Below are 57,671 nucleotides of genomic sequence, written 5' to 3'. Positions count from 1 at the left end.
GCCGCAGGTGCCGACGCGTTCGATCAGATCGTCGAACGACGACAGCGCCGCCAGTTCCGGCACACCGTATTTGACGCTCATCAGGCTGTAGAGCTTGGAGGTGTTCGGGATGGTGGATTCGCCGATCGCGAATCGGGGATGTGTCTTGGCGTCGACCATGCAGGTGCGCAGTCCGGCCGCGCGCAGGCACAGCGCCAGCGTGCTGCCGGACAGTCCGGAACCGAGGATGAGGACATCGAATTCGCCGTTCATCGCCGCACGCTCCCGGTGGATCCCCGCTGTAGCGGCGTCTGCTGGTGGTACTGCATCAGCCAGCGGGAGTTCCGCCGCACGTAGACGGTCGAGATCGCCGCGTAGATGCCGTCCAGCCCGACCCGCTTCTGGTACATCTCGTAGAACACCAGAAACGCGTCGGGTCCCAGCGCGCGCTCATGGAATTCGAGAATCTGATAGGTCTCTATCCGTGGAGCCGCGGCCACCGCGTCCAGCACGGTGCGCCGCGTCAGCGTGGCGTGCGGTGAGGGCACCGCGAACACCGCGTCCGCGGCCGTGACCCGCGCATAGAATTCGGCGCCCGCATCGGAACTCAATGCCCGCCATTGCCGGAACTCGATCTCGGTCGGACTCGGGTCGTCCGGCTCCCCCGCGACCGATCCGCCGTGGTCTTGCACCGCTGTGGTCATCATGAGCATCCAGTTCTGTGCCGCAATAGATGCGCGAAATCCTAATCTCCTTGTGGCACAAGAACATCCCCCTGAACGGGGGAATCGAACGAGACCGCGACCGGGGTACCCTCGCATCCGATGGGAGTGGGGCGGACCGCATGACGAGGTGGATGGCCGATGTGTACCTGCGTATTTCTTCTCGATGACAAGGCCGCACGTTTCCTCGCCATCGAGTCGCATGATCAATCCGTTTATCGGCCACACGGTTTCGAAGCGGCCCGAGCACTCGGCCTGCACGCGCGCTATTCGTACGGTCCACATTGGCACGACAATCCCGAACTCCGCCAGCGCGTCCCGACGGGCCACATCCCCGACCGTGACGCCCTGTCCGACGTGGTCGGCGGCCTCGACGCCGACGGCGGCACCTGGCTCGCGTTCAATCGCCGCAGCGGGGTCTACTGCCGACTGCTCACCACCGAGGCAGCCACGGCCGTCGCGACCCTGCCGATCCTGTGCGCCAGCGCCGCATCCGCCCGGCACGCCGTACATCTCGTCGAGGAACTGGCGGCCGCCGACACCGAGGCCGCCGCGATCACGTACCGGTTGCTGATCGCCGACGCCCACGATGCCCGGGTGGTCGCCGTCGACGGCCCCGCCGAGGCGACGACCACGGCACTCGCCCCGGGGGTCCCACACCTGCTGACCACCGCCGACCCGCCGGACGGCAGCGCGCTCGGCAAGCGGCTCGTCGACCGCCTCACGCGATTGCCCGCCCCCACCGGGAGACCCGATTCCTGGGGAGCATGGCTTTCGGTCTATACCGGCGCGGACGACCCGGGTCCCGACTACGGCAGCCAGGCCTGGGCCGCGTACTCGCACTCCGCCGTACAGCCGCCCTTCGTCACGACGGGTGACGATTTACACAGGAACGCATCACTTTTCGCTCCGGCGAATCCGTATGACGTGGCCTGGACCGCCAGCGTGTCCCTGTACGCCGCAGCGCTCGACGGCGCGGAACTGTTCGCCTACAACGAACGCCAGCTGTTCCCCGACCAACCCGTGCCGACCGAGGTGACGCGAATGGGATTCCCGGCCACGCCGGACGACTTCTTCGTCTCGCTCGCGCGCCCGGCACCGAGGTGAGGACAGCGTGACAATCGGTATTCCCGGGGTGCGTGTCGGACATTGGACCGATGCGATCGGTGAGACGGGATGCAGTGTCGTCCTGTTTCCCGAGGGCACGACAGCGTCGTGCGAGGTGCGCGGCGGCGCGCCCGCCAGCCGCGAACTGGATGTGCTGGCACCGGACAAGATGGTGCCCTGCGCGGACGCCGCCGTGCTGACCGGCGGGTCCGCCTTCGGTCTCGCCGCCGCCGACGGCGTCATGCGCTTTCTCGAGGAGAGCGGTCGCGGGGTGCCCACTCCCGCCGGGCCGGTTCCCATCGTGCCGACCCTGGCGCTGTTCGATCTGGCCGTGGGGAATCCCGCGGCCCGGCCCACCGCGGCGAACGGCTACGAGGCGGCGCGCGCCGCCGCCGGACTCCAGGTCGTCTCCGGCCGGGTCGGGGCGGGCGCGGGCGCGTACACCGCGCACTGGCGCGGCCCCGGCGGACGCCGCCCCGGCGGCCTCACCTATGCCGAACGCCGCTGGGACGACCTGGTCGTGGGCGCGCTGTGCGTGGTGAACGCCTACGGCGATATCGACCACGGTGCCGCGGACATCGAATTGGACGCGGTAACCCAGCTCCACGACATCGATCTGGGCGCGCGCATGCACACGACCATCGGCGTGGTGGTCACCAACGCCCGGCTGGACAAGCTGGGCTGTCAGGTGGTCGCGCAGGGCGCGCACGACGGGCTGTCCCGCGCGCTCACGCCGCCGCACGGACGCTTCGACGGCGATGGGTTCATTTGTGCCGCGACGGGTGCGGTCCCGGCGGATGTCGATGTCGTGCGGCTCATGGCGTTGGCCGCCGTCACCCGGGCGATCCGTTCGGTCGGGCCGCCGCACACCCGGCACACCACCACCCGGAGGAGCCTGTGACCATCGCCCTCGACGCCGACAGCTGGATGCCGTACCCGCCCGTCGGCGACGCACCCATGACGCTGTACTGCCTGCCGCACGCCGGTTCCGGAGCCTCGACCTATCTGCCCTGGCGGGAGCGGCTGCGCCCCGACCTCGAGGTGGTACCGCTGCAACCGCCCGGCCGCGAGACCCGCGCCCACGAACGCCCGCATGTCCATGTCGACCCGCTGGTGGACGAGCTGCTCACCGCCATGGGCGAGCGCTGGCGGCCGCCGTTCGCACTGTTCGGCCACAGCATGGGCGCGCTCGTCGCCTTCGAACTGGCGCATCGCCTGCTGGAGCCGGGTCGGCCCCGGCCGGAGCGCCTGATCCTGTCCGCGCGCCGCGCGCCGCACCGATCCGCCTGGGATCCCTTCGCGCACGACGCCTCCGACGCGGAGCTGCTGACGTTCCTGCGCGGACTCGGCGGTACGCCGTCGGCGGTGCTCGACGATCCGGCGCTGCGCCCGGCGCTGTTCCGGCTCATGCGTGCCGATCTGGGCGTGGACGAGAGCTATCGGCACCGTCCGCGACCGCCGCTGCCCATCCCGATCACCGTGTTCGGCGGCAGCGCCGATCCGCAGGTCCCCGTGGACGAACTCGACCGCTGGTCCGACTGCGGCGAGGCGGGCGTCGACATCCGGGTCGTGCCCGGCGATCACTTCTTCGTGCTCGCCGAGCGCGAGACCGTACTCGGGCATATCCGCGAGTGTCTGACGAGCCGACGGAGGTAGCCGTGCGTGTCATTCATGGTGTCGACGAGATGACGGCGGCCTGCCGGGCACTGTCGGCCGCCGGTCGGCCCGTCGCGCTCGTGCCGACCATGGGCGCGCTGCACGACGGCCACTTGGCCCTGGTCGCGGCCGCGACCGCGCGCGGATACGAGGTCGTCGTCTCCATTTTCGTGAATCCGTTGCAGTTCGGGCCGAGTGAGGATTTCGACCGCTACCCCCGGACGCTCGCGGTCGATCTGCATCTGCTGCGCGGCACCGGAACACGCGTCGTCTTCGCGCCGACCGCGGGCGAGATGTATCCGAACGGTCGGCGCACCACGGTGCGGTCCGGACCGACGGGGAATCGGCTGTGCGGTGCGACGCGGCCGCAACTGTTCGGCGGCATGCTGACCGTGGTGGCGAAGCTGCTGCTGATCACCCGGCCCGACGCCGCCTTCTTCGGCGAGAAGGACTACCAGCAACTCGTGCTCATCCGGGAAATGGTCGCCGACCTCGATATGGGTGTCGAGATCGTCGGGGTGCCGACCGTGCGGGAGGCCGACGGCCTGGCGATGTCGTCGCGCAACCGGTACCTGAGCGCGCGGGAGCGAGCGGTGGCGGTAGTGCTGCCCGCCGCGCTCACGGCCGGTGCGCGGGCCGGGGCCGACGGCGGCGAGGCGGTGCTCGCCGCCGCCGACGCGCTGCTGTCGGCCGATCCCGCGGTGGCGGTGGAGTATCTGGAACTGCGGGATCCCGCGCTGGGCCCCGCACCCGCCCGCGGTGACGCGCGCCTGCTGGTGGCGGCGCGCGTGGGCGCGACCCGGCTGATCGACAATATGGCGGTGCGGTTGTCCGCTCCGCGGTCGTCTACTTCGCGGGCCGTCTACTTCGACAGGGGCATGACCTGAATCGCGGACATGGCCGTCGCCACCAGTTTGCCGTTCGCGTTGACCGCCTCGGCGGCGATGTACATGACCGACTGGCCGCGTTTGCGCACGGTGGCGGTCAGCGTCAGGTGCTCACCGACGAATACCGGGCGCAGGAAATGCGTCGTCAGCTCCATGCTCGTCGTCGGATTCCGCGCGGTCAGGTAGCCGAGCGGGGCCATGAGATCGTCGAACATGGCGGCGAGGAAGCCGCCTTGCAGCAGCCCCATGACGTTTCCGTACTTCGCGGCCACCGTCACCGTGGCCGACAACGATGTGCCGGGGACGAATTCCTCGAAGCGCATCTCCAGTGTCGTCGTGGACGGCGGCGGCAGCTTCAGTTCGACGCCCGGCGGGACCGGAAGGTGGTCGAACAGCGCGAGGGCGTGCTTCATAATCTCGTCGTGGCCCGTAATGGTGGTGTCATCGCTCATGGACGGCTCCTTCAGGTGTTGATCGCGCATGGTGGTGATCGCGAATGATGGCGGCATAGCGTTCCGGCGTGAGTTCGGTGTACACACGGTCGCTGCCGTCGCGCACGTAGACCGGCTCCCCCGCATGCGGGGCGAAGCCCTCGCGCTGTCGCGACAGTTTCGAAACCTTAAGTGTCGCTGTAGTTTTCAGTGAGGAGCATACCCGAATGAAGACCGGCCGCGCATAGGATGGCAGGGCCTCGTCCAACCGCGCGGCGATCGCCGCGCCGTCGAAGCGGGCCCCATCGGCGAGCACGACCGCCGCCATCCCGGCCCGCCCCTCCCGGCCGGGCACCGGCACGCCGTACACCATGGCCTCCGCGATGTCGGGACATCGCACCAGCTGCTCCTGCACCTCCGTGGTCGAGACGTTCTCGCCCTTGTACCGGAAGGTGTCACCCAGCCGGTCCACGAAGAACAGATTCCCCCGATCGTCCACGCGGAACAGATCACCCGTGACGAACAGCGCGTCGCCGTCGCGAAAGGCGTCGGTGACAATCTTGGCGCGGGTGGCCTCGGGATCCCGATATCCGGCGAACGGGGTGCGCTCGCGAATCGGGCCGAGCAGCATCCCGACGTCGCCCGGCCCGCAGCGCACCAGCCGCCCATTGGCACGCACGAAATCGTCCCGCTCGAAATCCCATTGCGCGAGGGTGCCGCCGAGGCGCAGCTTCCCGACCGAGCCGACGGTGCCGGACAGGTTGAGCGTGGCGATGTTCCCCTCGGTGGACGCGTACATCTCGACGATCCGGTCGATGGCGAACCGCTCCCGGAGGGTGGCCCAGATATCGGCCTGCAACCCCTGACCCACGATCACCCGCACCCGCTGCCGGTCGTCGTACGGGCCGGGCGGAGTATTGACCAGATACCGGCACATCTCCCCGATGTAGTTGAAACCCGTTGCCCCGAAACGGTGGATGTCGTGCCAGAACCCGCCCGCGGAGAACCGGCGGCCCAGTGCCAGGGTCGAGCCGTGGGTGAGGACGCTCGCGAGGGGGATCACCAGGGCGTGGGTGTGGAACAGCGGCAGGCAGTTGTACACCACATCCCCCGGTTCCAGTCGCCACGCCAGCGCGCCGAGCACCCGCCCGACGCTGGTCAGCCGCTGGTAGCTCATCACGGCGGCCTTGGGCAGCCCGGTCGTGCCGCTGGTGAAGACATACGCGCCGGTGTCGCCGAGGGCGTGCCCGGCGGTGTCGATCGGATCGGTCACCGTCTCGCTCGGCGTGAACGACTCCAGATCCGCTGTGTCGCAGTCTGTTCCGTCGGGATCCAGGTCCACCGAGCAGCCGTCTGCCAGCTCATCCGGCAGCCGGTCCCGGATCGCAAGGAAGGCGGGCAGGCACTCCGAACCGACGATCACCCGCCGGGCCCCGCACACCGTCAGGGCGTGTACCAGGCCGTCCCCGCGGGACTGCGTATTGACCAGCGCCACAATGACACCGAGCTTGCCCGCGGCCAGGTAGTGCCAGAGGAACTCGGGCCGGTTCTCCATGATCAGGGCGAGCACATCGCCCTTGCGCAGCCCGGCGGCCCGATACGCGTGCGCGACGGTGTTGACGATGCGATTGGCGTGCGCGTAGTCGAAGCGCCGGTCGGCGTAGAGCAGGAACGGGTGCGCCGCCCGGGTGCGGGCCCGCCGTTCCAGCTCGAGCGCGAGCGTCCGGTTGGAGCCCGCGCCCTCGAGCAATCCCCGGGCGAGGACCGCGTACGACCCGATGCGATGGGTCGGCACGTCAGGCGCCCTCCGACAGCGCCGCCGCTTTCGCCTTGTCGGCCGACACCATGGCCTGGAAGTACAGCTGCCGGGCGACCTCGGCGACGAGATCCCAACGCTCCCAGGTCATCGGCGTCGGTTCCTTGTCGGGCACGAACCGGTACCGGGTCAGGTCCTCGATGCCCTTGAACCGCGCCAGGATCTCATCGTCGAGCAGCGAGTTGCCGGTGAACGTCGCCGGATCCTGTTCCAGCACGGCCAGTATGGCGTCGACCACGATGTCCTCGGTGCGCCAGTCCTCGGGGCTGCCGATGCCGAGATTCTGCGTCGCCAGCGTCCCGATCAGCGTGCGCGTCCAGATCGTATTGCAGGCGATGCCGTCCGCCGCGACCTCCTTGCCCAACCCCAGTGTCAGCAGGGTGGCGTTGAGCTTGGACGACATGTACGCCACCTTGCCGCCCATGTGCTGGATGCCCTCAGGATCCAGCGGCGGGCTCAGATTGACGATGTGCCCCCAGCCGCCCGCGCGCATATGCGGAATGCAGTGGTGCGCCAACAGGAACGGCGCGCGGGCGTTGATGGCCATCACCAGGTCGTACCGTTTGTGCGGGGTGCCCTCGACCGTCTGCAACCACATCGCCCCGGCATTGTTGACCAGGATGTCGACCCGGCCGAAGCGCTCCACGGTCCGGTCGACGAGATTCTTCAGGTCCGCCTCGGAGCGCACGTCGCAGCGCACGCCCAGGGCCTGCGCGCCGCGCTGCTCTACCTCGCGGACCGTCTCGGGCACGGTGCCCGGCAGCCGCCCACCGGCCTCCATGGTCTTCGCACCGATCACGACATTGGTGCCCCGCTCGGCCAGGGCCAGCGCCAGCGCCTTGCCGATACCCCGGCTGCCACCGGTGATGATCGCCACCCGATCCTGGAACTGGGTCACATTCCACTCCTCTCGCTCGTCACCGCGGTCATTCGGCGACCGCCACCGCGGGCTCCCGTTGGGGGAGGTCGTACTGTTTGCCGACTTCCTGCTCGAACGACTCCGCCCACGCCTCCAACCGGTCGACATTGCGGCGCATATCGCGGAATGTCTGGGTGGCGGTCTTGTCGGTGAGCAGGTCCAGGTGCAGCTGAGCGCAGATGGGAATCTTGCTGTACTCGACGAACAGGTACTTGTCCGGTTGCGGGGCCTGCGCGGCGAAGGCCCGCAGATTCGCCTGCATACGGTGCTGGATCCCCTGGAATCTCGTCGCGATGGGATGGAACTCCGCCGCCGCGTCCTCGTTCGCGATCAGCCCGTGGAACAGCAGCGAGGACGGCAGCGCCCAGTAGAACGAGGTATCCCACATCACCTTGGTGAACATGGCGGGCGCACTGCCGAAGCTGGGATAGTTCTCGTGGTACATCGCCAGGTAGTTCGGCCACAGATCCTCGAGCATGAGCCGGTTGTAGGTCGCGGCGACCTCCGCGGTGAGCCGGCCCGCGCGATCGAGTTCGACGAGCCGCGTCGTGATGTGGTTGGTGTAGGCGATGAAATCCGATCCGGGACTGTAGAAGGCATCCAGGAAGACCGCCGCCTCACCGAGACAGGCCCACCGGTGATGCGAGAAGATCTGCCGCGAACCGTAACTCGCGTTGCGCATGCGCAGGAAGTCGATCGGCTCGGCGTCCCGGATGAAGTTCCCCAGCGTCGGCTCGTACTCGCCGAGCCATTGCCGCGCTTTGGCTTCCGTGGCATAGCCGCTGAACGGGTGGATGCGCTCGTCGGTCACGATGCCGATGCTGGTGTTCCCCGACGACAGCGGGATCATCCACACCCAGTACCCGGCGCCCATCAGGTGATTGGTCGAGAACCACCGGCGCTCCTGGGTTTTCGGTCGCCAGGTCAGGCTGGTGGTGTCGGTCATCCGCTCGACGTCGTACTCGCCGCGGAATCGCCACCACACCGCGTTGATCTTGTGCGGGCTCGGGGTGCCCAACTCCAGCTTGCGCTGCAACAGCCGCCGCCGACCGGTCGCGTCCGCGACGAACCGCGCCCGCACCGCCCGATCCGCGCCCGCGCCGGGCATCTCGATGTGCACGACATGGTCGTCCTCGCCGGTCGCCAGGTCGACATCGGCCACCTTCGCCTGCTCGATCAGGTCGACGCCGAGTTCCCGCACCCCGCGCCGCAATTCGCGCTCGAAGATGCCGCGGTCGATCTGATACGACGGGACTCGCGGGAACCGCCGGGCACCCAACTCCGGCCGTGCCTCGAACGGACCGTGCGCATCGCCGAAGAACATGCGCAGCCCGAGCTTGTGCAGGTGCCTGGTGTTGAAATGCCCGGCGAGGCCGAGCTGTTCGGTGAAGTAGTGCGCGCCGCCCTCGACGGTGGCCTCCCCCACCTTGTACGCGCCGTCGGGGATGACGTCGCCCGCGGTGCGCTCCACCACCAGCACCGACAGCTCGGGCATGGCGCGCTTGAGCTGTCTCGACAGCGTCAGTCCCGCCAGGCCGCCGCCGCAGACCACCACGTCGTATCGTTCGGCCGGATTCGTCGTCGCGTGATTCGTCATGTCAGCGCCCTTCCACCAGGCTCGTGAAGCTCGGGAACGCGTCCTCGGCGGACAGTTCCGCGGCGATGGTCCCCATGACCCGCGGGTCCGGGTTCTGGATGAACAGATGGCCGCCGGGCACCGTGGTGAGCGAGAACCCGCCGCTGGTCAGCTTGCCCCAGCCCTCCAGCTGTGACTCCTCGAACACCGGATCGTCCGCGCCGCGCAGCACCGAGATCGGGGCGCGCAGCGTGTACCCGTTGTGGAAGCGGTAGTCGCCCAGCATCTTCAGATCCGCGCGGATGGCGGGCAGCCAGTGCATGATCGCCGCCTCCTCCTCGACGGGAATGTCGAGCAGTTTGTTGTCCCGCAGCACCGCCAGCACCCGGCTGTCGGATTCGCTCGCCAAGTCGAAGCCGTCGCGAATGTGATTCAGGTTGCGCACGTAGTCCTCGACCAGCACCGGCGAGGGCCAGCCGCCGATGATGAGCTTCATCGGCACCTCGTTGTACTGCTGTTCGAGGTACCGGGTGAGCTCGTAGGCGAGCAGTCCGCCCATGCTGTGCCCGTAGACGACGAAGGTGCGGTCCAGGTAGGGCAGCATGGCCTCGGCCAGCTCCGCCACGAACTCCGGCATGGCGTCGATCGGGACGTCCTCGATCCGGTCCTCGCGGCCCGGGAACTGGATTCCCACCACCTCCACCGTGTCCGGCAGGTGGTTGGGCCACGGGGTGAACACCGAGGCCGCGCCGCCGACGAAGGGCAGGGCGAACAGGCGCACCGACGCGGTATTGGAGCGGCCGACCACGGTGCGGATCCAGCGCTCCGGTCCGGTGGCCGGGACGGCCGGAGCCGTCGCGACCCCGGATGTTTCGCCCAGCAGCTGGGCGAGCACCTCGTCCGCGAGCTCGACGATGCTCGGACCGCGCATCAGGCCCATGGTCGGGAAGTCGATCTCGAGGTGTTTGGCCAGCATATTGCGGATCTGGCCCGCCATCAGCGAGTCCATGCCGAGATCGGTCAGGCCGACATCCTGGGCGAGGCGCTCGACCGGCATGTCGAAGATCCGTGAGATCTGTTGCGACAGTGCGGTGACCAGCCGTGGCGCGCGCTCGGGCTCGGGGAGCTCGAACAGTTCGGCCCGCAACCCCTCGGTGCCGAACGCGGCCGCGGCACCGGCGGTGGACTGTGCGGTGAGATGGGCCAGTCGCGGCGAGCTGCGCACGATCGGCATGACCTGGTTCATCTTCGCCCAGTTCACGCCGAATACGCTGGCGCGGCTGACACCCTGCGCCTGGCACCGGCCGATGAAGTCCAGGGCGTGGTCGGGCGAGATGGGGGTCCAACCCAGCCAGGAGAGCGTGTCGAGCTTGTTGCGGGCGACGAATCCGACCTCCGCGATGGCGCCCCAGTTGACCGTCAGCGCGGGCAGTCCGAGTTCCCGGCGGTGCAGCGCCAGCGCTTCCAGGAATCCGTTGGCCGCGGCGTAGTTCGCCTGCCCCGGGGTGCCCACGTTCCAGCTCATGGAGGAGAACATGACGAAGGCGTCCAGCTCCAGCGACCGGGTGTGGTGGTGCAGATGCCAGGCGCCGTCGACCTTGGGCCGCACCGCGCGCAGGAAGTCCGCCTCGGTCATGGTGGCCAGCGGCCCGTCCGCGATGACCATGGCGGCGTGGTAGATCCCGCGCAGCGGCGGCAGCGATGCGATGCGTTCCAGCAGACCCTCGACCTCCGCCTCGACCGAGACGTCGGCGCGCTCGAGCACCACGGTGGCGCCCGCGGCCCGCATGGCCGCGATGGGCTGCTCGTTCTCGGCGTCGACCTGCGCCCGGCGGCCCACCAGCACCACGGTGCGCGCACCGTTGTCCACCAGCCACTGGGCGGTGCGCAGGCCGAAGCCCGTGTAGCCGCCGGTGATCAGGTACGTGCCGTCCGCGTCGACCGCGACGGCGTCGGTCGCGGTCGGATAGACCAGGACCTCACTGTCGGGCTCGTATGCGACGACGACCTTGCCGATCTGCTTGGCGGTGGCCATGTAGCGGAATGCCGAGGCCACCTCCGCGGCACCGAAATCGGTGTGCGGCAAGGCCGGGAGCGTTCCGGCGATCACCCGGTCGAGCACCGCGGTCATGGACTCGCGGCACAGCTCCGGATCCTCCAACAGCATTCGGTCGATGTCGACGGCCGAGTAGCTGAGGTTGTTGCCGAAGGGCCGCAAGCCCAGCTGGTAGTTGTCGTAGATGTCCTTCTTGCCGATCTCGATGAACCGACCCCGGGGCCGCAGCAGTTCGAGGCTCTTCGGAATGGTCTCGCCCTGAAGGGAATTCAGCACCAGGTCGACGCCGTCGCAGCGCTGCCGGATCTCGTCGGCGAAGGCCAGGGATCGGGAGTCGAACACCTCCGCCACGCCGAGGCCGCGCAGATGGTCCCGCTTCTCCGGGCTGCCCGCGGTGGCCAGCACGGTCGCCCCGACGGAATGGGCGATGTGGACGGCGGCCAGACCGACACCACCGGCGGCGGCGTGCACGAGCACCCGCTCCCCCGCCCGCAGCCGGCCCACTTCCATCAGCGCGTACCACGCGGTCAGATAGGCCATCGGCAGGGTGGCGGCCTCGACGGCGGACAGGTTCTCCGGTGCGGGGTAGACACGGCGGGCATCGGTGACCACCGACGAGCCGAAACAGCCTCGGGCGAAAGCGATCACGCGATCGCCGACGGCGAGGCCCTCGACCTCCGTCCCGACCGCGGTGACCACGCCCGCGCACTCCACGCCGAGGTTCTTCTCGTAGAACCCGCCGAAGGTCGCCCCCTCCGACAGCGCGCCGAGGGTCAGCATGATGTCGCGGAAGTTCAGTCCGGTCGCCTCCGGCCGGATGGCGACCTCGGTGGCACCGAGGTCCGGCCGCACCTGCCGCTCGTAGCGCAGTTCCTCGATACCGGGCTCGGCCGGGACGGACAGTGCGAAGGCGGTGTCGTCCGACACCCGGGCGGGCGTCGCGACCGATGCCTCGAATTCGGCGAGCGAGAGGTGCTCGAAGCGGTCGGTGTAGCGGCTGTCGCCGCGATAGGCGACCTCCTCCTCCGCGGTCCGCACGTGCAGGAGTTCATCGAAGAGCTGCGCGGCCCGCCGGTCGGCGGGGGCGGCCGGATCGAAGTCGATGATCTTCGCGCGCAGACTGCTGTGCTCGCTCAGCAGCACCCGGAGGATGCCCCAGCTCGGCAGCTGCGACACCGCGACGCTGTCGCCCCGCTCCACCAGCGGCCCGCCGGACGTGGCCACCCAGAAGCGTGGCGCCACCGGCTGTTCCAGCTTCTCGACGGCCTGTGCCAGCGCGATGACGCTGTAGGCGGCGTGGCTCTCCACCTGGGCCAGCAGCTCGGTGGTGAGGTCCGTCGCGGCGAAGTCCAGGTTCCACAGATGCAGCACCCCGGCCACGGTCCCGGCGCGGTCGCGGATCTGCCCGAGGACCCGCTCGAGGTCCGCGGCGCTGGTCGGGTCGACCCGGAAGGCGTGGGTGTCGACCTGTTCGTAGGCGTCGCCGCGAGTGACCACCACACTGTCGGCGGCAGCCGAGCCGAGCAACGAGAGATACTGTTCGGCAACGCCTTCGGCGTCCGCCAGCACCACCCACGCCCCCGGTTCGACGCGCGGCTGATGCGGCTCGAGATCCACCTCGGGTGTCCGCGCCACGATGACCGAGCAGCCGGTCTGCTCCGGATCGGTCATATCGGAGAAGATCTGCACGTGTTCGAAGCCCGCGGTGGGCAGGAACTCCCGCCAGGTGGCCTCCGACATCAACGGGTAGTCCGGGCGCAGGTCGTGGTCGGCGAAACGCCACCACCCGTCGGTCATGCCGAAGGTCAGATCGACCCAGTGCGGCGGATTCGTCTCCTCGACGATCACCATCAGGCCGCGCGAGGTGAGCAGCCGGGTGACATTGTCCAGCGTGGTCCGCAGCTTCTCGGTGGCGTGCAGGACATTCGCCGCCACCACGATGTCGAAGTAGTGCGGATCGAAACCCTGTTCCACGATATCGGTTTCGATGTCGAGAATCCGGTAGTCCACGAAGTCGTGGTCGGCGAAACGCTGCCGCGCCTTGCCCAGGAACAGCTGGGTGATGTCGGTGAACACGTACTCCGCGCGGTCGGCGGGCAGTTCGGACAGAATCCATCCGGTCGTGCCCGCGGTGCCCGCGCCGATCTCCAGCACCCGCACCGGCCGGTCGTCCGGCAGCCCGCGGACGCATTCCGCGACGAGTGCGGCGACCGTGCGGTTGCAGCGCTCGAAGGAGAACGACGACTCGTAGAGCTCGACCACCGATTGGAACTCGCTCTCGGGGAAGATGAGTTCGATCGGATTCACCTCGTCGCGCAGGACGGCCGCCTGCCTCGGACCACACCGCTCCAGCACCAGATACTCGGCCTCGCATTCGGGATGCCGATCGCGCAGCGCGGCCAGCTCCGCGGCCGTGTCGACCCGGGCGGGCACCCGCTCGATCCGCCAGCCGTCCCCGTCCGCGCCGGTGATCCCGTGCCGGGTGCACAATTCCAGCAGGCGAGCGAGATAGTCGCGGTGCTTGTCGCGCACGCCCATCTCCCGGGCGGCCTCGTCGAGGGTGAAGCGCCGCCCCGGTGTGAAGTCCATGCCCAGCTGGTGGAATCCTTCGGTCACATAGGCCAGGCACAGCCGGTTCATCTCCGCCTCGATCACCGCGTGGTAGTCGCGGTTGACCGACCAGTTCCGCACCTCGTCGAGCACCGGTTCGGCCGCCGCGTGCAGCGCCGCGTCCGAGGGCACGAAATCGGCGGGCAGCAGGGTCTTCGTGCGCACCGGGTCCGGACGCCACCGGTACTCGTAGAGCCACTGCGACAGCGCGTCGCGGTCCTCGGTGCTCTGGGTGATCGACTTGCCCTTGAAGCCCTCGAATTCGGCCACCAGCGTGCCGTCCTCGTTGACCAGCCAGAGATCGCCCTCGCAGTAGGCGAGATCGTCCAGGACGTGCGCGCGCCCGTAGCAGTAGACCCGGCTGCCCGCCTTGGCGTGGAAGCTGAACCGCTTGACCTCGAACGGGATGTAGAGGTGCTTGTCCTCGGTATTCGGATCATTGCCCATGGCGATGGACAGCGACTGGAAGCACGCGTCGAGCAGCGCCGGGTGAATGGTGTGGCGCGGCGCCTCGTCGGCCAGCGCGGCCGGGGTGTCGATGCGCCCGAGCGAACGCAGCTCGCCGTACTGGAGTTTGGTGATCGCCCGGAAGCTGGGTCCGAGTTGCAGGCCGTTGTTGCGGAACTTCGCGAACACCTTCTCCGGCTCGAACTCGACCGGGCAGTCCGCCCCGAACTCCGAGAACGGCACCGGCAGTTCGGTATCCGGTGCGCCGCGGCGCACCGTCCCGACCGAATGCGCGACCCAGTCCTTGTCACCGTCCTGGAGGCTGTACACGGTGAAGTGCGACGACGGGGTCAGCACCACTTGGACCAGCGGGGCCGGGCGGTCGTCGAAAACGAAAAGCGGCCTGCGGAATTCGACGTTCTCGATGGAGTATCGGCCCGGACCGAACGCGTCCTGCGCACAGCCGACGATCAGGTCGAGGTGCCCCGCGCCCGGGAAGACGATCGGTCCCTGGACGCGATGATCCTCCAGCCACGGGTACACGGCGGTGTCCATGACGAATTCCCACACGTGCTTGTCCGGGTCGTCGGCGGCGAGATTGCGGGTCCCCACCAGCGGATGGCCCAATGCCGGGAAGCGCTGCTCGCGCGAGACCGGGGTTTCCAGCCAATAGGTTTCGCGCTGCCACGGATAGAACGGCACCGGAACACGTTCGGAGACACCGTCGTACACGGCATCCCAGTCCGGATCGAATCCGTTCGTGTACAGCGTCGCCAGCGAGGACAGCAGGGTGACGCGATCGCTCTGCTTGCGGTGCAGCGACGCCACCGCCACGCCCTCGGCCTGCCGCCCGGCCAGCAGCTCGCCGATGGCGGTGGAATGAATCGGGTGCGGGCCCAGCTCGACGAAGGTCAGGTGCTGGTCGGCGATGAGCCGATCGATGGTGGGCGCGAAGCGCACCGGCTCGCGCACATTGCGCCACCAGTACTCGGCGTCGAGCCCGCCGGTCGGCACCACATCCGCGCTCACGGTCGAATACATCGGAATCTCGGCCGCACCCGAGGTGAGTCCGGACAGCGACGACAGCAGCTCATCACGCAGCGGATCCATGTGATGGCTGTGGAAGGCCACGCTGACCTGGAGCATGCGGCAGAAGATCCGGTCGCGTTCCAGTTCGACCCGAATCTCCTCGAGCGCGTCGGGATCCCCGGCCAGGGCGGTCGATTCCGGACCGTTGAGCGCGGCGACTTCCACCCGCCCCCGATAGCCGGTGATGCGCCGCTCCGCCTCGTGGTAGGGCAGGCCGACGGCCAGCATCTTCCCCTTGCCCGAGGCCCGCTGCTGAACCCGGCTGCGGTGGAAGATGACCCGCACCGCGTCCTCGAAGGTCAAGGCCCCCGACACGCAGGCGGCGGCCACCTCGCCGATGCTGTGCCCGACCACGGCCGCCGGCACGATGCCCCAGCTCTGCCACAGCCGTGCCAGGCCGAGCTGCACCGCGAAGACCGCGGGCTGCGCGATATAGGTCTCACCGATGCGGCTGTCGGCCTCATCGCGGCCCAGCTCCTCGAGTACGCTCCAGTCGCCGTGTTTGCGCAGTTCGGCGTCGACGCGCTCGACGGTCTGCCGGAATACCGGGCTCTGGCCCAGCAATTCGCGCGCCATGCCCCACCACTGCGGTCCCTGGCCGGAGAAGACGAAGGCCACGCCGGAGGTCTTGGTAGACCGAGCCCCGCTGTGCAGCGCCTCGGGCGCGGAGCCGCGGGCCATATCGCGCAGGGCGTCGCGCAGCTCCTCGGTGGAGGTACAGACCATGGCGAGCCGATGGTCGTGGTGGGAGCGGGTCCGTGCCTGTGCGGAGGCGATGGCGGTCAGATCGGCGGCGGGCCGCTCCAGGAATTCGGCGTAACTGTCGGCGTAGGCCCGCAGCGCGTCCGGGGTCTTCGCGCTGAGCGTGAACAGCACGGGGGCGTCCGCGCCGTCCGGGACCGGATCGGTGCGTTCCCCGTCGACGGGCAGCCCCTCCAGGATCACGTGGGCATTGGAGCCGCCGAAGCCGAACGAGTTCACCCCCGCCAGGCGCGGCCCGGGATTCGGCCACGGCTGCCGGGCCGTCGCCAGCCGCAGCCCCAGCTCCTCGAAGGGGATGGTCGGATTCGGATGCTCCGCATGCAGATTCGCGGGGATCTCACCGTTCTCGACGACCAGGCAGGCCTTGACGAGGCCGACCATCCCGGCCGCCGACTCCAGGTGCCCGACATTCGACTTCACCGCGCCGACAATGCAGGGACCCTGGCCATTTCGCCCGGCTCCCAGCACCTTTCCCAGTGCCCGCGCCTCGATGGGGTCGCCCACGGGCGTACCCGTCCCGTGCGCCTCGATGTAACCGATATCGGTCGGCGCGACGCCCGCGTCCCGGCAGGCATCGATGATCATCTGTGCCTGCGCGTCCTCGCTGGGCACGGACATGCCGTTGGTGCGACCGTCCTGATTCGTCGCGCTGCCGCGGATCACCGCGTAGATGTGGTCGCCGTCGGCGACGGCGGCGGAGACCGGCTTGAGCACGACGGTGCCCGAACCCTCACTACGGATGTAGCCGTCACCGGATTCACTGAAGGATTTGCACCGGCCCTCGGGCGACAGGAACGTGCCCTGACTGAAGCCGATGGTCGCCTCGGGCAGCAGCAGGGTGCTGACGCCGCCGACGATGGCCATCGATGCCTCGCCGGAGCGAATGCTGCGGCACGCCAGGTGAATCGCGACCAGCGATGATGAACACGCGGTGTCCACGGTCATACTGGGGCCGCGCAGGTCGAGCAGGTAGGAGACCCGGTTGGCCACAATGCAATTCGTGACGCCGGTCATGGTGTGGCCGCCGATGAGGTAGCGGTTCTCGGGGTTGAGCTGGATGATGCCGTAGTCGTGGCCGGACACCCCGGCGTACACGGCGGTCTTCGTCCCGGCGAGCCGCTCCGGGACGATGCCCGCGTCCTGCAACGCCTCCCAGGTCGTCTCCAGGAACAGCCGCTGCTGCGGGTCGATGCGGGCGGCCTCGGTCGGTGTGATGCCGAAGAAGTGCGCGTCGAAGGCGGTGACGTCGTCGACGTAGCCGCCCGTTCGGGTCCGCATATGTCCGGGCCGTCCCGCGTCGCGGTCGTAGAAGGCCGCCGCCGTCCACCGGTCGTCGGGGACCTCGCGCACGCCGTCGCGTTCCTCGAGCAGGAGTCGCCAGAAATCGTCGACATTGCGAACGTGTCCCGGGAATCGGCAACCGATCCCCACGATGGCGATGCCCTCGTTCTCGGTCGGCATGGCATCGGTCGGGGAGATGTGAACAGAATTCATCGAAAAGCCTCGCCTTTGTAACAGCATGCCTATCGGCAGATTTCACCTGCGGATCGGATCCAATTTCACGATCTGCTTCCAATGAAATCGTATGTGAATTGATTTTCGTCCACATCCCCCCGGCCGGGTGGAATGCAATTCAGCGGCCGTGAGAAGTATATTCAGCCAGCGACGGATCGGGTGGAACTCGCGCGCCGACCGAGCCGGACGGGCACGTTGCCGTAGCCGCGGAAGGTGAGCTGCGGGCGGAGCCGCGGCGGTGCGGCGGCTCGCATATCCGGAAAGCGCTCGAACAGCGCACGCAGGGCGTGCGCGGCCTCCATGCGGGCCAGATTGGCGCCGAAGCAGGAATGCACGCCACTGCTGAACGCCAGATGCTCCTTGGCATTCGGGCGGGTGATATCGAAACGCTGCGGATCGGCGAATACCTCGGGGTCGCGATTGGCCCCGGCCAACGACAGCATGATCATATCGCCCGCATGCAGTTGCACGCCCTCCAATTCGACATCGGTCAACGCCTGGCGGGCCGTGATGAATACCGGCGGCTCGCAGCGCAATACCTCCTCGACCGCATTGGGCCACAATTCCGGTTCGGCCCGCAATCGGTCCAACTGCTCGGGATGCCGCAACAGCAGGGTGATGGCACTGGCGATCAAATTGGCCGTGGTCTCGAAACCGGCGCCGATGATGATGCTGGCGTTGGCCTTGAGCGCGTACTGATCCAATTCGCCGCTGGCGATCATGGTGCTGAGGATGTCCTCGCCCGGTTCCCGCCGCAGTCGGTCGATGTGCTGGTCCAGGTAGTCGTTCAACTGCTGGGCCGCGCGCATGGCCCGGTGGTACCGGGGCCAGGAGATGCCGACATCCAGCATCGGTGTCATCTCCTCGCCCCAGAACAGGAATTTGTCCTGGTCCTCGTCGGGCATGCCGAGGATTTCGAAGATGATCGCGAGGGGCACGCGCGAGGCGAAGGTCTCGACCAGATCGACCGAACCACCCGAGGGCAGGGCGTCGAGCAGTTCCTCGGTGACGGTCTCCACCCGGTCGCGCAGCCTGCCGACGGCGCGCGGGGTGAACGCCGAGACCACCGGCTTGCGCATCTTGGTGTGCTCGGGCGGGTTCAACCGCAGCATGGCCGGCGGATCGGCCGGATTAGCCGGTGGCGGAACGCGATTCGCGAACTTCTGCAAGACCGCGGGAATCTTGATGCGGGCCGAGCTGCGAACACCGAACCGGCTGTCCCGCAGAATCATTCGCGACAGCTCATAGTCACAGGTCGCCCAGGGCAGCGGGGTCTTCACCAACTTGCCCTGCGCCCGGATGTGCTCGATGAACGGGTGCGGGTCCGCAATCCCCTGCGGCCCCATCATTTTGGCGAAGGTATCACCGCGCATCGTCTGCACGCGCAGCACCAGCCGCGGCACCCCCTGGAGTGACAACCAGCGCAACCAGTATTGCAGTGTCATTTTCTCACCTGCCCATGCTTTCGAGAATCGTAAGACCGCTGCACCGGGGGACACATCCCCCCGATCGGGTGGGGCGAGCGCCGGGCCGACGTCACGACAAGAACTCGCGTTCGATTCGCCGGAGCTCGTGATACGACCGTTCGATCTCGGCGGCCTCGGAGTGCACCAGGAACACCACGCCCGGTGACGAATTCAGGTCGACCGTCGGCCTGGTCATCGCCCGGTCGCGGATCCGGAACCGCACGCTCTGACAGGCCGGGAGCGATTCGAGCGCGGCGCGCAGGCCGTCCGCGGGCAGCGGCGTCGCCCGGCGGGCGATGAGGTTCACACAGCGCGCCCGCTCACGTCGGGCGTACACCGGCGGCTGCGCGGCCAGCAGCCGCCCGTCGTCCAGATAGCAGTCCACGGTCAGATCGACCTGGTTCACACCGGTGCAGCGGTCGAGCGCGTCCGGTTCGGCCAAACCGGACAGTCGAGCCCCGGTCTCCAACAGCACCGGCCCCTCGGCGGTGCGGATCAGCTCCGTGTGCGCGGGGCCGTTGGCGACACCGAGCGCGTCGAGCACGCCGCGGACGTAGGCGAAGATCTCCGCCGCATGCGGATCCGCTGACGTCAGCAGATCCTCATGGTCGTAGATCCGGCGCTCGTCGCCCACGGTCGCCTTGTGACTGGCCCATGCGTCGGTGATCCGGTGCACGCCGTCGCGGCTGACCGAGTTGACGACGTACTCCCGGCCGACGAGATACTCCTGTGCCAGCACCGCCTCATTGGTCCGCAGCATCAGATTCGTCTTGCCCAGAATCGTGTCCACCGCGGCGCTCACCTGCGCGTCGCAGTCGGCGACGAAAACGTCCTCGGATCCGGCGCTGTCCAGCGGTTTGATCACCGTGCGCCGCAGGCCGGTGGCGCGCCGCCAGGCCAGCAGTTCCGCCGCCGTGGTGGCGCGGGTCTGCGCGGCGGTGCGCAACCCGGCGGCGGCCACCGCCTCGAGCATGTGGAACTTGTCGCGCCGGACCCGGGACCGGTGCGGGTCGTTGCCGCGCAGCCCCAGTTTCGCGGCGATCTCGTCAGCCACCTCGATCCCGAATTCGCTGGCCGCGATGACCGCGATCGGATTCTCCTCGGCGAGTACGCCCAAGACCTCGTCGGCCCGCCCGGCGTAGCAGAGGTCCGCGTCGAACTGCGTGACGGGCAGGCTCGCCGCGAAGACGGCGGGCAGGCTGGCCCGCGACCGAATGTGGATCAGCCGGTACCGGTTCCGCACCCGGGGCACCAGCAGCGCCCCGGTGGACAATGCGTCCACCAGCACCACGGCGGCGGGTTCGCGTCGGTCGGTCATGGGTTACCCCTCGGGGGGATCAGGCGGCTGTCGTAGCGGTTCGCGACATGCTCGAGCATGGCGTAGAGCCGGTCGGAGCCGAGTCGGGCGGAGGCGTCGGCGGCGGTGGCGCGAGACAGCGGCAGCCGACCCAGCGCACCCCACCGCAGCGCGCCCCGATCGTCGATGACACAGGTGGCCGCGCCCGCATTGTCGGCGTGCAGGCAGTAGGGCACATCCAGCAGGCCGGAGGCGAAGGCCGCGACCAGCGCGTCCCCGATATCCGGGGCGAGGTCGAGCACGGCGTCGACGAGAGTCCGCGCCTCGTCGAGGATCTCCTCGAAATAGTCGTCGTCGGAACAGTTGTCGCCAGGGTAGCCACCGCCGGAACTGCCATCACCGGGGTAGTCATCGCCAGGGTAGTCACGGCCGGAACAGTCACGGCCGGTGCCCGTGTCCTCGGCGAGAGACGGTCGCCCGATCTCCGCGGCGGCCAGGCGCAGCGCCGCCACATTCTCGGCGATGGACGGGATCTGCCACGCCTCCGACACCGTCTTCACGATCAGCCGCTCGCACCCGGCGTCGCGGGCCAGGCGCGCGCTGTCGCGGATCAGCAGTTCCGCGCCGTCCGGTGTGCGCGGGAACAGCCCCATGTAGGTGTAGAGCACCACATGCCAGGTCACATCGCCCAGATAGGTCGCGGCGAGAGTGCGCAGCGCACGCAGGGCTCCGCGATCCTGCGCGGCCGAGGTCCCCTGCGCGTAGCTGAAGGACATGTGGCGCAGCCCGTGCTGCCGGAAGAAGCACCCCTCCAGCACGCCCATGGCCACCAAGAGCGACGGCGGGCAGAGTTGGCCGAGCAGGCAGCCTCCGAAACTCTCGATATGGCCGCGTTCGGTGTGGTCGGCGAGGAACCGGCAGCTGACCGCCCACGCCCGAACCGCCTGGCGCAGCGGCACTCTGCTGTAGGGCAGGCAGTAGGAGACCGGACCGCCCTCGGTCGCGTCCAGCCCGAGCTCGACCAGTCGCCGGAAGACGCCGAGCGGCAGCGCGGTGCCGTGCCGCACCTGGACCGGGAAGGCGGGACCGTACAGACCGGCGAGCAGGGCGGCGGTCCGCTCGACCGGATGGGAGACGATCGGGTACCCGTTCAACTCTTCCCCGGCGGCCAGGCGTTGCAGCGGGGTCGTGTAGTCGCCGACGCGGGTGTAGCTGTCCAGCGTCAGCGTGCCGACGACCGGGTAGTCCAGGGCGGCGATCCGGGCCAGCCCCGACCGCATGGTCGATACCGTGCCGAATCCCATGCGCGGCTGGACCACCGGTCCCGCACCGGCCCGATCCGCCACGAACCGGTCCAGAAATCCGCTCACGTCACCGGCCCGAAATCAGTTGGAGCGTCGGGCGGCCCGAGTCCGGATCCACCGTGCGTACCCGCGCCTTGTGCGGATCGCCCGCGCGCACCCGCGCCATCACCGTGTCGCCGGTCGCGAAGTCCACCAGGGAACTGCGGTAGAGCGTGCGCAGGTGAGCGAGGGACAATCCCGAGACCTGTTGCAGCCAGGCGACGCACCGTGCATCCGCGGCATCGCCGCGCAGCGTGGCGAGCAGCGCGGGCACCTCGTCGCGCCACGTCGGATGGCAGCGCTCCACGAAGTCCGCCAGCCGCGCCCCCGCGTCGGTGAACGGCGAGAAGACCATGGTGACGAGCATGTCCGGCCGGAGTCCGAAGGCCCGCTCGGCGTAGTCGTCGGCCATCGCCCGCCGCTCGGCGATCTTCCGCGGCGAGTCGTAGCGCTCCAGCGCCAGCCGGATGAGCCGATCGGGCATCTCCTTCTTGCGCATCACCGTGTCCGCGAATTCCAGGTACTCCCCGATGCCCGCCGCATAGGTCCGGCCCTCGACGTACTCGGCGCGCAGGCCGCGTAGGTGAGCCATGAGAGTCGGGTTGGCGCAATCGGATTCGGTGAAGCTGAAGGCGAGGTCGTCGAAGCGGAAGCCGAGGAAGTCGACGATCAGATCCCAGTGGTCGTGCACCCGGTAGCTGACGAGGTCGTAGATGGAGACGAAGGCGGGCTGCACCGCGCGATCGCCCACCGCGACCTCGCGGGCCGCCACCTCCGGTGACCCGTCGCCGAACAGTTCCCGGAAGTAGGCGTCACCGATGCCGCGCAGGGCGATCAGCAGATCCTGGAAGGTCATGCCGTGGCGGCGCACATCGATGCCGATGCCCGCGGCCAGACGCCTGATCCACGCCGCGTAGAGCATCTGCTCGCGCCGCGAATCACCGGTCATGACGGCGTCCACGCCGCCGCCCCACCAGATCGCCCGACCGTAGAAGTCGGCCACCGCGAGATTGCAGCTGTTGCAGAAGGTGGGGCGACCGTCACCGGCCGACCGGTGCCCGTTCATCAGCACGTCGAGCCGGTTGACCGCCACCAGGTGCTCGGGCAGCGGGAGGTCGACGTCGAAGCGGCGGACCTCGGTGTGGTCGACGGTGAGCAGCTCGGCTCGTTCGTCGTCGAGCAGCCCCAGCGCCGCGTACACCCGCTCGATGTTCTCCATCACCGCGCGCGGAACCCCGGCGTGACGCATATTCGCCACGCGGACAGCGAACGTCGTGCCGTGCGCCAACAGCAGCCGCAGCTGGACGGCCCGCACGAACGCGACCACATAGGTGCTGTCCTTGCCACCGCCGTAGGCCACCATGACCTTGTAGTCGGCGATCCGGTCGAGGCCGCCCGCGGCATCGATGAGCGAGTCACCCACCGCCGCCACGCCGTCCCGCTCGGCCGGGGTGAGAAAGGTGATCAGCCGCTCGTACCGTGCTCGATCGTCTTGGGCCTGTTGCTCGTTCACAGCGGTTCCGCCTCGAAGTCGAAGTTCTCGATGATCTTGTGGATGCCCGCCTCGACGACATGCTCGTCGTCGTGCAGCAGAATGAACCGCCCGCGGTGCAGCGCGTCATAGGAGCCGCCGGGCGAGAGCACCTGTCCGGGCTCGGGCAGCAGTTCGCGCCAGACGGTCGGCACCTGCTCCCGCATGGATCCGGCCCGCACCACCCGTTCGGCGTGCTCGTCCGATTTCGGCACGACCAGCCAGCCCCCGGAGGTGTCGGCGGGTGCGGACGGTGCGGCGACCGGGTCGCCCACGAGCGTGCGCAGCCACAGTTCGTAGAGGTTGACGCCGAACGCCTTGTTGATCAGATGCGGCACCTCCGCGCCGCCCACCCGGCCGCCGATCTCCAGGAATACCGGAGCGCCGTCCGGAGGCAGGAAGATCTCGAGATGGAAAGGCAACCGGCGCAGGCGCAACGCGGCGACGACCTGCCGGGCGAAGCCCTCCAGCAGGGTGCGCCGCGGCGACGGACCGAGCAGCACCGAGCCGAGCGGCGTGCCGCCGGTGAACGACAGGCAGTCGTTGATGTAGCGTGCGGTTGCCTGGAAGGTGATCCGGGAGTCGTCGTCGGCGAAACCGTCGACGTGGTAGATATCGCCCGCGATGAACTCCTCGATCTCGTAGCGGGACGAATCGACGGTCGCCAGCGCGGCTTCCAGTTCGGCCGCGTCGTCCACCCGCAGCACGCCGATACTGGCGGCGGAGTCGACCGGTTTGAGGATCAGCGGATACTCGCATTCGGCCGCGAAGGACCAGGCTCGATCGCAGCGGGCGAAGCGGGGTACGCGCAGGCCCGCCGCGGCCAGTACCTGCTTCATCCGCACCTTGTCCCGGTAGACGGCGACCTCGTCGACCGTCGGCCCGGGAATCGCGAACCGCTCGCGCACCCGCGCCGCGGTCTCCAGCGTGAACTCCGAGAGCGCGATCAGCAGGTCCACCGGGCCCACCCGCTCGGTGACCTCGCCGACGGCCGCCCCCAGCTCGGACACGTCGTTCACATCGGAAACCGTTACCCGGCAAGCGATTCGCTCGGGAGCGGCCAGCACGCCGTCGGCGCCGGGACCGTCCACGATGTAGCTCACCCGGTGGGCGTCGTGGTCGATGAACTCCTCGTAGCGGGTGAGCTCGTTGTCCCAGCGCACCCCGTCGCTGAACCGCGGCCACTTGTTGACGATGACGATGTGCATCAACGCACCTCCGGTGTCGTGATCTGCCCGCTGTCCCAGGGAGTGGGGACGGCGGGCTCGGCGCGCCAGGACGAGAAACCCTGCGCGATACCGAAATCCAGCAGTACGCGAAACCGGTCTATGGCGTCGTCTCCGGTGAAGACATCCAGGTAGCCGGCATCGAGCAGCTCGCGGCGCACCCGGTCGTCGTCGGAGACCGCGGTCGTCAGCTTGCCGCCGATGACGCACGGCACGGCCGACCCGTCGGCGTGGACGGCCGACAGCAGCACCCGCGCACCGTGGAATCCGTGCCCGTTGACGCTCGACACCACCAGCAGATCCGGCCGATCCTCGCGCAGCGCGCGGGTGACCTCGTCGGTCGGCGTGCAGGTGCCCAGATTGCGCACCCACGCTCCGTACTCCTCGAGCAGCTTGTGCAGGTAGACCAGATTCCAGAGATGGGAATCGGATTCGACGGTGCACAGCACACACCGGAAGCGACTGTTCATGCCTCGACCTCCACGGTAGCGATCTCGCGGTGTTGCAGCGCCTTGCGGAAGGCGGCCATGGTCAGCGGCAGCAGGACCGCGCCGCACAGGCACAGCAGAGCGCTGAGCCACAGCACGAGCCGCTGGGGGCCGACGCTGGCGCCCACCCCGCCGATCATGAGTCCCGCGATCGGATAGGACACCAGGTTGAGCAGATAGAACGGGCCCATCACCTTGCCGAGGTGCTCGCCGGGGATCACCTTGAGGCGCTGGGTGCGGTTGTAGACGTTGTAGAGCGCCGCCCCGACGATCACGGCGACGAAGGCGGGGGCGTAGACGAGATAGGACGGCGCGAACGCGGCGACCAGCAGAGCGGTACAGATCAGCGTGAAGCCCGTCACGCCCACGAGACCGATACCGAAGTGCCGCAACAAGATCGGAATAAGCAGCAGGTTGAGCAACCCCATGATCCCGACCGCGGTGTTGAGCAGACCGTACGCCGAATCGGGGGCCCGGAACACATCGGTGATCAGTGCCGCGTTCGCCGCCAGCAGCACACCCACCACCAGATTGATGGCGAAGTTCAATACGCCGAGCAGCAGCACCGGACGGATGCTCACCAGCAGCCGCCAGCCGATCGCCAATTCGGCGAGCACCTCCCGCGCCGCCTGGCGCACCGCGGGTTCGCGGCGCGGGCGGGGCAGCGGCAGCCAGGTCGCCGCGGCGATCGCGAAGGCGGCGGCCGCGACCAGCAGCAGCCACAGTTTGCCCAGCCACAGTGCGGCCACGGTCGCCAGCGCGGGGCCGAGCGCCATGGCCAGCAGCTCCATATTCTGAACCAGCGACTGCACCGCCGCGACCTGTGACGGCGGCGCCAACTGCGGCACCATCTTCTCGACCGACATCCGGATGGGCGCCATGCAGACCGACAGGCACGCACCACCCGCCATCAGGGCGACCGTCGTCCAGCCGGGCTGGGCCAGGCACACCAGCAGCACCGTGAGCAGGATGACCGCGCGCAGCAACGAGACCCGGGTGAACAATCGCGCTCCGCCGTCACGGTCGGCGAGCAGGCCCGCGAACGGATACGCGAGCAGGCCCGGCAGCCACTCCAGCGCGAACGCGAAACCGAGGGTGGAGACCTCACCGGTGTCCTGGAAGATCAGCAGCGGCACCGCGAACAGGATCACCTGTTCCGCCACCAGGCCCAACAGGACACCGGAGGCGAACAGCGCGCGATGCCGGACATTCGTCCCTGGGCTCACGCCGACCCTCCGCCGCGTTCCCGTTCCCGGATGAGCGGCAGCACATGGGTGTAGAAGATCCGCATCTCGTCGCGGGTCGGCCAGCCGGAGAAGATGAACTCGCCGACACCGGCCGCGCGGTAGGAGTAGAGGTAGTCGGCGACCTCCCGGTAGCTGCCCACCACGCAGAGCGCGGGACCGCCCCGATACGGCACGAAGCCGGAGTAGATCATCGGGGACAGCCAGTCGTCGTCGGCCTGCGCGGCGAGCCGGAAGGAGGTCTTGACGGCCTCGGAATCCGAAGCGGCGACGAACTTCTCGACCCATGCCCGATGCGCTTGATCCGGATTCTCCCGCATGGCCGCGAGATCGGCGAGCGCCTGTTCGCGGGTGGCACGGGCCAAGACGTGCATGCGGATGCCGACCCGGGTGCCCTTGTCCAGCACCGGCCGGGCCGCGGCCTCGATGCCCTCGGGGGTGTCGCCGTAGCGCAGCCAGCAGTCCGCGTACATGGTCGCGGTCTCCTTGGCGATCTCCGATGCGCCGCTGAGGTAGATCTCCGGCCGACCCTTGCCTTTGTAGCCCAGGCCGAGATCGGCGTCCTTGATGACGTAGTGCTCGCCCTCGTGGGTCAACGGCGACTCCCCGTTCCAGAACCGGTGGCAGACCTCCAGGAACTCCTGGGTACGGGCGTAGCGTCCGTCGTGGGCCACGAAGTCGCCGTAGTAGGCCTGCTCCACGGGCGAGATCCCGGCCACCAGATTCAACGAGATGCGGCCGTCCGACATCCACGAGATGGTGTTGACCACCTGCGTGAACAGCGTCGGCGACAGCAGTCCGGGCCGGTAGGCGAGAATGAAGGTGACATCGCGCGTCTCCCGGACCAGCGCGCCGATCAGCGGCAGTGGATCGGGCATGTAGTGGGCGATGCCCATGAGCAGGGAGTCGACGCCGAGCCGGTCGGCTTCCTGCGCGAACGCCACCATCCCGTCGAAGTCGAGTTCGCCGACCCGATACTTCTCGGTGGCCGACTGCTGTCCACTGTCCGCCGGGGCACACCAGTGGAATCGCAATTCTCCGGAATCATGGTTTCGCGCCGCGGAAATCGGGGCGAACTCCATACGATCAGAATTCATTTATCGAGATTCATTTCGGTCTCGGAATTGATCAATACAGCTTCCCGACCGAGATTAATCGCGTGTTACGACCGGTGTCAACCAGCTGTTTCACACTTCTCCCGATGGTCGAAATCCCCCCGAACGGGTGATGGACAGACTTCTTCCGACACTCGATAATGGGCTTCGTCCACACAATTCATTTCGGTATCGATCCAATTATCCGATCAACCTTCACCACTATTGAACGGACCGGACTTGCCCACTGAATCGACCGAATCGACGGTATCCGCACTCCCGTCGACACGTGCGCATCTCACCTCGCCGCGGACCATTGCGACGTTGACCGTCCAGTCGGCATTCCAGGCGGCCGCGCGGGAATTCCTGACCGCCGAGGGTTTCACCGAACTGCTGCCGCCGATCATCGGCCCGGTGACCGATCCCGGGTCCCGCGGCGCGAAGCAGGTCGACATCGACTACTACGGTCATCGATACAAGCTGATGACCAGCGGAATTCTCTACAAACAGGCATCCCTGCTCGCCTTCGACAAGATCTTCCACGTGGCCCCCAATGTGCGACTGGAGCCGCTCGACACCGCGGTGACACATCGCCATCTGGTCGAATTCCATCAACTCGACGTGGAGATCGCCGGCGGCTCCCGGGACGACGCGATGGATGTCGCCGAACGCATGACGACCCACGTGGTGGAGTACGTGCTCAGCAATGCCAAACACGAGCTGCGAGAACTCGGTCGCGACGTCGAACAGCTGAACCAGGTCCTCGCGGGTCCCTACGGCCGCAAGCGCCATACCGACGCGGTGCGCGAACTACGCGACCTCGGCTACGACCAGCCGGACCACACCGAGATCGAGTGGGCCGGTGAGGAACTCGTCTCAGCGGCCGCGACGCGCCCGTTCTTCGTCACCGACTACCCGAAGGGGTCGCGGGGCTTCTACGACCGGGAGGACCCGGACTCGCCCGGCGTGCTCCGCAATTTCGACCTGATCTTCCCCGGCGGCTTCGGGGAGATGATGAGCGGCAGTGAGCGCGAGTCGGATTACCGCACCCTGCTGACCCGGATTCGCGAAACCGGCGAGAATCCGGCCAAGTACGAGTGGTATCTGAGCCTGGCGCGCGAAGGTCTGCCGCCCAGTGCGGGATTCGGCCTCGGGGTGGAACGCTTCACCCGCTTCCTCTGCGGCTCCGACGCCGTCTGGCAGGCCACCGCCTATCCGAAGCTGCCGGGGGATCCGCGACCGTGACCGCCCTGACAGCCCCGGGATTCCCGGAGCGGGAGGTACGCGCCCGCGCACGCGCCGCGGCGGCCGCGGTATTCCCCGACCGCGCCCGGTACGGTTCGACCCTGTTCGGACAGGGCGAGCACCCGGCTCCGCAACCGCCCGATACGATCGATCGGTTCCGTTTGGTGCCACCGGTATTCGTGCCCAAACGCGAGGAGCGGTTGTTCGAACTCGGGCGGGAACCACTCGCCGGTGATGTCGACCTGACCACGACCATCGGCGGCCTGCGCGCCGAACTTCCGGTGTACGTCTCGGCATTCGGGTCGACCGCCGTGGCGGAGGGCGAACTCGGCGTCGCGCTGGCACGGCAGGCCGCACTGTCCGGCGTGCCGATGGTGATCGGCGAGAACATCGTGCCGGTATCCGGGTACGGCCGGCTGCGCCCGGAGGCGCCGGGAGAGCGGGAGTCGCGGGGGTCACTGCTGCGCAGGCTCAACGAGTATGCCAAGACCGCCGCCGGTGACACCGGCGGTGTGATCGTCCAGCAGAGCACCGAGGACGCCGACGCCGAGGTGTGGAACCAGGTGTACAGCGACCCGGCGGCCGAACCGCTGCTGGCCACCGGCCGATTGGCCTTCGAACTGAAGGTGGGCCAGGGCGCCAAACCCGGTCTCGGCGGCATGACCCTGGTGCCCCGGCATCGCGCCGCGGAGCTGGCGGCGTGGTACGACATGGTGGATATCGGCACGGATAACGAGAGCGGCACCGGGCCCGTCCTGCGCTGCGCCACCCCGGGCACCTTCACCCCGGAGATTCTGCGCCATCAGATTCGCTTGATGCGCAACAACTATCCGCGATGCCGGGTATGGGTGAAGCTGCCGCCGTCACGGGATGTGGCCGCCGCGGCCGAGGTGGCGTGGACGGCGGGCGCGGACGCGGTGACCGTCGACGGCGCCGAGGCCGGAACCGGCTGGGCGCCGAGCGGATTCCTGGATCATGTGGGGCTGCCGCTGGACGAATGCCTGCGCCGGATCGCCGATCTCGACCGCAGTGACGCGCTACTGGTGTCCGGTCGCTGCTGGGAGGGCACCCGGGTGGTGAAATGCCTCGCGCTCGGCGCGGCGGCCACCGGCCTCGGCCGGGCGGCGCTGATCGCCGCCGACGAGGATCTCGATCACGGACTGCGCAATCTGCTCGGTGCGCTGGAGCTGGAATTGCGGCTGCTGATCAGCGCCCTCGGCAAGTACCGGATCGGGGACCTGGCGGCCGAGGACGTCTGGCTACCCGGGGGCGACCGATAGCCCCGGGCATGCCGACAGCCCTGGGCATGCCGATAGTCGCGAACATGCGGATCGGATTCCGTTGTGGTCAGCTATCGTTCGCCGCAGGCGAGTTGTTCGGCCCGCACGGCGGCCACCGCCGCCTCGATCCGGCTGGTCACCTCGAGCTTGGTGAGAATGCGGCTGACGTACTCCTTGACCGTCTCCGGGCTGATGTAGAGCCGGGAGCCGATCTCTCGATTGGACAGGCCGTCGACGACCAACTCCAGGATCTCCCGTTCCCGCTTGGTCATGGCGGCGAGGCGGCGCTGCACCTCGTAGTCCGCGGCCGCGTCGGCATGCACCCGGTCCGGTTGCGGCATCAGTGCCAGCACCGCCCCGGAGATCAGCACCTCCAGCACCTCCAAGACCGCGGCCGCGCCGCGATCGGTGGCCACCACCGCGTCGACCTGGTCGATATCGGCCTTGGCCGCGCCGTGCTCGACCAGGAGCGTGATCATGGGCGTATGCGCCAGGCCGCGCAGCTGGGCCACCGTCTCGGCCAGACCCGCCACGTAGGCGACCGAGGCGTCCACGGCGACCACGTCGGGCCGCCAGTGCCCGGCCCGGTCGGCGACCTCACGCCAGGAACAGGTTCCCGCCAGGACGAAGCCTTCGCTGGCCGCGACCGCATCCTCGAAATCCGTTCGCGCGAACGGCGAATCGGAGGCAACCAGGAGTGTCCGAGGTCGCGCCGCGCCGGATTCGCGCAACCCGACTCCGCCGAAGGTGATTCCGTCGGGAGTCTCTCCGATCGTGCCGAACTTCCACATGATCGCTGCCCACCTCGCATTGGCGCCCGAACCCGCCCCTTCGAGTGCAATTTAGCGACCATGAATACTCATGTCAACACATCGGTGTGCATCGTGCACATGGCAGATTCGTTAACAGCGCATCCCGCCGTCAGGAACCCGAAAGCGTGGACAGATTCAAGGTCAAATCCCGTTGCCGACCCTCGATCGACTAGGTACGCTTCTCAGCGATGGGACGTCATGCCCAGCTCTGCCCATGTGAGTGCTACAATGCCTGCTCATGGGCGACGAATTGGGCGTCGGCGAGAGCGCGCAGCGCGAGAAAGTCGTCGAGTCCGCTGGACAGCGGTTCGGACGGCAGCTGAAGGCGTTTCGGCAACGCAATCTTCCCGATGAGCTGATCACGCATCAGCACATCCATGAACTGGGAGGTCCTACCCGGAATGTGCAATCTCGGATCGAGAGCGGGCAGGTCGACACCATCAGCGCCACATCGGAGGCCAAATACAATCGAGCGCTCGAGGCCCTGGGACTGCCGCCCGGCAGCGCGACGGCGGCCCTGCACCACGGCGGCACGCTCGGAATGCCCGTCGACGAGCCACCCGCCGCACCCATGACCGATGACGCGGACGATGTCGAGAGCGGCGTGAACGCCCTGCAGAATCTGGCACGCAAGCACCGCTCCGTCGTGGACCTCGTGACCGAACTCGACCGGCTGGGCATCGAATTGAAGCGGGCACGCAGCCACACCGACGGGTACCAGCTGATCTTCCCCAAGACAGCGATCGACCAGCTACTACAGGCACTGCAAGATGTCGCCAAACCCACCCGAGCCCCCGACGAGTCGACCCCGGACGACACGTCGAAAACCTAGCCACCGTAACGACTTCCGATCGATTGCGCGGAACGCCGGGTTGTGGTCGACTGTGATTGTCCGCGCCGCCGTGCGCGGTGAGCAAGATCAGATGTCCGAAGGCTCGGGACAGGAACTCCAATTGAGCGGCATACTGAACCTGTTCTGGCGCAAGCCATTCCCGTGGCCGTGGCGGCCCGACCGGGGCAAGATCTCCACCCGGGCCCGGCTGCGGGCCATGGTCGACGACCTCGATCTGCCCCCGGATTGGACGATCGAGGAGTTCATCGCCGCGGTCGAGCGCATGCGCGGACGCCGCATCGCGCGGCTGCCGCTGCCGCCCACCGCGCCGGTGGGACTGTGCGGACTGTGGCTGGCGTGCAAGGAGTACGACGCCATCTTCCTGCGGCGCTCCCCCGACTCCACCGTGGAGACGCACGTGGTGCTGCACGAGATCGGCCATATGCTGCTCGGCCACGGGCAGGACCGGCCGATCTCCGCGACGGAGTGGAAGACGCTGAAGGAGACCGTCGGCGATATCGACCCCGCCACCGTCCGGGCCGCTCGCGGCATCTCCAGCTACGCCTCCAACGAGGAGTACGAAGCGGAATTGTTCGCCACCCTGATCGGCTCCCACGCCCGCACCGACGGGCCGCGCCGGGACCCGATGCTGAAAGAGATGTAGCGCATGTGGCCGCACGACCACATGCCCCTCTGGGCTACCGCGTCGGCGACGGCGTTCATCGTCCTCATCACCATCATCCGAGTCGCCCTGACCAGGCACGCGAGCAGTTTCGGCCATCTCACCAATACAGTGATCGCGCTCAACGCCTCGGCGGCGGTGCTGCGGGAGCCGGTCGTCGCCCGCAATCTGGCCGGGGTCGTGCCCGGCGGCCTGCCCACCGTTTTCGACGCCTGGCACTGGCTGACCCTGCTGTCCTGGGCGTGCGGGCTGGGGATGGCGCTGCTGCACGAATACGGGCCGACCCGCTACCGGTTCCGATTCCGCATCGTGATCGGGCTGTCGGTGCTCGTGGGCCTGGCCTTCCTGGCCCTCAGCCATCCGGCGCGCGCACAGGGTATGTCCTCCATCGCGAACCATGGCGGCTGGCAATTCGCGGTCTACTTCGGGCTGTACACGGGACTGCCCGCCGTGATCACGACCTACTACTTCGTCCTGCTGTACAAGGGCGCGCTGTGGCGGACGACCACCTGGTGGGAGCGAATCACGGTGGCGGCCATGGTCGGTCTGGGCCTGGCCACCTTGCTCCCGCTGGGCACGATCGCCGCCGCCGGCGTCCTGGACGTCGCGGGCGTCCACGATGCCTTCCACCTCACCTACACCCGGGTCGCCGGTGAACTGGCCTCGGGCGAAGCCGGGCTGTTCGTGTACGCCGCCGTGGTCGTCGTCTTCATCCCCACCTCGGCGCAGGCCGTGCTGCGGCTGTTGCGGCTGGACCAGGAGTCGCGCACCGTCCGCCGCCTGTCCCCGATCTGGCGGGATCTGACGGCCGCCGCGCCGCAGGTGGTATTCCGGCTGAAGTGGGCCGACAGCTGGCACATTTCCCCCCGCGAACGATTGCACCGCCGCCGCATGGAGATCCACGACGCGGCGGAAATCGTCGCCCGCTATGTCCGGCCGCTTCCCGATGCCGTCGACGAGCTGATCGACACCGTCGTCGCCGAAGCCGACCAGGAGGATATGCGGCTGGTCGCCGAACTGGTCCTGGCGGCCCGCTACCTCGCTGACCACGGTGGGGAACCGCCGGGCGAGCCGACCGCGTACTGGGCCGACGTACCCGACGAACGCACCCTGCGCCGACTCTGGCAGCCCGCCAGATCACTCGCCCTCGCACCCGATTACGCGCATCCGGTGGTGGCCGGGCGGGTCAGCGTCGGCGGTGGATGACGCGGACGGTCACCGCAACGCGGCCTCCAGAATCGGCCAGGAGCGGTGGAAGGCGTCCTGCCAGTACATCCAGGAATGCGTTCCGGCGGGTTGGAATTCGACCGTGGCGGGGATGCCCAGCTCGGCCAGGCGGCCCGCCAGCCGGTGGGTGCACAGGTTTGTCGCGGCTTCGATCATGCCCCCGAGCACGATCTGATTCGCCAGGGTGGTCGGTTCGCCGCCCACCAGCGGATTGGCGAGCGTGTCCTCGCGGCCGGGCAGTCCGGTCGCGCTGGAGATGTAGATGGTTTTACCGCGCAGCTTGTCGGCATTGAGCACCGCGTCGTGGCGCAGCCAGGCGGGGTCGCCGGGCTCGCCCCACATATTGCGGACGTCGGCGTCGGCGCGGGCGAGGACGAGTTCGATGTAGGTGCGGCTGATGGCGTCACTGGTGGAGGCGCAACCGCTGTAGGACGCCACCGCTCGGTACAGGTCGGGGGCGGCGATCGCGAGATTGAGCGCCGACGTGGCCGACATGGATACGCCCGCAATGGCATTGACGCCGGTAGCGCCCAGGGCCGCGTCGATGACGGGCGGCAGTTCGCGAGTGAGGAAGGTCGTCCACCGGTGTCGGCCGATCTCGGGATCGTCCGCGTACCAGTCGGTGTAGTAGGAGAACGCGCCGCCGATCGGGGTCACCACATTGACGTTCTTGTCGGCGAGAAACTGCACGATATCGGTTTGCCGATGCCAGTTCGCGCGGTCCTCACCGCCGCCTGCGCCATTGAGCAGGTACAGCGTCGGGTGTGGCGCGCTGGTGTCGAACGGGGTGATCACGTGCAGGGTGATGACCCGGCCCATGGACGGCGAGTAGACGTGCATGATCTGCTGCCGTTGCCCCGCCCGGTCGATGAGCACCAGTTCGGCGGGGGCGGTATCCGCCGTGCCCGGTTCGGTTGTGGCGGGATCGGCCGCGGCCGTACCGGACGCGCCGGACAGTCCCGCCGCGACCACGAGGCAGCCGATCGCAGTCAGCATCGACATTCTTCTCGCGAGCATCCGCTCACCCCTCATCGCTCGTATCGCGCACCGCCGCTCGCCCCATCGGCCGGGGCGAGCGGGATGCTCGGGAGTGTGGACCGTCAGCTGCCCAGGAACTTGCGCAGCGTCTCGGCCAGCACGTCGCTGAACGAGCCGGTGGAGCTGAGCTGTCCGTCATCGGAGCCGAGCCCGTTGTCGTCGAGGCTGCCCAGCACGGACTCACCGGGATTGGCGCCGCGCGCGGTGAAACACGAGGTCAGATTGGGCATCTCGTTGCTCACGCCGACCGTGCCCGCGACACCCACACCGCCACTGGTGATCTGCTGGCCCGCGCGCAGGCTGTCCGGCACCGGGTAGGTGATGTGCAGGGTCACCGGGTTGCCGGAATTGACGAACCAGCCGGTGCTGGTGACCTTCCACCCGCCCGCGTTCGGGGTGGCGGTCACATCCTCGGTCTGTTGTCCCCTGCCCGCGTGGTACGCGGTGACCGCGACCTTGACCGGCGCGCCGAAGCCCGTGGGCGGGAAGTCGGTGATGGTGTTGACGTACGGGTTGCCGATGCCGGTGGTGCCGATCTTCACGTCGTAGGTCACCGTGGTGCCGATGCCGATGCTCTCGGCGCTGGCGATCTTCTCGTAGGTGTGGGTGATCCCTACAGTGCTGACGTCCTTCTTGGTCTGATAGCTGCGCACCTCGCAACCCCCGTCCGCCGTGGCGATGCCGGTGGCGGCGCTCAGTCCCGCAAAGACGAGCGCGGTGGACGCCGTGAGTGCGGTCATCCTCGTGGTTCGGAACATAGTTCTCCTTGTTGTGCCCCGAAAGATGCTCCGGGACAAGGCAATAGCAACAGGACCCTGCGGACGTCCCCGGGGCGACGGTGGTCACCCGGCGGCCAAGTTAACACAGTTAACTGGTCTCCCGTCCAGAAATTGACCCAATTAGAACTATGGATGTTTCATATATCCGGGGTGGCGTTCCAGGCTGCGGTGGTCACCATTCGTCTGGTGCGGTGACCGTGACGGGAGCGGTTGCGGCAGAGATCAAAAGATTGGAAGTGTGGTTGCCTCGTGTGCCTTACCTGACTGTCGCTGACGCCAGGTTGGGGGTCATGGGCTCGGTTCGGGCCGTCGGACTGGCTGTGGTCCGGTTTCGAGATACGGCGGATGGTGCTGGATGCGGCGGGTGCGGCGGTGGGATGGCTCCCTCGCGAGGAACACGGTGAAGCACTCGAGTGCGCCCCGAGGGAGCGGTGGGGTGTCGCGGACGCGATGAGAGCGGCGAGTCATCGCAGACGCGGTGAGATGCTTACGCCACCAGGAGGCACCTCTGCGGCGGAGTGCGGCTCCCGGCCACGGCGGGATTCACCCGCGCGGCCGACGCCATGCCCGGATACGGCCGCGCGGTCGGCCAGCAGCCGGGCGCGGCGACGGTTCACACTCTCGGCGAGTACTTGTTCGGGGTGATGGAACCGATTCACTCGTGGTCGCCGTCGCGGATCCACCGAGACCGGCGGACAGAACGCCGTCCGCCCCGCATCCACGCCACCAGCCGGGACACGGTGGGTGGCCCACCCACTCGGATCATCCGGGTCGGCGGCGATCTGCGCATGATGGGCATCGCACACCAAAGTGAGGTTGTCGATATCGGTCGGACCCTGCGCGGCCCACGGAATCAGGTGATGCATCGCGCACATCGTCGCCGGAGCCGAACAGTCCGGGTGGGTGCAGCCACGGTCACGAGCGATCGCGGCCAACCGCTGCCACGACGACGCGATCCTCGCACCTTCTCCCAAATACAGCGGCTTGCCAGCGGTGTCGTCGAAGAGCAGCAACAGCGGGATCGAGCCCTGCGCCATCCGCCACGCTTCCCGCACCGGGATTGTCGTCCCCGACGCCGCCCGCGCGACCCCCGCACCCTCGAGCAGGTCGGCGACCGACATCGTGAGCACGATCGAGACCGGCAACCCGCGATGGGCACCCAGGTTGTCCGGGCCGCTGGCGGACAGGAACGCTGTCAACGCGTCGTGGCGCCGCTGCGCCGGAGACCGCACATCACGCCCGACGGCGGCCTCCAGCCGGTTCGGGTCGAACCCGTCAGGATCATGCACCCCGAGTTGGGGGCTGTCGGGGTCGTCGGGCATGCACATGCCCGGGCGTGCCCACTTCGCGAACACGGTATCAAGCATCGCCCGCAGTTCGGGATCGAAACAGCCCTGCAACGGGCTCATCCCGTCCAAGTTGTTCCCCGAACGTCGCTGCCCGCACCCAGGCGCGGTCCTTGTCGGTGGTCAGCGTCCCGTCGGGGTCGAGGTAGCCCAGGATGCGGTCACCGACCTTGCCCACCATCTCCGGGGTCCCGGCCCGCGCGGCGTCGGCGAGGTGTTCCTCGGCGATGGCGCGGTGTTCGGTATCGACCGCGTCGGGGATGCGGTCCATCACCCGCATCACCGCCCGCGCGTGATCCCCCGAGATCACCCCCGCGGCCTGCGCGGCGGCTGTACACGGCAAACGGGGTTCGCACTGCTCGCCGTAGGCACTGGTCATGATCCCCAGCTGCGCGGCGGTCTTCACCCGCGCGACGGCGTCGGGTTTGGCCAGGCGCAGGGTTTCCACCAGGTACCGGTAGAGCCCGACCGATCCGGTGGTGGTCCACAACTGTCGGTCGTTGATCTCGACCACGTGCCGATGCCCCACCGCCTCCAACCGGCGGCGACACGCTTCCAGTCCTTGCACGCGGGCAGCGAATGCGGTGTCGGTGAATCCGGTGTCGGTGAATCCGGTGTCGGTGAATCCGGTCAGGTCCTCGGCCAACAGCGTGTCGATCGCGGTCACCAACATGGCGAGCGCGGGATCACGCTGCTGGATCTCCCCCTCCGAATTCATGCAGCCATTCTACCGCCAAATACGTTGCGGCAGAATGAAATAAGCTGTCTGAACTGCATATCTTCAGATCCGATTTGCCCCCTTTCTTCCATTACGGAATACCGGAATCACCGACGCGAAGGACGGATGAACATGCCCTCGATTCAGGTTGCGGTGTGCGGTCCTCGGGACTGCACACCGACCGACGTCGACAATGCCCGCGAGATCGGCCGCCTGCTGGCGGAAGCCGGGGCGACGGTGTTGTGCGGTGGCGGCACCGGCGTCATGGCCGCGGTCGCCGAAGGTGCTTCCCGCGCTGGCGGATTGGTGATCGGCGTGCGTCCCGATAACGATCGGGAGCAAGTCTGTGACGGCCTCTCGGCGGTGCTGTACACGAATATGGGCGAGGCACGGAACGCGGTGATCGTGTGGTCGGCCGATGCGGTGATCGTGGTCGGCGGATCGTGGGGGACGCTGTCGGAGGTGGCCCTCGCCCGCAGGCGGGGTGGCGTGCCCGTGGTCGGTATCGGGGGATGGCGGGTGCACGATGCCGACGGGCGACCGCTCGACGCGGGGATCGAGGTGCGCACGCCGACGGCGGCCGTTGCGACCGCCTTGTCCTGCCTGCCGCCATCGGTGTCCGGTGCCGACGGAGACGCCGCGGGTGGTGTCGGCTAGGTGAAACGGTAGGTGAGACGGTAGGTGTTGGCACCATCGGTGGAGTCGTAGCCGCCGGTACCGGTGAGGCCGGTGAGGTCTCCGGTGCCGGAACCGGGTAGGACGGACCAGTCGGCCCGGGAATCGCCGGCGGCGTCGAACGTGCCGGTCATGCGGAGGACGAAAGTGCCGGCGCGGCCCGCCAGGGTGCAGTGCATGCGTTGCAGGCTGTCGAAGCCGCCGCTGCCGTCGGCGTTGCTGTAGATGATGCCCCGCCATTCCGCGTCGCCGACGATGTCGCCGCTGTAGCGGTCGTGGCCGGTGGCGACGCCCAGGGCCGGGGCTCCGTCGGCGGACGCGAACTCGGTCTGCTCCCAGGACTTCGATTCGATGGTGCCGGTGGCGGTCGTGTCGTTCATAACTCGACGCTAAGGTCGAGGGGGTATCCCGGTCTTGAACAAACGCGAACGCGGGGCGCCATGGATTCGACCGCCGACAGCCCACCGCGCGGCCTCCTCGACCCGCGGGCGGGGGCCGGTGTGTATCGCGAGGGCTTCGTTCCGGTATCCGAGGACTTGGCCCACATCGTGGCGCATCACTGGTCGGTCCGCTGGGATCTGCGCGGGCGCGAGCCGTTCGAAGTGGAGGTGCTCCCGAGTCCGGCGGTGGTGCTGGTCGTCGAGGACGCGCGGTGCCGGGTGCACGGCGTGCTGCGCGGCAAGTACGCGCAGAAGCTGTCCGACCGGGGCGATATCTTCGGAATCACCTTCCGCCCGGCGGGATTTCGCACCTTGATCGACCGACCCGTCGCCGATCTCTCCGATCGGGTGGTGCCCGGTTCCGACCTGTTCGGGTCGGATGCCGATCGACTCGCCGCGCGCATCAGCGCGGAATCCGATACCCGCGTGCGGGGCGGATTCGCGGAAGACTTCGTTCGCCAACGGTGTGACAGCGAATCCGGCTGTACCGCACTGCTCAACGAGATCGTGGACGCGATCCTCACCGATCGCACGATTATGCGCGTCGACGACCTCACACAGCGCTTCGGTCTCGGAAAACGCCACTTGCAGAAGCTGTTTCGTGACCATGTTGGGGTCTCCCCGAAGTGGGTCATCCAGCGCTACCGCCTGCACGAGGCCGCCCAGCGCCTGCACGAGGGCTACCGGGATCTGGCCGCCCTCGCCGCCGAACTCGGTTACGCCGATCAGGCGCACTTCGCCCGCGACTTCAAGACGGTGGTCGGCCGCCCGCCCGCCACCTATCGCGGCGGTGTGCGGTAAGGGCGGTGTGCGCTGGCCGACCGAGGCGATGCGGCGGGCGTCAGGTGAGCTGCCTGCGACGCCGTGCGAGCAGGATGGCGAAGGCGGGTACGCCGAGCAGGGCGGTGACCACTCCGACCGGTACCTCGCGGGCGCCGAACGCGCTGCGGGCGAGGGTGTCCGCCCAGACCATGAAGACCGCGCCGAGCAGCACCGTGACCGGCAGCAGCCGGGCGTGACCGGGGCCGACCAGGAAGCGGGCGGCGTGGGGCAGCACCAGGCCGACGAAGCCGATCGCACCGGCCGCGCTCACCAGCGCCGCCGTCACCACGGCCGTGATCAGCAACAGCAACAGCCGGGTCCGGCCCACCGCGACGCCCAGAGCGGCAGCGGCATCGGAGCCGAAGGCGAAGGCGTCCAGCGTCGGCGCGTACCACAGGCAGAGCACGCAGCCGACCGCGACGACGGTGGCGCAGACGACCACATCCGACCAGGTCGCCCCGGCCAGCGAACCGAGCAGCCAGAACAGCACGCCGCGCGTCTGATCGGCATTGGCCGACCACAGCACGGTCAGCGAGGTCAGCGCCGAGAACAGTTGCGTACACGCCACACCCGCGAGAACCACCCGGTCCGGAGTGCCGCCCGCGGCGTAGGCCAGGGCCAGCATGAGCGTGAACGACAGCACCGCGCCCAGGAACGCCCCACCCGACAGCGTCAGCGCCCCCGCCCCGACGCCGACCACCGCGACCAGCACAGCGCCGGTGGACGCCCCCGAGGAGACGCCGAGGACGAACGGATCGGCGAGCGTATTGCGCAGCAGCGATTGTAGAATCGCCCCGCACAGCGCCAGCCCCGCCCCGCAGATCGCCGCCAGCACCGCACGCGGCAAACGCAACTGCCAGACGATGCCGTCGGCCAGTCGACCGGCCGACGACGTCCCCAGGCCGAGATGCTGTCCGATGATGGAATACACATCACGCACGGATATGTCGGCGGGGCCGATGGATACCGTGACGGCTATCGAAAAGCACAGCAGGACAGCGCAAGCCAGGCAGATCGACGCCGCGCGGCGGGTGCGGGTCAACGCGCTGTCGCGAGACCGTTCGCCAACTTCTCGATGGCGTCGATCTCACGGATTCCCGGATCCAGCTCCGAGCCGGTCATGACGACATAGCGCTTATCCTGTACCGCCCGCATCCGGTTGGTCGCCGGGTTCGATTCCAGGAACTCGATTTTCGTGGTCAGCGCGTCGCCGTCGATGCGCTGTCGGCTGAGATCGGCGAGCACCAGCACATCGGGATCGCTGGCGACGACCGCCTCCCAGCTGATCTCGGGCCAGTCCTCGCGCTCGTCGGCGAAGACATTGCGCGCACCCACCTCGCGGGCGTACATGCCGGGAGCGGAACAACATCCGGCCATGTACGGGGTCTTGATTCCGGAGAACCAGAAGGCGACCGTCGGCTCCGAGGTCGCGTTCAGCTTCGCCGTCGCCGCCGCCAACCGCCCGCGCAGCTCGTCGACCAGCCGCGCGCCCCGCTCCTGCACATCGAAGATGCGGGCCAGTTCGGTGATCTCCTGGAACAGCGTCTCGATGCCGAGCGGTTCGGTGCGGGTGACGGTTTCACCCTCGACCGTCGCCCCCGTGCACACCGACGGCGACTGATAGGTGGGAATGCCGAGCTGCGCGAACCGCGACCGCTCCGCCACCACGGCGGGAGTGAAGGTGTGCGCGCTCGCCGAGGTCACCAGATCGGGTTCGGTGGCGAGCACCGCCTCCAGTGACGGATCGTTGTCGGCCAGCCGGGGCACCTTCGCATTGTCGGCCGCCAGCTGCGGCAGCACCGGATCGAACCAGGTCGACGTGCCCACCATGCGGTCGGCGAGCCCCAGCGACAGCAAGATCTCGGTGGACGCCTGGTACAGCGAGGCCGCCCGGGTGGGCGCCTGGTCGAAGGTCACCTCCACACCGCAGTTCTCGATGGTCAGCGGATAGCTGGTGCGGCCCGGCGCCTGCGGGGCGCCGCTGGCCGCGGTCTCCGCCGTATCGGCCGCGCCACCGCAGGCGGTCAGTCCGGCGACGAGGCAGCAGACCAGACCCAGGAGCGAGAACAGCCGTGTCCGGCGCGTCGTCGATGTCATGGCGAGCACCGTATCAAGATCGATGATGACGATATCCACGCCCGGACTTGCGGATGAACCACCACCTCCACCAGGGTTGGCATCCGGACCGAACCGTCGGACATTCGGCCGATGACGAGAGAGAGGCGACAGTGCGCCCGGACGATCGCGGAACCCGCCGCCGCGCGGCGCACTTCGCCCTGCTGCTGCTCTGGCTGTTCAGCACCGCATGGACGATCGGCTGGCTCGTCGAGGGCCGGTCGGACGCCCCCACACCGCCCGCCGTTCACGGCCACTGAGCGGCTCGCCACGGCCGCCGATGGTGGCGCACAGGGCGGCCAGATCCCTGCCGGTGCGCTGTACCGTACCGTCGGGGCGGACGAGCGCCGCTCGGGTGTGCGCGCGGCGCAGCCAGCGGTGCAGATCGTCGCCTGGGCGCACGGAGAGCAGGAGTACACCGTGTCGTTCGAACGCCTGCCGCTCGGCCGGTGACGGTGCGATGGAGGTGACGACGGCGTAGCGCCCGGCGATGACATCGTCGACGCGACGCTGGTCGGTGAGCCGGGCGTTCGGTATGAGCCGCCCGGCCAGGCCGCGGCGCAGCAGCGGCGTGACGACCAGGTCGGTGCGGTGCAGCGGCGGCGTCTCGCCACTGATGATCAGCGCGGCTACGCCCGGGACACGGTGCAGCCGGGGTGCGATCAGGCGGCGCAGGCGGTTGCCGAATTCACCGCCCTCGGTCATGATGACGCCGACCAGCTTGGCCAGCCGGATCATGGCTCGGGCGTGTGGTTTTCGCTCGGACTCATAGGTGTCGAGCACGGTGTCGGGCAACTGCCCGTGCAGGACTGCGGCCAACTTCCACGTGAGATTCGCCGCGTCCCGCAACCCGGCGCACAGACCCTGACCGATGAACGGCGGCGTGAGATGGGCGGCGTCGCCCAGCAGGAACATTCGCCCGCAGCGCCAGCGGTCGGCGAGCTGGGCGCGGAAGGTGTACTCGGCGACGCGGACCAGTTCCAGGTCCGTGATGGGAACGTCCGCGGTCCAGTGCCGGATCATCGGGTACAGATGCGGAATATCCGGCCAGTCCGCGGCGGATTCCCCCGGCGCGAGCCGAAACTCCCAGCGGTGGCGCGTCTGCCCGATACGCATGTAGGTGGCCGCCCGACCCGGATCGCACACCTGATGCACGCCACCCCACTGACCGAGTTCGGCAGCCGTGACCACATCGACCACCAGCCAACGCTGTTCGAACCGCAGATCCTGCATGCGCGCCCCGATGGCGGTGCGGACCACGCTGTTCGCACCGTCGCAGCCGAGCAGGTACAGTGCCCGCACCACACCCACTGCGCCGGTCACGCGATCGGTGTAGTCGACGCGCACACAGTCCTCCTCCTCGGCGACGCCGATGACGTCGATATTGCCGCGCAGGGTGACCGACGAACAGCCCGCGAGATTGGCGCGCAGCGCCGCTTCCAGCTCCGGCTGGTCGAACAGGTTCGCCTCGGGATACCCATTGCGTCCGCCCGTCGGATCGCGATCGATCTGTGCCAGCACCCGCCGCTCTCGGTCGATCAGGCGCAACCCGAGAGCGGGCCGGGTGATGGCGTCGAAGGCGGTCCCGATCCCGAGCCGGGCGAGGATGCGGCGCACCTCGCCGTCGAGATGGACCGCGCGCGGCTGCGGGAAGAGACCGTCCCAGCGTTCCAGGACCACCACGTCGATCCCGTCACGCGCCAGCAGAGTCGCGGCCGTGAGCCCGGTCGGGCCTGCCCCGACGACGACCACCGGGACGACCGGGGCCAAGCCGGTCATCGCGCGTACCTCACCACCGTGCGCTGGCGGCCGAGATCGAGCACGCCGTCGTCGGTCGCGATCGCGGCCTCCATGACATCGCCCTCCCCCAGGTACTTCGGATTCTTGGCCTGGCCACGAAAGAACAAGCGCCACTTTATATTCGGCGGCAACAACGCGGCCAACATCGTCACCGGCCGCGGCGGTGCGCTGATCGCCGTGCCGACCGGGGTGCCGGTGAGCAGCAGATCCCCGGCGTCCATGCGTTGGAATCGGGTCAGTGCCCGCAGCGTCTCCAGCGGATGATAGATCATGTCCGCGACCGTCATGTCCTGTCGCACTTCGCCGTTGACCCACAATCGCAGCCGCAGATCGGTGAAGCGCTTCAACTCGCCGGTGTCCAACAGCACCAGCGCAGGTCCGACCGGGGTGAAGGTGGGATATGACTTCGCCTCGTAGAATTGCGTTTTCGGCAGCTGCACATCGCGCGCGGACACGTCGTTGGTGATGACCAATCCGGCGACGTACTCGGCCAGGCTCTCCGAGGTGAGCCGCGAACCGACCGGCATCGCCCGACCGAACACCAACCCGATCTCCACCTCGTAGTCCAACAGACCCACATGGGCGGGCCGGATCACATCGTCGTGGGGACCACTGATCGACCCGGAGGACTTGCGGAAGAACGTGAGCGGCACCGTCTCCGGGTCGCCGCCCGAATCACGCACGTGCGAGGCGAAATTCGTCATCTGCGCCACCACGCGGCACGGCGCGGTCACCGGGGAGAGCAGGTCGAGTTCACGCACCGGAACCGGATCGCCCGCTCCGTGCGCGGCGGCGTCGATCGCCGCTCGATCGGCCAGCAGTGCGGCGGTGGTCGCCGCGGCGGTGTCGACCCGCACCGCACCGGATGGGGTGGACACCCACCAGGCGTCAGCGGTACGGAGAACGGAAACGCTCATGAGGTTGCCACTTTCAACAGGCCGCGCAGGCGGCGAAGATCGAATTCGTTGTCGTCGCGCAGGGCGTCGACGATCGTGCGCACCTCGCGCAGTGCGTCCCTCCTCGGGGCGATGCCCAGGAAATCCTTGGTCGCGGGCGGACCCCATTGCGCCAGACCGGATGCCGACATGGGCGCCCAGCCCGGCGCGACCGCGCAATCGAACAGGTCGCCGTCGCTGAAATGCTCGACCAGAAAACCGTCCGGATCACGCCAGTAATCGAAGATCTGGCTGCCCTGGATGTGCCGACCGATCCCCCACGAACGGCGATAGCCCCGGTCGCGCAGATATTCTCCGCCCGCGGCGAGGGCGTCGAGATCGGCCACCTGGTACGCGGAGTGCACGTATCGATCGGCCGGGCCGAGGACCAGCGCCAGCGTGTGGTGGTCGGTCGGGATCGACCCCTGATCGCACCGGAGAAAACTCATCACGGGTCCGCGTTCGCGCTGGCCCGGGTAGTACAGGAAGTCGCTGACGATCAGCCCCAGCCGCCGCAGGTACCAGTCCAGGGTTCGGCGGTAGTTGGTGGTCTGCACCACCACGTGACCGAGCCGCCGCACGCGTGCGGGTTCCCGCGGGGGCCGTTGGGTGGCATTGACGCGCGGCGTCTCCCGGCCGAAGTTGAAGACCGGGGTCCGCTGGGCGGGCAGCGCACCCAGGACGTGGGTGTCGGCGACCACGTGAACCCGCAGACCGCTCGGATCGGTGAGTTCGACGGCCAAGCCCCCCAGTGACTCGGGCAGAGGTACGGGGCGCGACTCGACGGCCGCCGCCAACCGCGGCAGGTCCGCCGCCTCGGCAGCCCGGAACGCGGGACCAAGGAACCGGGACCGGGGGCCACGACGAATCAGCACACAGGGCGAGCCGGGATCCGTTCCGCGCAAGTGCAGTTCGTCCGCGGTTCGCGCCGCCGTCGTGAATCCGAAGGCGTGCGCGAAGGTCTCGGCCCGCTCCAGATCCGGTTTCTGGAACTCCAGCCACGCCAGGTCCGCGACCTTGATCACCGGGTCACGTGCACGCCCGGGGTGTTCGTGCGCTGCGCCACCGTATTCGCTGTGCAGGCCGGTGTGTACGTCGTGATGGCCGCTCATCGGCCACCCCCTTCCCGAGTAACTGACGATATCGTCACTCGAGACGCCTCACCCAGTCAACAAGTTTTGAGGAATTCGTCAGTATTGACTGCCGGGGTTACGATGGCGGCGAATCGCCGACGAGAGGTGACCCGCGATGCCCGCGCGACATGGTTCCGAACCCAACCGGCTGGAACGCCGCAAGGCGCGCACCCGTGCCGCGCTCGTGGATGCCGCCCAGACCTTCCTGGCCGAGGGTCGACTCAACGCGCCCATCCTCGAACTCACCCAGGCCGCCGACGTCGGGATGGGTTCGTTCTACAACCACTTCGACAGCCGCGAGGAGCTGTATCGAGCAGCGGTGGAGGAGGCACTGGAACGCCACGCCGCCGCCCTCGATCTCCTCACGCGCGATATCGACGATCCCGCAGAGGTTTTCGCGCAGAGCTTTCGCCTCACCGGCCGCCTGCACCGCCGCAATCCCACCCTGAGCAAGGTGCTGCTCGGCAATGGGCTCATGCTCACCGGTTCCGACAAGGGCATGGCTCCCCGCGCCCGCCGCGATATCGAAGCGGCCACCCGCGCGGGCCGCTTCCAGGTCGCCGACGTCGAACTCACCATGACCATCATCGCCGGGGCGGCCCTCTGCCTCGGCCAGCTCCTGCACGACCATCCGGAACGCGATGACGCGGCGGCTACCGACCAGGTCACCGAGGACCTGCTGCGCATGCTCGGCCTGTCGGCCGACGAAGCCCGCGCCATCTGCCGCCGCCCCTTGGCCGCCTTCGACGTACCACCGCGGGCCGAAACCGCCTCCTGAGGTCTCGTTAGACCAGACGGAGTTCCTCGACGGGCGTGGTCAGGGTGGTGCCGTTGATCTCGCAGTACAGCAGGCGTTCGGTAATGGAGACACCCATGGCATTGCGACGGTCCAGCGTCGCGGCGGCCGCGTCGACGAAGGTTCGATCCAGGCTGTAGACCGGGATGTCCTCGGCGCGGTGGATCTTCTTGCCGACGAGTTGGGCCAGCACCTTGGCGGGGTCGCGATGGTGGGTGTAGACGGCGGCACGGTCGGCGAGTTTGCTGCCGCGGTGCAGTCTTTCGGCGTCGGGTGCGCCGACTTCGATCCAGGCGGTGATGCGGCCGGTGAGGTCGCGGACCAGGACCGCGGGTTCGTCGGTCGAGGAGACGCCGCCTTCGCTGAACGTGATGCCCTCGGTGTATTCGAGGCAATAGGCCAGCAGCCGGGTCAGCATGAACGCGGGTGTTTCGGATGGGTGGCGAGCGACGCGTAGCTCGACCTCCTGGTAGACGCCGCGATCGACGTCGGCCAGGTTGACGGAGAAGTTGTACATCGTCGCACTCAGGGCCATAGGCGCAGAAGCATAGTCGTGGGCCGTTTCGGGTCCACCGGCCACGCGGTGCTGTGATCCGCGACACTCCACTCCGACGCGGCTTGACCTGAATAATTGTTGAGGTTTCACGATGGTCTCACACGAACTGCACAGCTTCGACTCGGGAGATCATCATGACGACCACGACCACCACCGCCCGCGACGCCATCACCGTCCCCGCGCTGAGCCGCCCGGTCGCCGTTCTCGGCGCGATCACGGCCGCCGTCGCGGTCAACCTGGTCGTCTGGTTGATCGGTGCCGCCGCGGGCGGTTCCTTCGACATGACGAACGAGGGCGTGACGCAATCCGTCGCGCCGGGCGGCATCGTCATCCTGACCGTCGTTCCGATGCTGGTGGGCCTCACCGCCGCCGCACTGCTGTCCTACAAGTGGGTGGGCGTGCTGCGAACCGCGGCCGTGATCGGTTCACTCCTGGCGGTCGCGACCATCGCGCTCACCGTCGACGCCGATTTCGACACCGCCTCCACCATCGCCCTGTCGATCACCCACCTCACCCTGGTGCCCGCCCTGGTCATCGCCACCGAGGGCATGCGGCGCAAGCTGATCGAACGTTGAGCAGGCGACACGGCCCGCATCCACCCCGGATGCGGGCCATTCGCGTACCCGCAGGAAGATTGTCACCGATCACATCGTCCGCGACTGTCGAAAACCGTGAACCCCACTCGTATAGGTGATGAACCCGGAACCGGACCGGGCACATCGAGAGGAGCGGAACATGGGCGAGATCGTGGCGGTCGTCAGCCTCACCCTGGACGGGGTCATGCAGGCACCGGGTCGCGCGGACGAGGACACCCGCGACGGATTTCGGCACGGCGGTTGGGCACACCGCTTCAACGACGCCGTCCAGGGCCGGGTCATGGGTGAGCACATGGCCGCCCATCGGGGCGCACTGCTGCTCGGACGACGCACCTACCAGGACTTCCACGGGTACTGGCCGAAGCAACAGGACAATCCATTCACCGAGGTACTGAACAAGACCGAGAAGTTCGTGGCCTCGCGCACCCTGACCGAACCGCTGCCGTGGCAGAACTCCACCCTGCTCACGGGTGACGCGGTGGACGCGGTGCGACGACTGCGCGCACAACGGCCGGAATTGGATCTCGTCGTCCTGGGCAGCGGTGAACTGCTGCGCTCGCTCATGCGGTCGGGCATGATCGACGAGTATCTGCTGCAAATCCATCCGCTGGTGGTCGGGGCCGGGCGGCGGCTGTTCGAGGAAGTGGATCTCGGTGCGCTGCGACTGATCGACAGCGTGCCCACCACCACCGGCGTCATCATCGCCACCTACCGGCGGGCGGAGGAGTCGTGACGAAGCAATACCTGCTCAGCATCTATCAACCCGACGACACCGAACCGCCGGAGAATCTCGACGAGATCATGCGTGATCTGGCCGCGCTGAACGACGAGATGCGGGCCGCAGGCATGTGGGTGTTCGCCGCGGGCCTGCATCCCGCCAGCACAGCCACCGTCTTGCGGCCGTCCGGGTCCGAGATACTCGTGACCGACGGCCCGTATGCCGAGGGCAAGGAGCATATCGGCGGATTCACCGTCATCCGGGCCGCCGACCTGGACGAGGCGCTGGAGTGGGCCGAGCGGATGGCCACGGTGATCACGCTACCGATCGAAGTGCGACCGCTACAGGACGGCTGACTTGCCTTCCGCCACCGTCGATACCGCGACCATCGAGCGGGTGTTCGCCGAACACTACGGTCGCGCCGTCGCCAGTCTGATCCGCGTGTTCGGCGATGCCGATATCGCCGAAGACGCGGTGCAAGACGCCTTCACGACGGCGGTGGATCGCTGGCCTGCCGAGGGGTTGCCGCCGAGCCCGCCCGGCTGGATCATCACCACCGCGCGCAATCGGGCCGTGGATCGACTGCGGCGCGAGGCGGCTCGACACAGCCGCTACGCGGAGGCCGCCCTCCTGCACGCCCGCAACGAACCACCCGAGACCGGTGCGGTCCGCGACGATCGACTCCGGCTCATCTTCACCTGCTGCCATCCCGCACTCGCACCCGCCGCGCGGGTCGCACTCACTCTGCGGCTGCTGGGCGGTCTGACCACCGGCGAGATAGCCCGAGCCTTCCTGGTATCGGAATCGACCATGGCACAGCGCATCTCCCGTGCGAAGGGCAAGATCCGCGATGCCCGCATCCCCTATCGGGTACCGACGGACGCCGACCTGCCCGCGCGGCTGGACTCGGTGCTGACCACCCTGTACCTCATCTTCACCGAAGGCCATAACGCCACCTCCGGCGACCGGTTGGTCCGCGCCGATCTGTGCGCCGAGGCCATCCGCCTGGGTCGACTGCTCGCCGAACTCATGCCCGACGAGCCGGAAGTCCGGGGACTGCTGGCACTCATGCTGCTCACCGACTCCCGTCGCGCCGCGCGCACCGACGCCGACGGGGGCGTGGTACCGCTGCCGGAACAGGATCGCGGCCGCTGGGACCACGACCTGATCACCGAGGGTCACGCGCTGGTCCGAGAGTGCCTGCGCCGCAATCAACCCGGGCCCTACCAGATTCAGGCCGCCATCAATGCGGTGCACACGGACGCCGCCGCGGCCGCACAGACCGACTGGCGGCAAATCCTCGCCCTGTACGACCAGCTCACGGCGCTGTCCCCCGGCCCGATCGTGGCTCTCCACCGTGCGGTGGCGGTCGCCGAGGTGCACGGCCCGGAGGCGGGCCTCGCCGCCGTCGATACCCTCGACCTCGCCGAATACCATCTGTACCACGCCATCCGCGCGAGGCTGCTGCACCGGCTCGGACGCCTCGCCGCCGCCGAACGCGCATATGCCGCTGCCCTGGAGCGCACGAAGAACACGGCCGAGCGTGCCTTCCTCACCACCATGAGGGCGGAAACAGGCCGGGTGAGCCCGGAAGCATGATGACCGGGCCCACCCGTTACGGAGGAGTCGAACGAAGCGTTCGCGAGGGAAGATATCTGCCGTGTCGCGGCGACCGACGCGGGTCGCCTGCTGCGCCACAACGGTGACCGTGCACAGCGGATCACCCGATCACGAAGGTGTCCGCGGAGTGCCGGAGGCAGGCGTGACGACGCGTGCCGGCCGCGAAACGGCTGTCGAGCGATTCGAATGGACAGGCACCACCTCACTTCCATGCGCGACTGATATCTCGGCGTCTGCACGACGCGAGCTCGGGGGCCGTCGCCGGGTGTGGGTCAGGCGTCGATGGCCTGGCGCTCGCGCTCGGGGCGGGCGACTTCGATCTTGCGGGGCTTGGCCTGTTCGGCGATCGGAATGACCAAGCGCAGCACACCATCTCGGTAGTCGGCGCGAATCCGCTCGGTATCGAGGCTCTCACCGAGGAACAACTGTCGGCTGAACACGCCGCGGGAGCGTTCCGCGGCGATCATCGAACGGTCCGAATCCAGTTCCGGGCGGGTGGCCCGCACCGTCACCACATTGCGTTCGACATCCAGATCCAGGGAGTCCGGGTCGATGCCGGGCAGATCCAACTCCACCAGGAACTCGTCGCCGTCACGCCAGGCGTCCATCGGCATCACCGCCGGACGCGCCGCGGTGCCGAACACCTGCTGCGCCCACCGGTCCAGATCGCGGAACGGATCCGCGCGCATCAGCATGGTCGCCACTCCAACTCACTCCAATCTCATTCGAAGTGGATTAGATAACTTGTGTCTGCTGACATAGATATTATTTAGCACTCCCCGCAGGAGAGTGCAAGCCCGTTCGTGGCGTCAGTCGCCAGCCCTGTGCCCGTTCCCGTTCGCGCCAGAAGTCGCGGTAGCGGCCGGGGACGGCGAGCAGGTCGGCGTGGGTGCCCCGCTGGGCGATGCCGCCCTCGTCCAGGACCAGGATCTGGTCCGCGCTGGCGATGGTGTGCAGGCGGTGGGCCACCACCAGGACGGTGCGGTCTCGGGCCAGGGTGCGCAGAGCGGCGGCGACGGCGGCCTCGTTGTCGGGGTCCAGGGCGGCGGTGGCCTCGTCCAGGAGGACGATCGGGGATTGCTTGATCAGGGCGCGGGCGATCGAAACCCGTTGGCGCTCACCGCCGGAGAGGCTGACGCCGCCCTCGCCGACCCGGGTTCGCCAGCCGTCGGGGAGGCGTTCCACGATCTCGTCCACGTGGGCGGCGCGGGCGGCCGCATGGACTTCTTCGACGGTGGCGTCGGGGCGGCCGAGGCGGATATTGGCCTCGATGGTGTCGTCGAACAGGTAGACGTCCTGGAAGACCATGGCCAACTGACCCATCAGCGCCTCGGTGGTCAGCTCACGCACATCGACGCCACCGATGCGCACGGTACCCGCGTCCACATCCCAGAAGCGAGCGGCCAGGCGCAGCAGCGTGGTCTTGCCGGAGCCCGAGGGGCCGACGATGGCGGTCAGGGTGCCGGGGCGGGCCGTGAAGCTCACATTCCGCAGCACCGGGCGGTCGTCGTAGCGGAAGGCGACCTGGCCGAACTCCACCGTGCCGGGCGAGACCGGTTGCCGCACCGTTCCTTCCGGCAGCGGCGGCACGGCCAGCACCTCGTCGAGCCGGTCGATGTCCTCGGCCGCCATGCGCAGCGCCGCGGCGTGATCCACGATCTCGATGAGCGGCCCGGTGAACCTGGTGACGAGGACGAGCAGGGCGACGAGTTCGGCGGCATCGAGCGAACCGCCCAGGGCCAGCGCCACACCGATACTCATGAGCGCGAGGAACGCGGCCTGCACCGCGACCGAGAAGGTGAGCAGCGACCCGACCGCACGGCGATTCAGGGCACCGTAGGCCCGCCGCTGCCCCGCGAGCGCGTCGTCGAGCAGACGGTTGCCCGCTCCCCCGCGCCCGAAGGCCCGCAGCACCGGCTGGTTCTGCGCGAATTCCACCACCCGCCCGGCCGATTCGACGGCCGCGTGGTCGATATCGCCGAAACTCCGCGCCATCGCGGTCTGCGCCCGCTCGTGGGTGAACAGCAGGATCAGGCCCGCGACGACCAGCGCGACCGCGAGCCGCCACTCGAACACCACCATCCCCACGGCCACCACGGCGGGCGTCACCGCAGCGGCGATCACCGGCTGCATGAGGTGCGCGGGCACGCTGACGATATTGGTCGTGCCCTGGGAGAGCGAGTGCGTCAGGCGGCCGATACGGTCGGTTCCGTACCAGCCCAATGGAAGTCGCGCCAGATGGTCGCCGATGCGGTGGTGCATGCCGAACAGCAGCGCGTCGGCGACCCGCTGCCCCTGCCGGGCCTGCGCGTAGAAGACCACGCAGGTGGCGACGGTGGTCACGCCCAAGGCCGCGAGCCAGGGCAGTGCGGCGCTCCGATCGCCGTCGAGCATCGCCCGCAGCACCGGAACCACCAGCAGGACACAGAGTCCCTGAAGTACCGAGAAGGTGACGATCAGGCCGAGCCACCGCGTGAACCGCGGCCGATCGCCCGGGTCGACGATGCGGAAAAGCTTGCGGATCACAGTGATTCCTCCCGATCACGAGTCTGGGCGTGCCACATGCGGGCGTACGCGCCGCCCGCGGCGAGCAGTTCGCGGTGGCGGCCCGCTTCGACCACGCGGCCGTGTGAGAGCACGACAATGCGATCGGCACCGCGAATGGTGTGCAGCCGGTGGGCGATCACCAGCAACGTGCGACCGGAAACCAAGCGCGACAGGGCGTCCTGCACCGCGGCCTCCGATTCCGGGTCGGCGAAGGCGGTCGCCTCGTCGAGCACCAGCACCGGGGTGTCGGCCAGCAGTGCGCGGGCGATGGAGATCCGCTGCGCCTCGCCACCGGACAGGTGCGCGTCCACGCCGATGACGCTGTCGTAGCCGCGCGGCAGGGCCGCGACGCGGTCATGGATCTGGGCGGCGCGGGCCGCGGCCTCGATATCGGCGCGGTCGGCGTCGGGTCGTCCGAGGGCGATATTGTCACGAATGCTGGTGCGCAACAACGAGGTTTCCTGGAAAACGAAGCCCACCTGCCGGTACAGCGTGTCCTCGGCGATCTCGCGCACATCGACGCCGCCGATCCGCACGGCGCCGGAATCCACATCCCAGAACCGCGGCAGCAGGCGCGCCAACGTCGATTTGCCGGACCCGGACGCGCCCACCAGAGCGGTGACCGTGCCGGGCTCCAGCACCAGGTCGACGCCGTCGAGCACGGTGGAGCCGCCGTCGTAGGAGAAACGCACCCGGTCGAATTCGACTCGCGCACCATGCGGCGGCCGCGGATGCTCGACGTTGCCGAGTTCCGCGGTGGCGAGCAGATCCGCGATGCGTCCGGCGGCGTCCTTCGCGACCTGGAGGGCCAGCGCCCCGAAACCGAGCGCCAGCACCGGCCCGCCGAGCCCGACCGCCAGCATGACGAAGGCAATGAGTTCGACCGGTTCGACGTCCAGCCAGACCCCGCCGCCGAGCGCGGCCAGCAGCAGGACCGGCGGCGAGATCAGCGTGGAGGACAGCGCTTCCATCCGGTTCATCGGGCCGGACCAGGCGCTGAGCGAGCGCGCCATCTCGTCGGCGGCGCGCCGATAGCGGTCCTGCGCGCGTCCGGCCTGACCGAACGCCTTCACCACCGCGATGCCGTCCACGAATTCGACGACGGCGGCATTGACCCGGTCGAGTTCGGCGGTCCAGCGGTCCATGGCGCCGTTCTCGTCCCGCATCATCCACAACTGGATGCCGAACCAGAGCAGCAGCGGCACCAGGCAGACCAGCGCCAGCCGCCAGTCCAGGACGAACAGGTAGCCCAGCGCCACGATCGGTGTCACGATCCCGGCCACCAGATCGTTGAGCGCGTGCGCCACGACATGATGCACCGACGCCACATCATCGGACAGCACCCGCTTCACCCGACCGGAACTGCGAGCGGTGAACCAGCCCAGCGGAACTCGGCTCAACCGCGCGGCCATCCGGCGACGGATCTCCAGCCCCACATCGGCGTCGGCGATATGGCTGATGGTGTAAGCCGCTGCCGCACAGAGGGTTCGGACCACGAAACCGGCGACCGCGACGGCCACCCATCCCCAGACCGCGGCACGGTCCACCGCCGTCCCGGCGAGCAGTTCGCGCGCGATCTCGACCACGGCGATATAGGGCGCGAGTCCGGCGAGGGTGCCCACCAGCTGCAGGGCGGCGGCCCCGGCGAGCCGGTGCCGCACCGGCCCCAGCACGACTGCCAGGCCGCCGCGCTCGCGCGGTGGCGGGGTCTCCTCGGACGTCACCGGTTCCAGCACCGCGGTACTCATGACCCCTCCACAAATTAGATCACTGTTCTAATTTGGAGTGTACCGAGCATCCCGACAATGACAAGCGATCGCCGGCACAGCGCGGCTAACCGGCCTCGACGATCTGTCGCAGGCGCGCTTCCAACCCGTCCAGCACGCGATCCAGCGCGTAGCGGCAGTACTCCCGCCGCGCCGCCGCCACGCCCTCGGGAGCCGTGACGAACCCCGCCATCATGCGCCGCATCCGCTCCACCCCGGTCGACGGATGCGCGGCGAGCAACCGCTCCAGCCCAGCGAGGCCGAATCCCTCGTCCTCGCGTTGGTCACCGATGGAGATCAACCCGAGGCAGGTGTTGAAGGCGACGGTGTACGCCGGGGCCGCCTCCTCGCCCCAGCCCGCCTCGATCATGCGGGTCAGCCCCGCGTCGACCATGGGCAGCAACCCCTCGGTCTGCGGACCGTTGCGCAGCAGCCAGGCGGCCACCCCCGGATACCGCGACAGCTGATCGATCATGGCCGACAGCTCCGCGTACAGCCCTGCGCGCCAATCGGTATCGTCGAAGGTCAAGCCCATGTCCGCGTACACGCGGTCCACCACCGCGGCGCACACCTTGCCCCGGTCGCCGACATGGTGGTAGATCACCGAGAGCGAGGTGTCCAACCGGCCGGTCAGCTCCCGCATACTCCAGCCGTCCAGCCCGCGCTCGGCCGTCAATGCCAGTGCGGCATCGACGATCACCGCGCGCGACAGGCCGGTGCGGTACGCCCGGCGGGATCCCTTCGGCATCGGCGCACTCCTCCACGACGGCTCGGCGGGCGGTCAACTCCGGGCAACCCTATCGCCCCGGTGGCGGATTCCGGGCCACCCGGGTGGCGGCTCCCGCCCCGGGGAGGCGAGGTTTCGCTCTACACTGACCGCGTGCGCATTCGACGTCTGATCGCCCTGTCCGCCTGTGTCGTGTTGACCCCGCTCGGCGTGGCCGCCTGCACCTCGGAGGGCCCCGGATCCAAGACCGAGTGCCAGGTCAGCGGCTGCACCATCACCTTCGACCGGGGTGTGAACGCCAAGGCCAGCGTGCTGGGGGTGGAGGCGGAACTCGTTGCCGTGAACGGCAATCTGGTGACGTTGAAGGTGGCCGGACAGGAGGTGTCGGTGCCGGCCGGGGAGACGCAGCCCGCGGACGGCATGAACGTCTCCGTGCAGGAGGTCACGCCGGATCAGGTCGTGGTGAAGATCGCCACGGGCATCCAGACCAACTGACCGGTCACGGCGCGGGTTCCAGGGCGGGCGGCCGCCACTCGCCGCGCAGCACACTCGGTTGCGGCGCGTACAGGCGCATGGTCAGCGAGAACGGCCCCGCGTCCGGAATGGGCAGCCAATTGCCCGGCGGGACAGCGGATCCGGGATGCTCGTACTGAACCGCGATCTCCAGCGACCCGTCCGGATTCGGCACCGGCGGAATATGATGGCCGACCGAGTGCACGCCCGAGGGATGCGGGATCAGGAAGCCGTCGCCGTCGTAGGCGGTGATCGACCAGAAGGCGTCCACGGGCGGGATCTGGTCCGGCGGGAAGCGCAGCCGGTAGCGGTTGGGCGTGCCGTCGGTGTCGGCCAGCCCGTCCAGATTCGGATAGATCGCATGCTCGGGCAGATTCGCGCCCAGCCCCTGCTGGGCCACCCGGGCGCGCAACCGGTAGTCGGTGCCGTAGTCGCCGAGTTCGGTGGAGTACTCCCAGCCGTTGGCGACCGTGGTATCCGGATCGGTGTAGGTCGGGAGCTGCCGCCGGGCGGTGGCCACCCCCGCGGCGAGGTCGGCGGCGGAGATCCCGGTGACCGCTCCCCCGGGCCGGATGCCGATCCGCGCGAAACGCGCCAGGGCGGGTGCGTCCTCCGGCGCGGGCGGATTCACGGCCATGAGCGCGCACAGGCGGGTGAAGAAGCTGTTCGCATCCATGCTGCCGACCCGGAAGGCGGGCGGGGTCGTGGTCTCGACGGGTTTGACCGTTCCCTCGGGGGCGGGCCGCCCGGCCAGCCAGTCACCGAGTGGCACCAGCACCAACTCGCGTTGACGGGCCCGCACCGCGGGCACGTCCGCGACGCCGTCGACCTGGATGCGGCCGATCAGCCACACCATGGGCGTCGGCATCTCCAGGCGTACGGCGTCGTCGGGCAGGTCTCCCGCCCACCCCGGTCCGGTGACCACGTACGTATAGGGCGGTCCGGGCGCGTCGGGTCCCACCCGCGGCCGGATGCTGCCCGGACTGTGCACGGTATTGGTCCAGGCGTCCAGGAACTGCATCACCCAGAACCGGCCCGATTCCACCGCGGGCACCCGCAGCACGATCGGCCCCGCGGCCAGATCCAGCCAGGAGATGGAGTACAGCGTGTCGATATTGACGCGCACCAGATCGCGACGGGCCGGGGTGGGCAGGCTGTCGGCGTGCAGGAAGCGATTCGTCGGGACGATGGCCTCGAACGCGGCGCGGGTGGCGTCCATGAGCACCAGCGGGTAGCCGAAGACGTAGGCGTCGGCGGCGATTCCCCGAAGATCGGCGGCGTCGGTCGACGTCGCACCCGTGCCATCGTCGGAACGTCCGCAGGCGGCCAGGGTGATACCGGCCGCGGCGGCCAGCCCGAGGGCGGTGCGGCGCGAGACGCGCGTCGACAACCGATCGAGTTCGCCGTTCATGGCCTCCCATTCTCACCCCGCCGCACCTTCGCCCCTTCACCCGATTCGGGTGAAGCGCCTGTGCAACGGATCAGGAACGGCTGACCCAGCCGCCGATCATCTCCGCGGTCTCGTCGATGAGCCGGTCGCGGTCGAGCTCCGGCGGCGGTTTCAGGCCGATGCGCAGGGCCGCGGCCAGGCCCGCATTGGCCATGACGAAGGCGCGGACGTCCAGATCGTGCTCGGGCAGCGGCCCCAGCTGCTGGAGCAGGTAGGCGCGGGTGAGCAGCAGCAGGCGGCGTTCCAGGCCGCCGAAGCCCGCGCCGTCCACCGTCGCGTCGGCGGTGAGCGCGCGCACCAGTGGCTCCCGCTCGGCCAGCACCGCGACGATGGCGCGCAGGCTGGTGGCCACCGAATCCCGTGGGGACAGACCCATGCCGTCGAGTACGGCCGCGGTGAACCGCTCCTCCAGTTCCGCGAGCAGCCGGGCCCGCAGCACCTCCACGATCTCGTGTTTGTCGGTGAAGTAGCGGTAGAGCGTGCCGATGCTCATATTGGCGCCGGCGGCGATCCGATTGGTGGAGGTGTCGGCGATACCGCGTTCGGCGAAAAGTCGAGCCGCGGTCGCGACGATGCGCTCGCGGGACTCCCGGGCCCGCTCCTGCGTCGGACGTTTACGCCGGTGATTGCCGGTTTCAGCCATGGAACCGGTTCGGCGTGAAAAGTGAGTAGAACCTGAGCATCAGCTCATTTTACGCTGCTGACATGGTCCGCGAGAAGGTGCCCGCGACGCTCGATACCGCCGCGGCAGGCAAGATCCCCACCGAATTCCGCTACTGGGACCGGCTCGCCGATCCTCGGGTGCAGCAGGCGCGCCGCATGTTCCGCACCGTCTTCCGATTCGACCCGCAACCCGCGGAGGACCTGGTGCGCGCCTTCGGGGAGGCGTATTACCAGGCCGACCCGGTGGCCGAGGCGTTCGTGGACGAGGTGTACCTGGGTGAGCCCGGCCCGAAGGCGGGCCGGGCCATGCTCGACCGCGCCCTGGAGTACGGCGTGGATTCGGTGCCCGACGCACCGCCCTCCCTCATCCGGCTGTTCGAGGAGTTCGAGACGCCGCCGGACTGGCTGGACCCGGAACTGGTCGCCCAGGGCGCGCGGGTGTTCCGACGGTGGGGCACTTCGGTATTCAGCTTCGCCACCACCAGCACACTGGAGATGTATTCGGAGAGCTCCATCGCCAAACCGCTGTCCTACACCGGCGGCTACGCGGGCGACCGGGCGCACAAGCGGCAGCTCGAG

The 57,671-nt window shown here is 68.5% G+C and carries 51 protein-coding genes and 1 pseudogene (2 of these 52 cut by a window edge); 18 read left to right on the top strand and 34 right to left on the bottom strand.

Annotated features, from left to right (window positions below; all coding sequences use genetic code 11):
- A protein-coding gene (locus QJS31_RS31270; protein ID WP_306358395.1) for an NAD(P)/FAD-dependent oxidoreductase crosses the window boundary here: on the bottom strand, positions 1 to 252 show its 5' end (the start). 1,365 nt of this gene lie to the left of the window's left edge; the window shows 252 of its 1,617 coding nt (coding positions 1–252); it begins with the start codon at positions 250 to 252; its stop codon lies beyond the left edge, outside the window.
- The gene (locus QJS31_RS31265; protein ID WP_306358394.1) at positions 249 to 686 is read right to left on the bottom strand and encodes a DUF4440 domain-containing protein; all 438 of its coding nucleotides are present in this window, start codon (positions 684 to 686) and stop codon (positions 249 to 251) included. The genes QJS31_RS31270 and QJS31_RS31265 overlap by 4 nt, the downstream gene beginning before the upstream one ends.
- 156 nt (positions 687 to 842) lie before the next feature.
- Between QJS31_RS31265 and QJS31_RS31260 the strand changes: the two genes are divergently transcribed.
- The 4 genes from QJS31_RS31260 to panC are packed head-to-tail and all read left to right on the top strand — an operon-like array spanning position 843 to position 4,351.
- Positions 843 to 1,808 carry a hypothetical protein gene (locus QJS31_RS31260; protein ID WP_306358393.1) on the top strand — a complete coding sequence of 322 codons (966 nt, stop codon included), beginning with the start codon at positions 843 to 845 and terminating at the stop codon, positions 1,806 to 1,808.
- 7 nt (positions 1,809 to 1,815) lie between these two features.
- Positions 1,816 to 2,709, top strand: a complete 894-nt coding sequence (locus tag QJS31_RS31255; RefSeq protein ID WP_306358392.1) for a P1 family peptidase — start codon at positions 1,816 to 1,818, stop codon at positions 2,707 to 2,709.
- Positions 2,706 to 3,464, top strand: coding sequence for a thioesterase II family protein (locus QJS31_RS31250; protein ID WP_282786562.1), 759 nt, complete (start codon positions 2,706 to 2,708; stop codon positions 3,462 to 3,464). Before QJS31_RS31255 ends, QJS31_RS31250 begins: the two co-directional genes overlap by 4 nt.
- Before the next feature lie 2 nt (positions 3,465 to 3,466).
- Positions 3,467 to 4,351, top strand: coding sequence for a pantoate--beta-alanine ligase (gene panC, locus QJS31_RS31245; protein WP_306358391.1), 885 nt, complete (start codon positions 3,467 to 3,469; stop codon positions 4,349 to 4,351).
- Here the strand turns inward: panC and QJS31_RS31240 are convergent.
- The 13 genes from QJS31_RS31240 to QJS31_RS31180 form a co-directional block, all read right to left on the bottom strand.
- Positions 4,327 to 4,803 carry a PaaI family thioesterase gene (locus tag QJS31_RS31240; RefSeq protein WP_282779599.1) on the bottom strand — a complete coding sequence of 159 codons (477 nt, stop codon included), beginning with the start codon at positions 4,801 to 4,803 and terminating at the stop codon, positions 4,327 to 4,329. The two genes, panC and QJS31_RS31240, sit on opposite strands and share 25 nt — an antisense overlap.
- A complete protein-coding gene (locus QJS31_RS31235) occupies positions 4,793 to 6,577 on the bottom strand; it encodes a long-chain-acyl-CoA synthetase (protein ID WP_306358390.1) in 1,785 nt (594 codons plus the stop codon). The genes QJS31_RS31240 and QJS31_RS31235 overlap by 11 nt, the downstream gene beginning before the upstream one ends.
- Before the next feature lies 1 nt (position 6,578).
- Complete coding sequence (locus QJS31_RS31230; RefSeq protein WP_306358389.1) at positions 6,579 to 7,496, bottom strand: SDR family oxidoreductase; 918 nt, start codon at positions 7,494 to 7,496, stop codon at positions 6,579 to 6,581.
- 28 nt (positions 7,497 to 7,524) lie between these two features.
- Positions 7,525 to 9,114, bottom strand: a complete 1,590-nt coding sequence (locus tag QJS31_RS31225) for an NAD(P)/FAD-dependent oxidoreductase (RefSeq protein WP_282779603.1) — start codon at positions 9,112 to 9,114, stop codon at positions 7,525 to 7,527.
- A 1-nt stretch (position 9,115) separates the two neighbouring features.
- Positions 9,116 to 17,551, bottom strand: a complete 8,436-nt coding sequence (locus tag QJS31_RS31220; RefSeq protein ID WP_306358388.1) for an SDR family NAD(P)-dependent oxidoreductase — start codon at positions 17,549 to 17,551, stop codon at positions 9,116 to 9,118.
- 161 nt (positions 17,552 to 17,712) lie between these two features.
- Positions 17,713 to 19,017 carry a cytochrome P450 gene (locus tag QJS31_RS31215; protein ID WP_306358387.1) on the bottom strand — a complete coding sequence of 435 codons (1,305 nt, stop codon included), beginning with the start codon at positions 19,015 to 19,017 and terminating at the stop codon, positions 17,713 to 17,715.
- Between the two features lie 91 nt (positions 19,018 to 19,108).
- Positions 19,109 to 20,356 carry an ATP-grasp domain-containing protein gene (locus tag QJS31_RS31210; RefSeq protein WP_282779607.1) on the bottom strand — a complete coding sequence of 416 codons (1,248 nt, stop codon included), beginning with the start codon at positions 20,354 to 20,356 and terminating at the stop codon, positions 19,109 to 19,111.
- Positions 20,353 to 21,705, bottom strand: coding sequence for a methylaspartate mutase (locus QJS31_RS31205; protein WP_306358386.1), 1,353 nt, complete (start codon positions 21,703 to 21,705; stop codon positions 20,353 to 20,355). The genes QJS31_RS31210 and QJS31_RS31205 overlap by 4 nt, the downstream gene beginning before the upstream one ends.
- A 1-nt stretch (position 21,706) precedes the next feature.
- Complete coding sequence (locus tag QJS31_RS31200) at positions 21,707 to 23,191, bottom strand: hypothetical protein (RefSeq protein WP_306358385.1); 1,485 nt, start codon at positions 23,189 to 23,191, stop codon at positions 21,707 to 21,709.
- A complete protein-coding gene (locus QJS31_RS31195) occupies positions 23,188 to 24,417 on the bottom strand; it encodes an acetyl-CoA carboxylase biotin carboxylase subunit family protein (RefSeq protein WP_306358384.1) in 1,230 nt (409 codons plus the stop codon). The genes QJS31_RS31200 and QJS31_RS31195 overlap by 4 nt, the downstream gene beginning before the upstream one ends.
- Complete coding sequence (locus QJS31_RS31190; RefSeq protein ID WP_282779613.1) at positions 24,417 to 24,905, bottom strand: cobalamin B12-binding domain-containing protein; 489 nt, start codon at positions 24,903 to 24,905, stop codon at positions 24,417 to 24,419. Before QJS31_RS31190 ends, QJS31_RS31195 begins: the two co-directional genes overlap by 1 nt.
- Positions 24,902 to 26,149, bottom strand: a complete 1,248-nt coding sequence (locus tag QJS31_RS31185; RefSeq protein WP_306358383.1) for an MFS transporter — start codon at positions 26,147 to 26,149, stop codon at positions 24,902 to 24,904. The genes QJS31_RS31190 and QJS31_RS31185 overlap by 4 nt, the downstream gene beginning before the upstream one ends.
- A complete protein-coding gene (locus tag QJS31_RS31180; protein WP_306358382.1) occupies positions 26,146 to 27,264 on the bottom strand; it encodes an LLM class flavin-dependent oxidoreductase in 1,119 nt (372 codons plus the stop codon). Before QJS31_RS31180 ends, QJS31_RS31185 begins: the two co-directional genes overlap by 4 nt.
- Before the next feature lie 222 nt (positions 27,265 to 27,486).
- On the opposite strand from QJS31_RS31180, the gene QJS31_RS31175 reads away from it, so the two are divergent.
- On the top strand, positions 27,487 to 28,506 hold the full coding sequence (locus tag QJS31_RS31175) for an asparagine synthetase A (protein WP_306358381.1): 1,020 nt from the start codon (positions 27,487 to 27,489) through the stop codon (positions 28,504 to 28,506).
- Complete coding sequence (locus tag QJS31_RS31170) at positions 28,503 to 29,786, top strand: glutamate synthase-related protein (RefSeq protein ID WP_306358380.1); 1,284 nt, start codon at positions 28,503 to 28,505, stop codon at positions 29,784 to 29,786. The genes QJS31_RS31175 and QJS31_RS31170 overlap by 4 nt, the downstream gene beginning before the upstream one ends.
- A 71-nt stretch (positions 29,787 to 29,857) precedes the next feature.
- Here QJS31_RS31170 and QJS31_RS31165 read toward each other — a convergent pair whose 3' ends face one another.
- Both QJS31_RS31165 and QJS31_RS31160 read right to left on the bottom strand, forming a co-directional pair.
- Positions 29,858 to 30,577, bottom strand: a complete 720-nt coding sequence (locus QJS31_RS31165) for a LuxR C-terminal-related transcriptional regulator (protein ID WP_282776319.1) — start codon at positions 30,575 to 30,577, stop codon at positions 29,858 to 29,860.
- Positions 30,578 to 30,821: 244 nt separating this feature from the next.
- On the bottom strand, positions 30,822 to 30,965 hold the full coding sequence (locus tag QJS31_RS31160; protein ID WP_282776317.1) for a hypothetical protein: 144 nt from the start codon (positions 30,963 to 30,965) through the stop codon (positions 30,822 to 30,824).
- A gap of 36 nt (positions 30,966 to 31,001) precedes the next feature.
- Between QJS31_RS31160 and QJS31_RS31155 the strand changes: the two genes are divergently transcribed.
- From QJS31_RS31155 to QJS31_RS31145, 3 genes are all read left to right on the top strand, one after another.
- Positions 31,002 to 31,430: a hypothetical protein gene (locus QJS31_RS31155; protein WP_282776315.1), complete on the top strand. Its 429-nt coding sequence runs from the start codon at positions 31,002 to 31,004 to the stop codon at positions 31,428 to 31,430.
- 121 nt (positions 31,431 to 31,551) lie between these two features.
- Positions 31,552 to 32,094 carry a regulator gene (locus QJS31_RS31150; RefSeq protein WP_306358379.1) on the top strand — a complete coding sequence of 181 codons (543 nt, stop codon included), beginning with the start codon at positions 31,552 to 31,554 and terminating at the stop codon, positions 32,092 to 32,094.
- Between the two features lie 21 nt (positions 32,095 to 32,115).
- Complete coding sequence (locus QJS31_RS31145; protein WP_282776311.1) at positions 32,116 to 33,318, top strand: DUF6545 domain-containing protein; 1,203 nt, start codon at positions 32,116 to 32,118, stop codon at positions 33,316 to 33,318.
- A gap of 9 nt (positions 33,319 to 33,327) precedes the next feature.
- Here QJS31_RS31145 and QJS31_RS31140 read toward each other — a convergent pair whose 3' ends face one another.
- The 4 genes and pseudogenes from QJS31_RS31140 to QJS31_RS37455 form a co-directional block, all read right to left on the bottom strand.
- Complete coding sequence (locus tag QJS31_RS31140) at positions 33,328 to 34,341, bottom strand: alpha/beta hydrolase family protein (RefSeq protein ID WP_282776309.1); 1,014 nt, start codon at positions 34,339 to 34,341, stop codon at positions 33,328 to 33,330.
- Positions 34,342 to 34,439: 98 nt separating this feature from the next.
- The gene (locus tag QJS31_RS31135) at positions 34,440 to 35,117 is read right to left on the bottom strand and encodes a hypothetical protein (protein ID WP_282776307.1); all 678 of its coding nucleotides are present in this window, start codon (positions 35,115 to 35,117) and stop codon (positions 34,440 to 34,442) included.
- A gap of 503 nt (positions 35,118 to 35,620) precedes the next feature.
- A complete protein-coding gene (locus tag QJS31_RS37460; RefSeq protein ID WP_372341700.1) occupies positions 35,621 to 36,091 on the bottom strand; it encodes an HNH endonuclease signature motif containing protein in 471 nt (156 codons plus the stop codon).
- A gap of 39 nt (positions 36,092 to 36,130) precedes the next feature.
- Positions 36,131 to 37,175: pseudogene (locus QJS31_RS37455) on the bottom strand (DUF222 domain-containing protein); the annotation flags it as partial.
- A gap of 177 nt (positions 37,176 to 37,352) precedes the next feature.
- On the opposite strand from QJS31_RS37455, the gene QJS31_RS31120 reads away from it, so the two are divergent.
- Positions 37,353 to 37,877 (top strand): LOG family protein, encoded by a 525-nt coding sequence (locus tag QJS31_RS31120; protein ID WP_282776301.1) that lies wholly within the window; start codon positions 37,353 to 37,355, stop codon positions 37,875 to 37,877.
- Here QJS31_RS31120 and QJS31_RS31115 read toward each other — a convergent pair.
- On the bottom strand, positions 37,874 to 38,275 hold the full coding sequence (locus QJS31_RS31115; protein WP_282776299.1) for a DUF3224 domain-containing protein: 402 nt from the start codon (positions 38,273 to 38,275) through the stop codon (positions 37,874 to 37,876). The genes QJS31_RS31120 and QJS31_RS31115 overlap by 4 nt on opposite strands.
- Positions 38,276 to 38,335: 60 nt before the next feature.
- Between QJS31_RS31115 and QJS31_RS31110 the strand changes: the two genes are divergently transcribed.
- Positions 38,336 to 39,136 carry an AraC family transcriptional regulator gene (locus tag QJS31_RS31110; RefSeq protein WP_282776297.1) on the top strand — a complete coding sequence of 267 codons (801 nt, stop codon included), beginning with the start codon at positions 38,336 to 38,338 and terminating at the stop codon, positions 39,134 to 39,136.
- Positions 39,137 to 39,176: 40 nt separating this feature from the next.
- On the opposite strand, the gene QJS31_RS31105 is transcribed toward QJS31_RS31110, so the two are convergent.
- From QJS31_RS31105 to QJS31_RS31085, 5 genes are all read right to left on the bottom strand, one after another.
- Positions 39,177 to 40,199 (bottom strand): iron ABC transporter permease, encoded by a 1,023-nt coding sequence (locus QJS31_RS31105; RefSeq protein ID WP_306358376.1) that lies wholly within the window; start codon positions 40,197 to 40,199, stop codon positions 39,177 to 39,179.
- Positions 40,196 to 41,254, bottom strand: a complete 1,059-nt coding sequence (locus tag QJS31_RS31100; RefSeq protein WP_282776294.1) for an ABC transporter substrate-binding protein — start codon at positions 41,252 to 41,254, stop codon at positions 40,196 to 40,198. Before QJS31_RS31100 ends, QJS31_RS31105 begins: the two co-directional genes overlap by 4 nt.
- A gap of 198 nt (positions 41,255 to 41,452) precedes the next feature.
- Positions 41,453 to 43,051, bottom strand: coding sequence for a bifunctional 3-(3-hydroxy-phenyl)propionate/3-hydroxycinnamic acid hydroxylase (locus QJS31_RS31095; RefSeq protein ID WP_306358375.1), 1,599 nt, complete (start codon positions 43,049 to 43,051; stop codon positions 41,453 to 41,455).
- Positions 43,048 to 43,989, bottom strand: coding sequence for a fumarylacetoacetate hydrolase family protein (locus QJS31_RS31090; RefSeq protein WP_306358374.1), 942 nt, complete (start codon positions 43,987 to 43,989; stop codon positions 43,048 to 43,050). The genes QJS31_RS31095 and QJS31_RS31090 overlap by 4 nt, the downstream gene beginning before the upstream one ends.
- Positions 43,986 to 45,119: a VOC family protein gene (locus tag QJS31_RS31085; RefSeq protein WP_306358373.1), complete on the bottom strand. Its 1,134-nt coding sequence runs from the start codon at positions 45,117 to 45,119 to the stop codon at positions 43,986 to 43,988. Before QJS31_RS31085 ends, QJS31_RS31090 begins: the two co-directional genes overlap by 4 nt.
- A gap of 136 nt (positions 45,120 to 45,255) precedes the next feature.
- On the opposite strand from QJS31_RS31085, the gene QJS31_RS31080 reads away from it, so the two are divergent.
- Positions 45,256 to 45,918 (top strand): TetR/AcrR family transcriptional regulator, encoded by a 663-nt coding sequence (locus QJS31_RS31080; RefSeq protein ID WP_282776288.1) that lies wholly within the window; start codon positions 45,256 to 45,258, stop codon positions 45,916 to 45,918.
- Positions 45,919 to 45,925: 7 nt separating this feature from the next.
- Here QJS31_RS31080 and QJS31_RS31075 read toward each other — a convergent pair whose 3' ends face one another.
- Positions 45,926 to 46,471, bottom strand: coding sequence for a YaeQ family protein (locus QJS31_RS31075; protein WP_282776287.1), 546 nt, complete (start codon positions 46,469 to 46,471; stop codon positions 45,926 to 45,928).
- 155 nt (positions 46,472 to 46,626) lie between these two features.
- Here QJS31_RS31075 and QJS31_RS31070 point away from each other — a divergent pair, with 155 nt between their 5' ends.
- From QJS31_RS31070 to QJS31_RS31055, 4 genes are all read left to right on the top strand, one after another.
- Positions 46,627 to 47,067: a DUF6069 family protein gene (locus QJS31_RS31070; RefSeq protein ID WP_282776286.1), complete on the top strand. Its 441-nt coding sequence runs from the start codon at positions 46,627 to 46,629 to the stop codon at positions 47,065 to 47,067.
- A gap of 160 nt (positions 47,068 to 47,227) precedes the next feature.
- The gene (locus tag QJS31_RS31065) at positions 47,228 to 47,821 is read left to right on the top strand and encodes a dihydrofolate reductase family protein (RefSeq protein ID WP_282776285.1); all 594 of its coding nucleotides are present in this window, start codon (positions 47,228 to 47,230) and stop codon (positions 47,819 to 47,821) included.
- Positions 47,818 to 48,162 carry a YciI family protein gene (locus QJS31_RS31060; protein ID WP_306358372.1) on the top strand — a complete coding sequence of 115 codons (345 nt, stop codon included), beginning with the start codon at positions 47,818 to 47,820 and terminating at the stop codon, positions 48,160 to 48,162. The genes QJS31_RS31065 and QJS31_RS31060 overlap by 4 nt, the downstream gene beginning before the upstream one ends.
- Before the next feature lies 1 nt (position 48,163).
- Positions 48,164 to 49,405 (top strand): RNA polymerase sigma factor, encoded by a 1,242-nt coding sequence (locus tag QJS31_RS31055; protein WP_282776281.1) that lies wholly within the window; start codon positions 48,164 to 48,166, stop codon positions 49,403 to 49,405.
- Between the two features lie 293 nt (positions 49,406 to 49,698).
- Here QJS31_RS31055 and QJS31_RS31050 read toward each other — a convergent pair whose 3' ends face one another.
- The 4 genes from QJS31_RS31050 to QJS31_RS31035 form a co-directional block, all read right to left on the bottom strand.
- Complete coding sequence (locus tag QJS31_RS31050) at positions 49,699 to 50,121, bottom strand: Hsp20/alpha crystallin family protein (RefSeq protein WP_282776278.1); 423 nt, start codon at positions 50,119 to 50,121, stop codon at positions 49,699 to 49,701.
- 70 nt (positions 50,122 to 50,191) lie between these two features.
- A complete protein-coding gene (locus QJS31_RS31045) occupies positions 50,192 to 51,952 on the bottom strand; it encodes an ABC transporter ATP-binding protein (RefSeq protein ID WP_306358371.1) in 1,761 nt (586 codons plus the stop codon).
- The gene (locus QJS31_RS31040) at positions 51,949 to 53,721 is read right to left on the bottom strand and encodes an ABC transporter ATP-binding protein (RefSeq protein ID WP_282776275.1); all 1,773 of its coding nucleotides are present in this window, start codon (positions 53,719 to 53,721) and stop codon (positions 51,949 to 51,951) included. Before QJS31_RS31040 ends, QJS31_RS31045 begins: the two co-directional genes overlap by 4 nt.
- A gap of 85 nt (positions 53,722 to 53,806) precedes the next feature.
- Complete coding sequence (locus QJS31_RS31035) at positions 53,807 to 54,487, bottom strand: TetR/AcrR family transcriptional regulator (protein ID WP_282776273.1); 681 nt, start codon at positions 54,485 to 54,487, stop codon at positions 53,807 to 53,809.
- A 132-nt stretch (positions 54,488 to 54,619) separates the two neighbouring features.
- On the opposite strand from QJS31_RS31035, the gene QJS31_RS31030 reads away from it, so the two are divergent.
- Positions 54,620 to 54,961 (top strand): hypothetical protein, encoded by a 342-nt coding sequence (locus QJS31_RS31030; RefSeq protein ID WP_282776271.1) that lies wholly within the window; start codon positions 54,620 to 54,622, stop codon positions 54,959 to 54,961.
- A 4-nt stretch (positions 54,962 to 54,965) separates the two neighbouring features.
- Here the strand turns inward: QJS31_RS31030 and QJS31_RS31025 are convergent, their stop codons facing one another.
- Together QJS31_RS31025 and QJS31_RS31020 are read right to left on the bottom strand one after the other, a co-directional pair.
- On the bottom strand, positions 54,966 to 56,390 hold the full coding sequence (locus tag QJS31_RS31025) for a DUF1254 domain-containing protein (RefSeq protein WP_282776270.1): 1,425 nt from the start codon (positions 56,388 to 56,390) through the stop codon (positions 54,966 to 54,968).
- A 70-nt stretch (positions 56,391 to 56,460) separates the two neighbouring features.
- Positions 56,461 to 57,072, bottom strand: a complete 612-nt coding sequence (locus QJS31_RS31020; protein WP_282776269.1) for a TetR/AcrR family transcriptional regulator — start codon at positions 57,070 to 57,072, stop codon at positions 56,461 to 56,463.
- 62 nt (positions 57,073 to 57,134) lie between these two features.
- On the opposite strand from QJS31_RS31020, the gene QJS31_RS31015 reads away from it, so the two are divergent.
- Positions 57,135 to 57,671 carry the 5' end (the start) of an oxygenase MpaB family protein gene (locus QJS31_RS31015; protein ID WP_282776267.1) on the top strand. Its footprint extends 744 nt past the window's final position, so only the first 537 of its 1,281 coding nucleotides appear in the window; its start codon is at positions 57,135 to 57,137; its stop codon lies beyond the right edge, outside the window.

It is taken from the genome of Nocardia sp. CC213A, assembly GCF_030766805.1.
GTDB lineage: Bacteria > Actinomycetota > Actinomycetes > Mycobacteriales > Mycobacteriaceae > Nocardia > Nocardia otitidiscaviarum.
Note: the sequence above shows the minus strand (reverse complement) of the source record. Positions and strands in the feature narration are given on the sequence as shown.

Excerpts from the sequence above, each read along its gene's own strand:
- QJS31_RS31265 (WP_306358394.1), bottom strand. The coding sequence starts at position 686 with ATGATGACCACAGCGGTGCAAGACCACGGCGGATCGGTCGCGGGGGAG.
- QJS31_RS31260 (WP_306358393.1), top strand. The coding sequence starts at position 843 with ATGTGTACCTGCGTATTTCTTCTCGATGACAAGGCCGCACGTTTCCTC.
- QJS31_RS31240 (WP_282779599.1), bottom strand. The coding sequence starts at position 4,803 with ATGAGCGATGACACCACCATTACGGGCCACGACGAGATTATGAAGCAC.
- QJS31_RS31225 (WP_282779603.1), bottom strand. The coding sequence starts at position 9,114 with ATGACGAATCACGCGACGACGAATCCGGCCGAACGATACGACGTGGTG.
- QJS31_RS31220 (WP_306358388.1), bottom strand. The coding sequence starts at position 17,551 with ATGAATTCTGTTCACATCTCCCCGACCGATGCCATGCCGACCGAGAAC.
- QJS31_RS31215 (WP_306358387.1), bottom strand. The coding sequence starts at position 19,017 with ATGACACTGCAATACTGGTTGCGCTGGTTGTCACTCCAGGGGGTGCCG.
- QJS31_RS31210 (WP_282779607.1), bottom strand. The coding sequence starts at position 20,356 with ATGACCGACCGACGCGAACCCGCCGCCGTGGTGCTGGTGGACGCATTG.
- QJS31_RS31195 (WP_306358384.1), bottom strand. The coding sequence starts at position 24,417 with ATGCACATCGTCATCGTCAACAAGTGGCCGCGGTTCAGCGACGGGGTG.
- QJS31_RS31190 (WP_282779613.1), bottom strand. The coding sequence starts at position 24,905 with ATGAACAGTCGCTTCCGGTGTGTGCTGTGCACCGTCGAATCCGATTCC.
- QJS31_RS31180 (WP_306358382.1), bottom strand. The coding sequence starts at position 27,264 with ATGAATTCTGATCGTATGGAGTTCGCCCCGATTTCCGCGGCGCGAAAC.
- QJS31_RS31165 (WP_282776319.1), bottom strand. The coding sequence starts at position 30,577 with ATGTGGAAGTTCGGCACGATCGGAGAGACTCCCGACGGAATCACCTTC.
- QJS31_RS31160 (WP_282776317.1), bottom strand. The coding sequence starts at position 30,965 with ATGCGTGATCAGCTCATCGGGAAGATTGCGTTGCCGAAACGCCTTCAG.
- QJS31_RS31145 (WP_282776311.1), top strand. The coding sequence starts at position 32,116 with ATGCCCCTCTGGGCTACCGCGTCGGCGACGGCGTTCATCGTCCTCATC.
- QJS31_RS31140 (WP_282776309.1), bottom strand. The coding sequence starts at position 34,341 with ATGTCGATGCTGACTGCGATCGGCTGCCTCGTGGTCGCGGCGGGACTG.
- QJS31_RS31135 (WP_282776307.1), bottom strand. The coding sequence starts at position 35,117 with ATGACCGCACTCACGGCGTCCACCGCGCTCGTCTTTGCGGGACTGAGC.
- QJS31_RS31120 (WP_282776301.1), top strand. The coding sequence starts at position 37,353 with ATGCCCTCGATTCAGGTTGCGGTGTGCGGTCCTCGGGACTGCACACCG.
- QJS31_RS31115 (WP_282776299.1), bottom strand. The coding sequence starts at position 38,275 with ATGAACGACACGACCGCCACCGGCACCATCGAATCGAAGTCCTGGGAG.
- QJS31_RS31110 (WP_282776297.1), top strand. The coding sequence starts at position 38,336 with ATGGATTCGACCGCCGACAGCCCACCGCGCGGCCTCCTCGACCCGCGG.
- QJS31_RS31100 (WP_282776294.1), bottom strand. The coding sequence starts at position 41,254 with ATGACATCGACGACGCGCCGGACACGGCTGTTCTCGCTCCTGGGTCTG.
- QJS31_RS31095 (WP_306358375.1), bottom strand. The coding sequence starts at position 43,051 with ATGACCGGCTTGGCCCCGGTCGTCCCGGTGGTCGTCGTCGGGGCAGGC.
- QJS31_RS31090 (WP_306358374.1), bottom strand. The coding sequence starts at position 43,989 with ATGAGCGTTTCCGTTCTCCGTACCGCTGACGCCTGGTGGGTGTCCACC.
- QJS31_RS31085 (WP_306358373.1), bottom strand. The coding sequence starts at position 45,119 with ATGAGCGGCCATCACGACGTACACACCGGCCTGCACAGCGAATACGGT.
- QJS31_RS31080 (WP_282776288.1), top strand. The coding sequence starts at position 45,256 with ATGCCCGCGCGACATGGTTCCGAACCCAACCGGCTGGAACGCCGCAAG.
- QJS31_RS31075 (WP_282776287.1), bottom strand. The coding sequence starts at position 46,471 with ATGGCCCTGAGTGCGACGATGTACAACTTCTCCGTCAACCTGGCCGAC.
- QJS31_RS31070 (WP_282776286.1), top strand. The coding sequence starts at position 46,627 with ATGACGACCACGACCACCACCGCCCGCGACGCCATCACCGTCCCCGCG.
- QJS31_RS31065 (WP_282776285.1), top strand. The coding sequence starts at position 47,228 with ATGGGCGAGATCGTGGCGGTCGTCAGCCTCACCCTGGACGGGGTCATG.
- QJS31_RS31050 (WP_282776278.1), bottom strand. The coding sequence starts at position 50,121 with ATGCTGATGCGCGCGGATCCGTTCCGCGATCTGGACCGGTGGGCGCAG.
- QJS31_RS31040 (WP_282776275.1), bottom strand. The coding sequence starts at position 53,721 with ATGAGTACCGCGGTGCTGGAACCGGTGACGTCCGAGGAGACCCCGCCA.
- QJS31_RS31035 (WP_282776273.1), bottom strand. The coding sequence starts at position 54,487 with ATGCCGAAGGGATCCCGCCGGGCGTACCGCACCGGCCTGTCGCGCGCG.
- QJS31_RS31025 (WP_282776270.1), bottom strand. The coding sequence starts at position 56,390 with ATGAACGGCGAACTCGATCGGTTGTCGACGCGCGTCTCGCGCCGCACC.
- QJS31_RS31020 (WP_282776269.1), bottom strand. The coding sequence starts at position 57,072 with ATGGCTGAAACCGGCAATCACCGGCGTAAACGTCCGACGCAGGAGCGG.